This is a genomic window from Streptomyces sp. S07_1.15 (assembly GCF_020739505.1).
In the GTDB taxonomy this organism is placed as follows: Bacteria; Actinomycetota; Actinomycetes; order Streptomycetales; family Streptomycetaceae; genus Streptomyces; species Streptomyces xinghaiensis.
On the sequence record NZ_JAJBZK010000001.1, the window covers coordinates 1,654,951 to 1,711,496 of the forward strand.

General features: G+C 73.0%; 48 protein-coding genes and 1 pseudogene (1 of these 49 running past the window's edge). 15 read left to right on the forward strand and 34 right to left on the reverse strand.

Annotated features, from left to right (window positions below):
* Positions 1-337 carry the 5' portion of a sensor histidine kinase gene (locus LIX60_RS07005; protein WP_227957688.1) on the reverse strand. Its footprint begins 806 nt before the window's first position, so the window shows 337 of its 1,143 coding nt (coding positions 1-337); the start codon lies at positions 335-337; the stop codon falls past the left edge of the window.
* A 227-nt stretch (positions 338-564) separates the two neighbouring features.
* Here LIX60_RS07005 and LIX60_RS07010 point away from each other — a divergent pair, with 227 nt between their 5' ends.
* Complete coding sequence (locus tag LIX60_RS07010; RefSeq protein WP_227957689.1) at positions 565-1,023, forward strand: DUF6223 family protein; 459 nt, start codon at positions 565-567, stop codon at positions 1,021-1,023.
* Between the two features lie 64 nt (positions 1,024-1,087).
* Here LIX60_RS07010 and LIX60_RS07015 read toward each other — a convergent pair whose 3' ends face one another.
* Together LIX60_RS07015 and LIX60_RS07020 are read right to left on the reverse strand one after the other, a co-directional pair.
* Complete coding sequence (locus LIX60_RS07015) at positions 1,088-1,207, reverse strand: LuxR C-terminal-related transcriptional regulator (protein ID WP_374117819.1); 120 nt, start codon at positions 1,205-1,207, stop codon at positions 1,088-1,090.
* Positions 1,195-1,869, reverse strand: a complete 675-nt coding sequence (locus LIX60_RS07020; protein WP_227962984.1) for a hypothetical protein — start codon at positions 1,867-1,869, stop codon at positions 1,195-1,197. Before LIX60_RS07020 ends, LIX60_RS07015 begins: the two co-directional genes overlap by 13 nt.
* Positions 1,870-2,159: 290 nt before the next feature.
* Between LIX60_RS07020 and LIX60_RS07025 the strand changes: the two genes are divergently transcribed.
* Together LIX60_RS07025 and LIX60_RS07030 are read left to right on the forward strand one after the other, a co-directional pair.
* The gene (locus LIX60_RS07025) at positions 2,160-2,840 is read left to right on the forward strand and encodes a response regulator transcription factor (RefSeq protein WP_227957690.1); all 681 of its coding nucleotides are present in this window, start codon (positions 2,160-2,162) and stop codon (positions 2,838-2,840) included.
* A gap of 119 nt (positions 2,841-2,959) precedes the next feature.
* Positions 2,960-4,024, forward strand: a pseudogene (locus LIX60_RS07030) (sensor histidine kinase); the annotation flags it as partial.
* Positions 4,025-4,076: 52 nt separating this feature from the next.
* Here LIX60_RS07030 and LIX60_RS07035 read toward each other — a convergent pair.
* Positions 4,077-5,705, reverse strand: coding sequence for an aromatic amino acid ammonia-lyase (locus LIX60_RS07035; RefSeq protein ID WP_227957691.1), 1,629 nt, complete (start codon positions 5,703-5,705; stop codon positions 4,077-4,079).
* 62 nt (positions 5,706-5,767) lie between these two features.
* On the opposite strand from LIX60_RS07035, the gene LIX60_RS07040 reads away from it, so the two are divergent.
* From LIX60_RS07040 to LIX60_RS07055, 4 genes are all read left to right on the forward strand, one after another.
* A complete protein-coding gene (locus tag LIX60_RS07040) occupies positions 5,768-7,378 on the forward strand; it encodes an NAD(P)-binding domain-containing protein (protein WP_227957692.1) in 1,611 nt (536 codons plus the stop codon).
* A complete protein-coding gene (locus LIX60_RS07045; RefSeq protein WP_227957693.1) occupies positions 7,375-8,445 on the forward strand; it encodes an alpha-hydroxy acid oxidase in 1,071 nt (356 codons plus the stop codon). The genes LIX60_RS07040 and LIX60_RS07045 overlap by 4 nt, the downstream gene beginning before the upstream one ends.
* Before the next feature lie 62 nt (positions 8,446-8,507).
* Complete coding sequence (locus LIX60_RS07050) at positions 8,508-9,899, forward strand: cytochrome P450 (protein WP_227962655.1); 1,392 nt, start codon at positions 8,508-8,510, stop codon at positions 9,897-9,899.
* The gene (locus LIX60_RS07055) at positions 9,896-11,710 is read left to right on the forward strand and encodes a cation:proton antiporter (protein WP_308101109.1); all 1,815 of its coding nucleotides are present in this window, start codon (positions 9,896-9,898) and stop codon (positions 11,708-11,710) included. Before LIX60_RS07050 ends, LIX60_RS07055 begins: the two co-directional genes overlap by 4 nt.
* A 105-nt stretch (positions 11,711-11,815) precedes the next feature.
* Here the strand turns inward: LIX60_RS07055 and LIX60_RS07065 are convergent, their stop codons facing one another.
* The 8 genes from LIX60_RS07065 to LIX60_RS07100 form a co-directional block, all read right to left on the reverse strand.
* Complete coding sequence (locus tag LIX60_RS07065; protein WP_374117965.1) at positions 11,816-13,327, reverse strand: class I adenylate-forming enzyme family protein; 1,512 nt, start codon at positions 13,325-13,327, stop codon at positions 11,816-11,818.
* A 7-nt stretch (positions 13,328-13,334) separates the two neighbouring features.
* A complete protein-coding gene (locus LIX60_RS07070) occupies positions 13,335-14,888 on the reverse strand; it encodes an NAD(P)-binding domain-containing protein (RefSeq protein WP_227957695.1) in 1,554 nt (517 codons plus the stop codon).
* A gap of 81 nt (positions 14,889-14,969) precedes the next feature.
* Positions 14,970-17,033, reverse strand: coding sequence for an iron ABC transporter permease (locus LIX60_RS07075; protein WP_227957696.1), 2,064 nt, complete (start codon positions 17,031-17,033; stop codon positions 14,970-14,972).
* 3 nt (positions 17,034-17,036) lie between these two features.
* Positions 17,037-18,014 carry an iron-siderophore ABC transporter substrate-binding protein gene (locus LIX60_RS07080; RefSeq protein WP_227957697.1) on the reverse strand — a complete coding sequence of 326 codons (978 nt, stop codon included), beginning with the start codon at positions 18,012-18,014 and terminating at the stop codon, positions 17,037-17,039.
* Positions 18,011-18,871, reverse strand: a complete 861-nt coding sequence (locus tag LIX60_RS07085; RefSeq protein ID WP_227957698.1) for an ABC transporter ATP-binding protein — start codon at positions 18,869-18,871, stop codon at positions 18,011-18,013. Before LIX60_RS07085 ends, LIX60_RS07080 begins: the two co-directional genes overlap by 4 nt.
* A 111-nt stretch (positions 18,872-18,982) precedes the next feature.
* A complete protein-coding gene (locus tag LIX60_RS07090) occupies positions 18,983-20,140 on the reverse strand; it encodes an SGNH/GDSL hydrolase family protein (protein WP_227957699.1) in 1,158 nt (385 codons plus the stop codon).
* 208 nt (positions 20,141-20,348) lie between these two features.
* The gene (locus tag LIX60_RS07095; RefSeq protein ID WP_227957700.1) at positions 20,349-21,404 is read right to left on the reverse strand and encodes a hypothetical protein; all 1,056 of its coding nucleotides are present in this window, start codon (positions 21,402-21,404) and stop codon (positions 20,349-20,351) included.
* On the reverse strand, positions 21,397-22,443 hold the full coding sequence (locus LIX60_RS07100) for an LLM class flavin-dependent oxidoreductase (RefSeq protein WP_308101110.1): 1,047 nt from the start codon (positions 22,441-22,443) through the stop codon (positions 21,397-21,399). The genes LIX60_RS07095 and LIX60_RS07100 overlap by 8 nt, the downstream gene beginning before the upstream one ends.
* A 65-nt stretch (positions 22,444-22,508) precedes the next feature.
* Here LIX60_RS07100 and LIX60_RS07105 point away from each other — a divergent pair, with 65 nt between their 5' ends.
* Positions 22,509-22,781 carry a helix-turn-helix transcriptional regulator gene (locus tag LIX60_RS07105; protein ID WP_227957701.1) on the forward strand — a complete coding sequence of 91 codons (273 nt, stop codon included), beginning with the start codon at positions 22,509-22,511 and terminating at the stop codon, positions 22,779-22,781.
* Entirely contained in the window at positions 22,778-23,263 is a 486-nt protein-coding gene (locus LIX60_RS07110) for a hypothetical protein (protein WP_227957702.1), read from the forward strand. Before LIX60_RS07105 ends, LIX60_RS07110 begins: the two co-directional genes overlap by 4 nt.
* Positions 23,264-23,384: 121 nt before the next feature.
* Here LIX60_RS07110 and LIX60_RS07115 read toward each other — a convergent pair whose 3' ends face one another.
* Positions 23,385-23,564, reverse strand: a complete 180-nt coding sequence (locus LIX60_RS07115) for an LxmA leader domain family RiPP (protein WP_227957703.1) — start codon at positions 23,562-23,564, stop codon at positions 23,385-23,387.
* A 203-nt stretch (positions 23,565-23,767) separates the two neighbouring features.
* On the opposite strand from LIX60_RS07115, the gene LIX60_RS07120 reads away from it, so the two are divergent.
* Both LIX60_RS07120 and LIX60_RS07125 read left to right on the forward strand, forming a co-directional pair.
* Complete coding sequence (locus tag LIX60_RS07120; RefSeq protein ID WP_227957704.1) at positions 23,768-25,096, forward strand: pitrilysin family protein; 1,329 nt, start codon at positions 23,768-23,770, stop codon at positions 25,094-25,096.
* On the forward strand, positions 25,093-26,406 hold the full coding sequence (locus tag LIX60_RS07125) for a pitrilysin family protein (RefSeq protein WP_227957705.1): 1,314 nt from the start codon (positions 25,093-25,095) through the stop codon (positions 26,404-26,406). Before LIX60_RS07120 ends, LIX60_RS07125 begins: the two co-directional genes overlap by 4 nt.
* Before the next feature lie 281 nt (positions 26,407-26,687).
* On the opposite strand, the gene LIX60_RS07130 is transcribed toward LIX60_RS07125, so the two are convergent.
* From LIX60_RS07130 to LIX60_RS07175, 10 genes are all read right to left on the reverse strand, one after another.
* Complete coding sequence (locus tag LIX60_RS07130) at positions 26,688-27,950, reverse strand: ABC transporter permease (protein WP_227957706.1); 1,263 nt, start codon at positions 27,948-27,950, stop codon at positions 26,688-26,690.
* Positions 27,947-28,876, reverse strand: a complete 930-nt coding sequence (locus LIX60_RS07135; RefSeq protein ID WP_227957707.1) for an ABC transporter ATP-binding protein — start codon at positions 28,874-28,876, stop codon at positions 27,947-27,949. Before LIX60_RS07135 ends, LIX60_RS07130 begins: the two co-directional genes overlap by 4 nt.
* 107 nt (positions 28,877-28,983) lie before the next feature.
* Complete coding sequence (locus LIX60_RS07140) at positions 28,984-29,778, reverse strand: bifunctional 2-polyprenyl-6-hydroxyphenol methylase/3-demethylubiquinol 3-O-methyltransferase UbiG (protein WP_227957708.1); 795 nt, start codon at positions 29,776-29,778, stop codon at positions 28,984-28,986.
* Positions 29,775-30,542 (reverse strand): flavoprotein, encoded by a 768-nt coding sequence (locus LIX60_RS07145; protein WP_227957709.1) that lies wholly within the window; start codon positions 30,540-30,542, stop codon positions 29,775-29,777. Before LIX60_RS07145 ends, LIX60_RS07140 begins: the two co-directional genes overlap by 4 nt.
* Positions 30,539-32,326, reverse strand: a complete 1,788-nt coding sequence (locus tag LIX60_RS07150) for an ABC transporter ATP-binding protein (protein ID WP_227957710.1) — start codon at positions 32,324-32,326, stop codon at positions 30,539-30,541. The genes LIX60_RS07145 and LIX60_RS07150 overlap by 4 nt, the downstream gene beginning before the upstream one ends.
* Positions 32,327-32,518: 192 nt before the next feature.
* Positions 32,519-33,613, reverse strand: a complete 1,095-nt coding sequence (locus LIX60_RS07155; protein WP_227957711.1) for a T3SS effector HopA1 family protein — start codon at positions 33,611-33,613, stop codon at positions 32,519-32,521.
* Positions 33,610-35,067: a class V lanthionine synthetase subunit LxmK gene (gene lxmK, locus LIX60_RS07160; RefSeq protein WP_308101111.1), complete on the reverse strand. Its 1,458-nt coding sequence runs from the start codon at positions 35,065-35,067 to the stop codon at positions 33,610-33,612. The genes LIX60_RS07155 and lxmK overlap by 4 nt, the downstream gene beginning before the upstream one ends.
* On the reverse strand, positions 35,040-35,318 hold the full coding sequence (locus LIX60_RS07165) for a helix-turn-helix domain-containing protein (RefSeq protein WP_308102017.1): 279 nt from the start codon (positions 35,316-35,318) through the stop codon (positions 35,040-35,042). The genes lxmK and LIX60_RS07165 overlap by 28 nt, the downstream gene beginning before the upstream one ends.
* A 391-nt stretch (positions 35,319-35,709) precedes the next feature.
* The gene (locus LIX60_RS07170; protein ID WP_227957713.1) at positions 35,710-36,384 is read right to left on the reverse strand and encodes a GPP34 family phosphoprotein; all 675 of its coding nucleotides are present in this window, start codon (positions 36,382-36,384) and stop codon (positions 35,710-35,712) included.
* 180 nt (positions 36,385-36,564) lie between these two features.
* Positions 36,565-37,800 (reverse strand): CdaR family transcriptional regulator, encoded by a 1,236-nt coding sequence (locus LIX60_RS07175; RefSeq protein ID WP_227957714.1) that lies wholly within the window; start codon positions 37,798-37,800, stop codon positions 36,565-36,567.
* Between the two features lie 322 nt (positions 37,801-38,122).
* Between LIX60_RS07175 and LIX60_RS07180 the strand changes: the two genes are divergently transcribed.
* Positions 38,123-39,373: a hypothetical protein gene (locus tag LIX60_RS07180; RefSeq protein WP_227957715.1), complete on the forward strand. Its 1,251-nt coding sequence runs from the start codon at positions 38,123-38,125 to the stop codon at positions 39,371-39,373.
* Positions 39,374-39,449: 76 nt separating this feature from the next.
* Here LIX60_RS07180 and LIX60_RS07185 read toward each other — a convergent pair whose 3' ends face one another.
* Positions 39,450-40,508, reverse strand: coding sequence for a vWA domain-containing protein (locus LIX60_RS07185; protein ID WP_227957716.1), 1,059 nt, complete (start codon positions 40,506-40,508; stop codon positions 39,450-39,452).
* Between the two features lie 519 nt (positions 40,509-41,027).
* On the opposite strand from LIX60_RS07185, the gene LIX60_RS07190 reads away from it, so the two are divergent.
* Genes LIX60_RS07190 through LIX60_RS07200 form a run of 3 tightly spaced genes read left to right on the forward strand, consistent with a single transcriptional unit; the run spans position 41,028 to position 43,656 of the window.
* Positions 41,028-42,323, forward strand: a complete 1,296-nt coding sequence (locus LIX60_RS07190) for a magnesium transporter (protein WP_227957717.1) — start codon at positions 41,028-41,030, stop codon at positions 42,321-42,323.
* Positions 42,324-42,325: 2 nt separating this feature from the next.
* Positions 42,326-42,910, forward strand: a complete 585-nt coding sequence (locus LIX60_RS07195) for a hypothetical protein (RefSeq protein WP_227957718.1) — start codon at positions 42,326-42,328, stop codon at positions 42,908-42,910.
* Positions 42,907-43,656, forward strand: a complete 750-nt coding sequence (locus tag LIX60_RS07200; RefSeq protein ID WP_227957719.1) for an ATP-binding cassette domain-containing protein — start codon at positions 42,907-42,909, stop codon at positions 43,654-43,656. Before LIX60_RS07195 ends, LIX60_RS07200 begins: the two co-directional genes overlap by 4 nt.
* Before the next feature lie 335 nt (positions 43,657-43,991).
* On the opposite strand, the gene LIX60_RS07205 is transcribed toward LIX60_RS07200, so the two are convergent.
* The 10 genes from LIX60_RS07205 to LIX60_RS07255 form a co-directional block, all read right to left on the reverse strand.
* The gene (locus LIX60_RS07205) at positions 43,992-44,465 is read right to left on the reverse strand and encodes a hypothetical protein (protein WP_227957720.1); all 474 of its coding nucleotides are present in this window, start codon (positions 44,463-44,465) and stop codon (positions 43,992-43,994) included.
* 331 nt (positions 44,466-44,796) lie between these two features.
* Positions 44,797-45,288, reverse strand: coding sequence for a hypothetical protein (locus tag LIX60_RS07210; RefSeq protein WP_227957721.1), 492 nt, complete (start codon positions 45,286-45,288; stop codon positions 44,797-44,799).
* 615 nt (positions 45,289-45,903) lie between these two features.
* A complete protein-coding gene (locus LIX60_RS07215; RefSeq protein WP_227957722.1) occupies positions 45,904-46,086 on the reverse strand; it encodes a DUF397 domain-containing protein in 183 nt (60 codons plus the stop codon).
* Positions 46,083-46,940: a helix-turn-helix transcriptional regulator gene (locus LIX60_RS07220; RefSeq protein ID WP_227962659.1), complete on the reverse strand. Its 858-nt coding sequence runs from the start codon at positions 46,938-46,940 to the stop codon at positions 46,083-46,085. The genes LIX60_RS07215 and LIX60_RS07220 overlap by 4 nt, the downstream gene beginning before the upstream one ends.
* Positions 46,941-47,195: 255 nt before the next feature.
* On the reverse strand, positions 47,196-50,219 hold the full coding sequence (locus LIX60_RS07225; RefSeq protein ID WP_227957723.1) for an NACHT domain-containing NTPase: 3,024 nt from the start codon (positions 50,217-50,219) through the stop codon (positions 47,196-47,198).
* Between the two features lie 275 nt (positions 50,220-50,494).
* Positions 50,495-50,785 carry an Atu4866 domain-containing protein gene (locus LIX60_RS07230; RefSeq protein WP_227957724.1) on the reverse strand — a complete coding sequence of 97 codons (291 nt, stop codon included), beginning with the start codon at positions 50,783-50,785 and terminating at the stop codon, positions 50,495-50,497.
* Positions 50,786-50,971: 186 nt separating this feature from the next.
* On the reverse strand, positions 50,972-51,829 hold the full coding sequence (locus tag LIX60_RS07235) for a helix-turn-helix transcriptional regulator (protein WP_227957725.1): 858 nt from the start codon (positions 51,827-51,829) through the stop codon (positions 50,972-50,974).
* A 234-nt stretch (positions 51,830-52,063) separates the two neighbouring features.
* A complete protein-coding gene (locus LIX60_RS07240) occupies positions 52,064-53,491 on the reverse strand; it encodes a non-reducing end alpha-L-arabinofuranosidase family hydrolase (RefSeq protein WP_227957726.1) in 1,428 nt (475 codons plus the stop codon).
* 842 nt (positions 53,492-54,333) lie between these two features.
* Entirely contained in the window at positions 54,334-55,053 is a 720-nt protein-coding gene (locus tag LIX60_RS07250) for a glycoside hydrolase family 11 protein (protein WP_227957727.1), read from the reverse strand.
* Positions 55,054-55,361: 308 nt separating this feature from the next.
* The gene (locus LIX60_RS07255) at positions 55,362-55,967 is read right to left on the reverse strand and encodes a lytic polysaccharide monooxygenase (RefSeq protein ID WP_043460728.1); all 606 of its coding nucleotides are present in this window, start codon (positions 55,965-55,967) and stop codon (positions 55,362-55,364) included.
* Positions 55,968-56,546: the final 579 nt, after the last annotated feature.

The following is a 56,546-nucleotide window of genomic DNA, read 5'->3' on the forward strand; positions in this document are numbered from 1 at the left end:
CCAGCATGACGACGGACGCCACGATCGCGGCGGTACGGTGCCCCGCGCGTACGGCGGCGTAGACGGCGAACAGATAGGCGACGGCGGGCACGTCGAAGCCCGCCGCCTGGTAGCCCACCGCGCACAGCCCGGTGACGGCCAGGACGGGAACCGGCGCCCTGCGGCGGGCGGCCAGCGCCAGGCCGCCGGCCGCCAGCAGTCCGTAGCCGAGCGGCGTCGCGGGGCCGGTGGCGGACTGCTGCCCGGACACCCCGGTGACCAGCAGCACCGCCGCCACACCGACGGCGATCACCCCGTCCGCGGCACCGGCGGGGACCCCGAACCGCCCTGTGTTCATGCGCGCACCCTAGCCCGGGGCCGCCGACGGCGGATCCCGCTCGCGGACGACCGGCCGCCTACCGCGCCCGCGGTACGTCCGCCGCGACTGCGGCAGCCGCGGCAGCCGGCTGCGCCCCCGGCGGCAGCGCGGAGTGCGTCCGCCCGCGGGACGACCGGCGGCACCCCGGGCGGCCACGATCGGGCGGTGGGCGAAGGCCCGACCGAGACGTGAAAGAGGAGTGGGACATGAGCAGTTCGAGAACCCCGGGGCCGTTCCGGGAGAAGCCCGCGATGACCGGCGCCACCCTGCTCGGCGGGCTCGTCCTCGCCGTCCTCGTGCTCGCCGCACCGGCGGCCGCGCACACCCCGGCCCAGGAGGCCGCCGGCCCTCTGGCCTCCGGGCGGTTCGGGGGCACCGCGGCCGCCGTGGTGGGGCTGATCGGTGTGGTGGCCGGAGCGCTGGCCCTGGCCCGCCCCGGCGGTCGTCCGGGCACCGGCACCGGGCGGCGCGGAGCCCTCGTGGCCCTGGTGGCGGGGCCGGTGGCCATGGTGTTCGGCGGGCTGTTCACGGCCACCGCCGACGGCGGTCTCGGCACCGGCAACGGGCTCGGCGGGTCCGTCGTGGCCCTGCTGCTGGGGCTGACCGCCACATCCCTCGGCGCGCCGGCACTGGCCCGCTCCCGCCGCGCCGTACGGAGCGGCTGACGGGCCGAACCGGCCACGGGGTGCCCACCGTGCCCGCCGGGTCCCGCACCGGCGGGACCCGGCGTCACGACGGCATACCGCGCTCCGCGAGACCGCTCTCGTAGGCGATGATGACGAGCTGCGCGCGGTCCCGGGCGTGCAGCTTGGCCAGGAGGCTGCCGACGTGGGTCTTCACCGTCGGCATGCTGATGACGAGGCGCTCGGCGATCTCCGCGTTGGACAGCCCGTTGGCGATGAGCGGTTTCGGCCATACCTGGAACCCGTGCCCGGGGCTCGCGCCGGTAGCGCATGCCGGAGGCGCGCGCCGGAACGGACGCCGGGACGCACGCGGGGAACAAACGTCAGTAGGGCAGTGTCCCAAGGACCCGGAAACCGGCGGCATCCGACCGCCGTCCCCGCGGCCCAGGTGGCGCCGAGGACCAGCAGACCGAACAGCAGGTGCACCGCCAGGGTCCCGCCCTCGTACGCCTGCCCGCCCGTCACCGCCAGCAGGGCCGCGCCGCCCGCGCTGGCCACGCCGACGAGGACGGCCGACCGCCCGGGCCGTCTCTGCCGTGTCGTGGCGACCGGGTAGAGCGCGTACGCGGGAGCGAGGAGGACGGCCGGGCCGAGACCGGCGGCAAGAGCGGCACAGGAGGCGGCGAGCACGGCCGCGAGGACCGGCACGGGCCACAGCCGGCGGGCGGCGAGCGGCAGCGCGGCGGTGAGCGGGAGCAGCCAGGCGGTGAGCCCGCCGGGTGTGCCGCCGGTGTCCGGCCGCAGCACCGACAACTGCGGGAGCAGGGCGAACCCGAGTGCGGCCGCCGCGTCGAGGAGGATCAGGCGCCGGCGCGAGACGTCTCCCATGCGGCGAATCCAGGGGCCGGTCCGCCGGGCGTCCACCGCCGGTGCCGCGGGCCCCGACGGGACCGGATCGTCCTGCCGCCGGGGTGCGGCCGCACGGGGGCCCCGGGCACGGCCGGGAGGGGACCGCGCGTCGGCGACGTGCCGCCCGGGGCAACTGGCGGGTACCGCGCGGTGGCGCGATCCCGCCGGTCGGGCCCCGTCCGTCCGCCCCCGGTCCCGTTCCCGGGAATCTCCGTGCCGGGCCCGGTCGTTGGCGGGGCGGCGGGGAGGAGGTGAAGGGGAGTGGGACGGTGGCACAGGGACGTGCGCGGGACCCGTGGCGGCTGCTGCTGATCGAGGACGACCGGGAGCTGGTGTCCCTGCTCTCCGGGGTGCTGCGGGAGGAGGGCTACTCCGTCGATGTCGCGACCGACGGGCAGCGGGGCCTGCACCTGGGCCTGACCCGGCGGTACGACGCGCTGGTCGTCGACCGGCGGCTGCCGGCGCTGGACGGCCTCGACCTGCTGGGCAGGCTGCGGTCCCGGGCGGTCCGCGCTCCGGTGCTGCTGCTGACCGCGCTGGGGACCGTGCACGACCGGGTCGACGGACTCGACGCCGGCGCCGACGACTATCTGGTCAAGCCGTTCGAACTCGACGAACTGAGCGCCCGGTTACGGGCCCTGTGCCGCAGGGGCCGCGACGCGACCGACGTGCTCCGCATCGGCTCGGGCCGGCTGTACGTCGGCCCCCGGGAGGTCGAACTGGCCGACGGTGCGCGGATCGCCCTCGCCGCACGGGAGTTCGCCCTGCTGTGGGCGCTGGCGTCGCGCCCCAACCTCGTCCATTCCCGGTCGGAGCTGCGCCGGCTGGTGTTCCAGGAGGCGCCCGCGTCCTCCATCGTCGACACCTATGTCTACTACCTGCGGCGCAAGCTCGGCCGGCAGGTGGTGCGCACGGTCCGCGGGCTCGGCTACCGGCTGGGGTCGCTGTGAGGGCGTCGGACAAGAGCGAGTGGGCGGCGGTGCGCCGGGCACGGCTGCGGATCGCCCTCGTCACCGGGGGGATCATCACGCTCCTGGTCACGGCCATCGGCGGAATCGCCCACACGGTGATGGTGCGCGCGCAGAACGACCAGGTGTGGCGGGAGCTGCGCTACGGCGCCCAGTACGGGGACCTGTCGAGCCCACCGGTGTGCACCTGGCTCTTCGCCGCCGGGGTGGAGCCGCTGGCGAACGCCCCGGCCGGCTTCCCCCTGCGCGCCGACGTCGACCGGGTGGGCCGGACCCACCGGGCCGTGGAGCGCACCGTGGAGCGGAACCACACCGTCTATCTGGTGCGCACGGAGCGGCGGGCGGACGGCGCCGTGGTCCAGGCGGTGTTCGATCTGCGCTTCCAGCTGGCCGACCGCGCCCACCTGTGGTCCGCGCTGGGTGTCGCCGAGCTGGTGGGTCTGGTCGCCGCGGCCCTGACCGGGCTGGTCCTCGGGCGCCGGGCGGTGGCCCCGCTGGCCGAGGCGCTCACGCGGCAGCGCCGGTTCGTCACGGACGCCAGCCACGAGCTGCGCACCCCGATCACCCGGGTGTACACGAAGGCGCAGGTGCTGGCACGGCAGGCGGCCGCCGAGAACCTGCCGGCCCCGCACCGTGACGGGCTGGCCGGGCTGGTCGGCTCGGTCGGCCGCTTCGGTGAGGTGATCGACGATCTGCTGCTGTCGGCGAGCCTGGGCGCGAGTCCGGCACGGCGGTCCGAGTGCCGTCCGGTCGAACTGGCCGAACTGGCCCGGTCGGTGGCCGCCGAGGAGGCCCACCGGACGCGGGACCGCGGGCTCACCGTGGTCGTGGAGCGGCCGCCGCACCGCCTGTACGTCGACGGGGTGGAGTCCGCGCTGCGCCGCGCGGTCGGCGAACTGCTGGCCAACGCCATCGGGCACACCCCGCCGGGCGGGCGGATCGAGGTGTCCCTGGCACGGGCGGGCGGCGTGGTGGAGCTGACCGTCACGGACACCGGGGCCGGCTTCGACCCGGCCGAGGCGGAACGCCTGTTCCAGCGCTTCCACCGCGGCGGCGACGGCGGCCGGTACGGGCTGGGGCTCGCGCTGCTGAAGGAGATCGTCGCCGGCCACCACGGCACGGTCGCCGCGACCGGCCGCCCGGGGCGGGGCGCGCGGTTCACCATCCGGCTTCCCGAGTCCGGGTGTCCGCCCGCCCCGGAGGGCCGGTGGCGGCCGGTCAGGGCCGGTCGCGCGTGGCGGGCGGCGCGCTCGTGGCCGGGGAGTCGCTCGTGGCCGGGGGGCCGCTCGTGGCGAGGAGGCCGGGTGTGGCGAGGAGGTCTGCCGCGGCGCGGACGTCCGCGTCCAGCGGGCGGTCCGGGTCGACCGGGGGCACCACCTCGCTGAGGGCGTCGAGGAGTTCGGCACACCGGGGCGCGGTGGGGCGGCGGGCTCCGACGTAGACGGCCTGGCGCAGTCCGAGCGCGAGCGACCCGCACAGCAGGCCGAGCAGCTCCGCCATGTCGTGGGAGCGCAGGGCCGCCTGGGTGCCGAACGGGACGACGTCCTGGATGTGCAGGTTCGTCGGCAGGCTCTGCATGCCGGCCGGTGCCGCGGCGCGGCGGATCTCCGCGACGAACGCGGTGGTGGCCAACTGCACGCCCTGCAGGCCGTGCTGGGTGCCCGGGGTGGTGGCGAGCATCGGCGGCAGTCCTCCGTTGCGCGCCGGGTCCACCAGCAGGTCGAGCTGGCGTTCGGCGAGGTTGCCCAGCTGGGCGGTGACGGAGGCGAGCACGTCGGCGGCGAACGCGGCGGGCTGCCCGAAGAAGTTCCCGCCGTGCACCACCTTGCCCGCCGCCGCCGTGCCGCCCTCCCCCGTCGCCCCCTCTCCCGCACCGCCGGGGAAGAAGAGCGGGTTGTCGCTGACGCCGCCGAGGTCGGCGGCGACCACGCCGTCGACGTAGCGCAGCGCGTCCTCCGCCGCGCCGAGCAGCTGCGGGGCGCAGCGGATGCTGTACGGCTCCTGCAGGGGCCGGGTGCCGGAAGGCGCGGTGCCGGTGAGCGTCCGGCGCATGTGCGCGGCGACGTCGACCGCGCCGGGGTGGCCGTAGGCGCGCATCAGGTCGGCGTCGAGGAAGCCGGGGTCGCAGCCGAGCACGTCGGCCAGCAGGCAGGTGAGCGCGGTGAGGGAGCGGTGCGCGGCGCGGACGGCGTCGCGGGCGAGTGCCGTGGCCGCGGTGGTGACGGAGGTGCCGTTGACGAGCGCGAGCGCGTCGCGGCCGTCGAGGGCGAGCGGGCGCAGTCCGGCTCCGGCCAGCGCGGCGGCGGCCTCCGTCCGGTGGCCGTCCAGGTAGGCGTGTCCGCGGCCGCGCAGCGCCTGGGTGGCGTAGGCGAGGGGGATCAGGTCGCCGCTCGCCCCGACCGATCCGTAGCGGGGGACGGCCGGGCAGAACGTCGTGGCGAACATGGCGGCGAGCCGCTCGACGACCTCGACGGACACACCGGAGAAGCCCCGGGCGAGCGACGCGGTGCGCAGCAGCAGGGCGGCCCGGACGATACCGGGCGGCAGGTCCGGGCCCTGGCCCGCGCCGAGGTGCGCCAGGGTGTTGTCGCACTGGTCGGCCTCGTCGGCCCGGCCGGCGAAACCGGCGAGGGCGCCGAAGCCCGTGGTGGCGCCGTAGATCCGGCGGTCCCCGCCGCCGCTGCCGCCGCCGTTGCCGTGGCGTGCCGTGTGGAAGAAGCGGCGGCCCCGGACGACGCGTGCGCGGACCTCGTCGTCCACGGTGACGGTGAGCGGTGCCGCCGCGCGGCGCAGGGCCGCGGAGTCCGGGGGGCGGGTGAGCGGGACGGTGTCCGTGGTGGTCAGCACGGCGGAAACCTAACGGGGCAATCTCAGAGCGCTCTGAGATGCGGTGGATAGCTTCCGGGGCCATGGCGTACGACTACTTGATCATCGGAGCGGGACCCGCGGGACTGCAACTCGCCGCGCTCCTGGAGCGGGACGGTGCGGACTACGTCGTTCTGGAGCGCGGCAGCGGTCCCGGCACCTTCTTCACGCGGTTCCCCCGGCACCGTCAACTCATCTCGGTCAACAAGGTGCACACCGGATACGAGGATCCGGAGCTGCGGCTGCGGATGGACTGGAACTCCCTGCTGAGCGACGATCCGGACCTGCTGTTCACCCGCTACAGCCGGCGGTACTTCCCGCCGGCCGACGACATGGTGCGCTACCTCTCGGACTTCGCGGAACGGACCGGGGCGCGCGTCGAGTACGGCACCGAGATCGTCCGCGTCTCCCGCTCGGACGACGGGTTCACGGCGCTCGACCGCACCGGACGGACGTGGCGGGCGCGGCGCCTGGTGGCCGCCACCGGGGTGTCCCTGCCGTATCTGCCGCCGATCCCGGGCATCGAACTGGCCGAACGCTACGACACCTTCGACCCGGACCCGGAGTCCTTCACCGGGCAGCGGGTGCTCGTCATCGGCCGCGGCAACTCCGGCTTCGAGACGGCCGGCGCCCTGATGGAGACCGCGGCGGTCATCCACGTCGTCGGCCCGGGATCGCTGCGGCTGGCGTGGCAGTCGCACTACGTCGGGCATCTGCGCGCGGTGAACAACAACTTCCTGGACAGCTACCAGCTCAAGTCGCAGAACGCGGTCCTCGACGGCCGGGTGCTCGCCATCCGCCGCGACGCGGGCGGCTACCGCGTGCCGGTCGCCTTCGAGCGGGTCGACGAGGCGGTGCGGGAGATCCGGTACGACCGGGTGGTCGTCGCGACCGGCTTCCGCTTCGACGCCTCGCTCTTCGACGACGGCTGCCGGCCCGGACTGGCGGTCAACGGGCGCTTCCCGGCCGTGACGCCCGTCGGCGAGTCGGTCAATGTGCCCGGACTGTACTTCGCCGGGACGCTGATGCAGGCCCGGGAGTTCCGCAAGGCCACCACCGGTTTCATCCACGGTTTCCGCTACTCGGTCCGCGCCCTGCACCGGGTGCTGCGGCAGCGCCACCACGGGGAGCCCTGGCCGGTGACGGACCTCGGGGACACCGTGGAGCGGGCCGTGGACGCGGTCATCGCCCGCGTCAACCGGTCCTCGGCGCTGTGGCAGCAGTTCGGCGTCCTCGGCGACCTGCTGCTGACCGCCCCCGACGGGACGCTGCGCTACGCCGAGGAGGTCCCGGTCGGCCAGGTGCCGGACGCCGTCCGGGCCGGGGACTTCGGGAAGGTGACCGCCCACGCGGTGATCACCCTGGAGTACGGGGCCGACCACGACCGGGTGGACCCCTTCGACGTCCGCGCGGGCCGCACGTCCCAGCAGGACGTGCGGGGGCTCGACGGCCGCTATCTGCACCCGGTCGTCCGCTGGTACCGGGCCGGGGAGTTCACCGCCGAGCACCACCTCACGGAGAACCTGGAGAACGAGTGGGACAGCGAGGAGATCCACCGCGCCCCGCTCCGCGCGTTCCTGGCCGACCGGCTCCGCCCGGCGGCTCCCGCGGGCACGGCCGCCCCGGTGCCCCCGGCCGCCCGGGTGGCGCCGTGACGCTCCGCGAGCTGCACGACGCGGCCCGCGCGGCGCTGGACCCGGTCACCTACGACTACGTGGCGGGCGGCGCGGGCGAGGAGCGGGTCCTCGCCGCGAACGAACGGGCCTTCGACCGGTACGCGCTGCTGCCGAGGGTGCTGTGCGGCAGTGAGACGCGGGACACCTCCGTCGGTCTGCCGGGGGCCCCGGGGGCGTCGCCCGTGGTCGTCGCGCCGACCGCGTTCCACCGGCTGGCGCACCGGCACGGCGAACGCGCCACGGCCCGCGCCGCCGCGGCCGAGGGAGCCGTCCTGGTGACGGGGACGGCCGCGACCACGGCGGTCGCCGACGTCGTCGCGGCCGCCCGCGAGACGGCCGGGGACCCGGCCGTGTGGTTCCAGCTCTATCCGCACCCCCGCCGGGACGTCACCGAGGCGCTCGTCCGGCGCGCCGAGGACGCGGGGTGCGCGGCGCTGGTGCTCACCGTGGACTCGCCGGTCTTCGGCCGGCACACCAGGGACCTGCGCAACGGATTCACCGACCTGCCGCCCGGATACGCCGCGGAGAACATGCGCGGCCTGCCCGGTGCCCCGCCCGGCCGGCCCGCCGCCATCACCATGTCCCCGGCAGTCTCGTGGCGGGACGTCGACCGCACCCGGCGGATGACCGCACTTCCCGTCCTGGTCAAGGGGATTCTGCACCCGCGTGACGCGCTGCTGGCCGTCGAGCACGGCGCCGCCGGAGTGATCGTCTCCAACCACGGTGGCCGCCAGTGCGACACCGTCCCGGCGGCGGTGGACTGCCTGCCCGCGGTCGCCCGCGCGGTCGCGGGCCGGGTTCCGGTCCTGCTGGACGGCGGTGTGCGGCGGGGCGGGGACGTCGCCGTCGCGCTCGCGCTGGGCGCGTCCGCCGTGGGCGTCGGGCGCCCGGTGGTGTGGGGCCTGGCCGCCGAGGGCGAGACCGGGGTCCGGCGGGTCCTCGCGGCGCTGCGCGACGAGTACGACCACACGCTCGCCCTGTGCGGGGGGCGCCGGAACACCGATCTGACCGGGGACATGGTCGTCCGGAGGGAGGAGACGTGGTGAGCGGAACCGGGGACGGGGTGAGCGGAGCCGGGGTGAGCGGAGGCGGGGTGAGCGGAGGCGGGGTGAGCGGTGAGCCGAAGCGGGCCGCCGCGGACGGCTGGTGGCTGCCGCGCGGCGTGGTGGCGCTGCGCGTGCGCATCTTCGAGAAGGTCAACGGCGACCGGGTGGTGACCCTGCCGGGCGGCGGGTACGGGCCGGAGGTGTTCGAGCGGGTGTACGCCCACCCGGCCGCGAACGGGCGGAGCGCGGGGGCGGGCCTGTCCGACCTGTTCTGGTACTGGCTGTCCCCGGGTCCTGAGGTGCACCAGGAGCATCTGGAGGACGGCGAGCGCTACGAGGACGTGGCCGCGGCGACCCGCCGCATCCTCGCCGGGGACTCCGCCGGTCTCGCCGCGGCGGCCGGCCGCGCCGTCGCGCGGGTGCTGGACGCGCTGCCGGACACCCGGATCAGCCTCGTCCGGCTGCGGGACCTGGTGATGCCCGCGTGGGCCGCCTTCTGTTACGAACTGGTGTTCAGGGAGCCGTGCCCGCCGCACGCCCGCGAGCTGATCACCGCGCACGCGAACGACGTGGTCACCGCCCTGAAGTGCACCGGCCTGCGCCATCCGCGGCGCCGGGCCCGGCTCACCGCGTATCTGCACGACCGGCTCGCGGCCGGCGACGTACCGCACCGGCTGCCGGAGACACTGACACCCGCCGAACAGGTGCACTATCTGCAGGGGACCTTCTTCAACACCGCCGTCGTCCAGCTGTCCGAGGCGACCGCGCACGTCCTGCTCGCCCTCGCCCGCCACCACCCGGTGCAGCGGCGGCTGTCGGCGGACCCCGCGGACGAGCGGTACCTCACCCGGGTCCTCGACGAGACGATGCGGCTCTACCCGCTCTTCGGCATCGCGCACCGCATCACCACCGGCGAGATCCCCCTCGACGCGGACACCGTGCTGCCCGCCGGGTCCGTGGTGTGCTTCAGCTACCCCGGCTACCACGCCACGGGATACGACCGGCCGGAGGTGTTCGACCCGGACCGCTGGACCACCCTGTCCGCCAAGCACGCCCACCACATCCCGTTCGGGGTGGCCGCGAACCGGCCCTGCCCGGCGTGGCGGCTGTCCCCGGTGGTGTTGCGGGCCGCGGTCCGCGAGGTGCTCGGCCGGTACCGGCTCGACTCCACCGCCTCGCACACCAGATCCCTGCCGCACCGCGCCCCCTGCCTGCTGATTCCGCGCGGCCTCTCCCCGGGGCCCCGCCGTCTCGGGGCGCTGCGGACGTATCTCCGGCTGCGGGACGGGGTCGAGGACGTCACCCGGGGCGTGCGCCAACTGGTGCTCGGCACGGTCATGGTGGTGCACGCCCGCCGGCTGCGGCCGGCCGCACGCCATTTCGAGGAGCGGCCGGCCACGCGCTGCCCGGCCGCCCGCCCCGTCCCGCGCCGCCCGGAAGGGGGGAGCGGATGACGCCCGCCGAACTCGCGCCCGCCTTCTTCCTCTCCGTCGTGGTGATCCTGGCCGTCTGCCGGCTCGTGAGCCGGCTGCTGCGCCCGCTCGGGCAGCCGCCCGTCGTCGGCGAGATGCTCGCCGGGGTGGTGCTCGGCCCGTCGGTGCTCGGCGCCCTGCTCCCCGGCGTCGAGGCGGGTCTCTTCCCGGGGGACCTGCGCCCGGTCCTCTATGTGGTCGGGCAGATCGGCCTGGTCGCGTTCATGTTCCACGTCGGCTGGGACTTCCGCGTCGACCGGCTGCGCGGCGTCGCCCGGCCCGTCGGGCTGATCTCCGCGGCCGGGGTGCTGGTCCCGGTGCTGCTCGGCGCGGCCCTCGTCGTCGTGGCCGGCGAACGGAGCGGCGTCCTGGCCGAGGGCGTGCCGCTGGTGGTGTCGGCCCTGTTCACCGGCGTCGCGCTCGCCGTGACCGCGTTCCCGATGCTGGCCCGCATCATCAGTGAACGGGGCCTGACCGGCAGCCGGTTCGGGTCGATCGCCCTGGGCGCCGGTGCCGTCGACGACGCCGTGGCGTGGGTGCTCCTCGCCGCCGTGTTCAGCATCGCCGCCGGCAGCGCCGGGCTGGTGTCGCTCGCCGTCGCGGGCGCGTTCGGCCTCCTGGCGGCGATGGCGGTGTTCCTCCGCCTGCATGGCCGCACCGCGCTGCTCGCCGACCGGACGGCGCCGGAGAACCTGCTGCCGGTGCTGGTCGGCGCCCTGTTCCTGGCGGCCTGGTACACCGATGTCATCGGGCTGTACGCGGTGTTCGGGGCGTTCAGCCTCGGCGTGGTGTTCCCGCGCTCCGAGCGGCTGGACCACACGGTCGCCGCGCTCAAGCCGGTGGGCGCGGTGTTCCTGCCGCTGTTCTTCACCTACTCCGGGCTGAACACCGACTTCGCGCTGCTGGGTGACGGTTCGGTGCTGCTGTTCACCGCGGGGTGCGTGGTGGTCGCCGTCGCAGGGAAGTTCGGCGCCTGCTGGCTCGCCGCCCGGGCCGCCGGTGAGCCGAACGGGGTGGCGCTGCGGGTCGGGGCGCTGATGAACGCGCGGGGCCTGATGCAGCTGATCGCGCTCAACCTCGGTCTGGCGGCGGGGATCGTGACGCAGGCGATGTTCAGCGCCCTGGTGGTGGTCGCCATCGTCACCACCGTCATGGCGCCGCCGCTGCTGGCGTTCCTCGACCGGCGCGAACGGGCCCCGCGGGGCGCGGTACGGGATGCCGTCGGGGCTCAGGGCAGGACGCACGCCCCCTGCTCGCCCGAGGCCCTCCGGTCTCCGCCGATGCGGAGAGCGGAGGGCCCGGGCACGTCTACGCGGTGCGGGACGCCGCCTGACGCGGCGACGCGGTGGTCATGGTCAGCACCAGCCTCCGCCGAGGCGGGAGAACGCCTTCCAGGCGGCGCGGGTCTTGGATCCGGCGATGCCGTCGATGCCGCCGGTGTCGTAGCCGATGTAGGTCAGGAAGCGCTGAAGGCCGCGGATGGTGTTGGGTCCGACGACGCCGTCGACGGTGCCGGCGTTGAAGCCGCGGTTGTTGAGGAAGCGCTGCCAGGCCTTCCAGCTGTTGGTGCCGAGCTGTCCGTCAATCGCGCCGGGGCTGAATCCGGCGTCGCGGACGTAGCACTGGACGCTCCGGGCCTCGGCGCTGGAGAGGCCGAGGTTGTTGACGGCCTGGACGGTGACGGTCCGGGTGGGGACCTGCTGGGCGGGTGCGGCGGTGGCCGTGGTGGCGCCGGCGAGGGTGCCGATACCGAGGGCGGCGGCGGTGAGGGTCCCTACCAGCGCCTTCGTTAAGACGTTCGAAGCCATGTGCGTTTTCCCCCAAAATTCGACTGACTGGGACGGCAACGACACTACTGCCGACCGTTTGTGAACCAGTGATGCCGGTTGTGAGGGTTTTCATGGCCTTTGATCATCATGCCGGGAGCGGCCGGGACCGCGCGGGGACGGGTCACCGGACCGGCCCCGGAGTGCCGTGAGCCGCCGTTTGTCGGGCTTGCCCGCGGGCGTGAGCGGCACCTCGTCGATGAGCGTGAGCCGGGTCGGCGCGCACGCCCCGCCCAGTTCTCCGGCGACCAGCGCCCGCAGCTCGTCGAGATGGGGGACGGCACCGGCGGCGGGCACGACGAAGGCGTGCACGGCCTCCCCGGTGCCGGCGTCGGGGACGGCGGCGACATACGCCTCGGCCACCGCCGGATGCCCGGCGAGCAGCCGCTCCACCGGTCCGGCGTAGTGCACCTCGGCGTTCACGATGATCACATCGCGGGTCCGTCCGGTGAGCCACAGCCGGCCGGCCGCGTCGAGCCGGCCGAGGTCGCGGGTGCGCACCCAGCCACCGGCGAACACCCCTGCAGTGAGGCCGGGTTCGCGCCAGTAGCCGGTGCTCTGCGACGGGGTGCGGACGAACAGTTCGCCGTCGGTGCCGGGCGGGACCGGGCGGCCGGAGCCGTCCCGGACTTCCAGCTCGACGGGCGGCACGCCGAGCGAGCCGGGCACGTCGGACGGGGTGGCCATGGAGATCATGCCGGTCTCGGTCTGGCCGTAGCCGTGGAAGACCACCGGACCCAGCACGTCGGCGGCCTCGCGCAGGCGCCCCGGCTCCAGCGGGGAGCCGGACACCATCAGCGCGCGCAGACCGCTCAGATCGGCGGGCGAGGCGCGCTGGTCCGCCACGAGCTTCACCAGCCGGGGCACGGTGATGACGCTCGCGGTCGCCCGGTGCCGCACGATCGCGCCGGGCAGGTCCGGCGGGTCGGCGGTGACGAGGGTGCCGCCCGCCGCGAGGGCCAGCAGCCCGTACTCCATCATCACCTGGCTCGCCAGCGTCCCGAACACCAGGAACCGGTCCATGCGCCCGGCAAGTTCACGGATCGCCGGGGGCCAGGCGTCCGGCCGGAGCGCCCACGCCGCGGTCATCGCCGCGTACGTCTGCGCGCACGCCTTGGGAACGCCCGTGCTGCCGCTGGTGTGGAGGAGCCGGGCCACGTCCCCCGGCCGGCCCGCGGCCCGCGGCCTGCGGCCGTCGTCCGGCGCCGAGAGGAGTTCACCGAGCGGCAGGACGAGTCCGGGCCGCGCACCGTCCGGGCCGCCCGGGCGGTCGGTGACCGTGACGCCGGTGTCCCGCAGCAGCCGGGCCCGGCCGCGTTCGGGCAGGCCGGGCCGCACGCCGACGACGCGGGCGCCGACCGTGTGCGCGGCGGTGATCGCGGCGAACGCCTCCGGGCCGACGCCGAGCAGCATGGCGACGCCGTCGCCGGGACCGACACCGTGCCGCCGCAGGCAGCCCGCGGCGCGCCGCACCATACCGAGCAGCTCGTCCCCGGTGACCGCCCGGCCGGCGTGCTCGAACACCGGCCGCTCCCCCGCCGCGCCGAGGAGGTCCAGGACGGCGCCGGGGAACTGCTCGGCCACGTCGGACTCAGCCACGTAGGACAAGGCAGTCCTTCACGAACGCGGTGAGCGGCTGCCGGTGGACCACCGGGAGGTCCCAGTCGTTCTCCAGGTTCTCCGCCAGATGGTGGGTGCCGGCGAGGACGCCGTCGCGGTAGTGGCGGACGACGGGGTGCAGATAGGTGGAGTCCATCGCGTGGTCGGCGTCGTTCTCCGCGACGCGGGGCACGGTGGCGTCGAACGGATCGGCCTGCTCGTGGTCCGGCCCGTACTCCAGATCGACGGTGAAGCGGTGCGGCGCTCCACCGAGCAGGCCGTCGGTGACGTAGTCGAGCGGGACCTCCTCCTCGTACCGGGCCCGGTCGCCGTCCACGCTGACGACATCGCCGAGGACACCGAACTGCTGCCACAGGGCGGACGAGCGGTTGACGCGGGCGGTGATCGCGTCGGCGATCGCCTCCGGCGCCGCGGCGAGCGGCTCACCCGGCCACGGCGCGCCGTGGTACCGCGCGCCCAGGATGCGGTGCAGGGCTCGCGTCCCGTACCGGAAGCCGTGCACGAAGCCGTTGGTGGACCTCTTGAAGTCGCGCTGCTGGGTCAGGGTTCCGGCGAAGTAGAGGCCCGGCACGTTCACCGACTCGAAGGCGGAGGTCTGCTCGGGGAACCGGTCGTCGATGACGAGAGCGGGGCGGCAGTCCGCGTCGAACACCGAGGCGTCGAAACGGAAGCCGGTGCACGCGATGATCCGGTCGTAGTGCAGTTCGCGCAGCCGCTCCGCGGTCCGGGCGTAGCGGAACATCACCCGGAACCGGCCGTCGCCGGTCCGCTCGATGCTCTCCACGCTGCCGTCGAGCACCGCGTTCTGCGACTTGAGCTGGTAGCTGTCCAGGAAGTTGTTGTTCACCGCCCGCAGATGCCCGACGAAGTGGGTCTGCCAGGCCATCCGCACCGAGTGCGGCCCGGCGACGTGGATCACCGCCGCCTTCTCCATCAGGGCATCGGCCGTTTCGAAGCCGGAGTTGCCCTTGCCGATGACCAGCACCCGCCGGCCGGTGAAGGACTCCGGGTCCGGGTCGAAGGTGTCGTAGCGTTCGGCGAGCCCGATGCCGGGGATCGGCGGCTCGTTGAGGGCGGAGACGCCGGTGGCCACGACGATCCGCCGCGCCCGCCACTCCCGCCCGCCGCCGTCGAGCGCGGTGAAGCCGTCCTCCGAACGGGAGACACGGACGACCTCGGTGCCGTACTCGACGCGGACACCGGTGCGTTCCGCGAAGTCGGCCAGATAGCGCACCATGTCGTCGGCGTGCGGGAAGTAGCGCTCGCTGTAGCGCGTGAAGAGAAGCTCCGGATCGTCGCTGAGCAGCGAGTTCCAGTCCATGCGCAGCTTCAGTTCCGGGTCCGTGTACCCGGTGTGCACCTTGTTGACCGAGATGAGCCGGCGGTGCCGGGGATACCGGGCGAAGAAGGTCCCCGGCCCACTCCCCCGCTCCAGGACGACGTAGTCGCGGCCGTCGCGTTCCATGAGGGCCGCGAGCTGCAGTCCGGCCGGTCCGGCCCCGATGATCAGGAAATCTCGCACCATACGCGGGACGCTAGCGGCGGAACCTCAGAGCACTCTGAGATTCGCCGCCGGCGGGACGGCGGGACGAGGGCGGCGGCGCGGCTACCCGCGGGTGCGGACCAGCAGGTGGAGGAAGTACGGGGTACCGATCACGGCGGTCATGAGGCCGGCGCCGAGCTGGGCGGGCGCGATCACGGTGCGGCCCACCAGGTCGGCGGTGCAGACCAGGACGGCGCCCAGGAGCACCGCGACCGGTATGACCCGGGCGTGCCGCCGGCCGGCGAGGGCGCGGGCCGCGTGGGGGGCGACGAGACCGACGAAGCCGATGGTGCCCGCGGCGGCGACGGCGGTGGCGCTGAGCAGGACGCTCAGGGAGAGGAAGCCGAGGCGCCCGCGGGCGAGGCCGAGCCCGAGGAGGCGCGGGGTGTCCTCGTCGAGCGACACGAGGTCGAGTTCGGTGCGCCGCGCGGCGGCGACGGCCAGGCCCGCGGCGAGGGCGGCCGCGAGGGGGACCACGTCGGGCAGGGTCCGGCCGTAGGTGGAGCCCGAGAGCCAGGTGAGCGCCTTCGTGGCGTTGAAGGGGTCGGTCAGCACGATGAGCAGGCTGATCAGGGCGCCCGTCCCGGTGGCGACGCCGAATCCGACGAGGACCAGCCGGTTCTGGCGGAACCCGCCGCGCGCGGCGAGCCCGAAGACGACAACGGCGCTGACCGCGGCGCCCGCGAAGGCCGCTCCGGCGACGCTCCACGCCCCGGCCGCCGGCACCGTCGTCACGAGCAGCACGGCGCCCAGCGCGGCGCCGTGGGAGACGCCCAGGATGCCGGGTTCCGCGAGGGGGTTGCGGGTCACGGCCTGGACGAGGGTCCCGGACAGGGCCAGCGCGCCGCCCGCGAGGAGGGCGGCGAGGACGCGCGGCACCCGGGTGTCGAGGACGAAGCCGGTGGTCTGCCCGGCGCGGCCGAGCGCCCAGTTGGCCACGTCGCCCAGCAGCAGCTTGGCGTCTCCCAGCAGGACGGCGGCGATGACCACGCCGGCGAGCAGGGCCGCCAGGACGGCCGTGGTGGTGAGGAAGACGGCCCGGCTCCTGATGCGCACCCGGTCGGCCGCGGCGCCGGAGGTGTCCCGGAGCCGGGTGGCCATGACGATCAGGAAGACGGCGCCGAGGAGGCCGGTGACGACGCCGGTCGGCACGGCGACGGCGGTGTCGGCCGCGACGGCCGTGCGCAGCGCCACGTCCGAACCGAGCACCAGGGCGGCGCCGGTGAGGCCGGCGAGGGGAAGGGCGGCACGGGTCCGGGCGAAGGCGCGGAACCGGCGGGCGAGGGGGCGGACGAGGGCGGGCGCGCACAGGCCGACGAAGCCGATCGGTCCGGCGAGGGTGACGGCGGCCGTGGAGAGGAGCGCCGCGAGCACGACGGCGCCGACGCGGGTGGCCCGCACCGGGACGCCGAGGCCGCGGGCCGCGTCGTCGCCGAGCGCCAGGGCGTCGATCCGGTGGGCGAGAAGCAGCAGCCCGGCGAACCCGGCGGCGGCGAGGGGCACCGTCTGCAGGACGCCGTCGAAGCCGTTCTGGGCGATGCTGCCCTGGTTCCACGCGTAGAGGCCCTCCGTCTCCCGCGGGAACAGCAGGAGCAGTCCCTGGGTGACGGCGGTGAGGCCGAGGGTGAGGGCGCTGCCGGCCAGGACGAGGCGGACGGTGCCGGAGCCGAGGCCGGACAGCCCGAGCACCACGGCCGCCGCCGCGAGACCGCCGGCGAAGGCCACGCCGGAGGAGGCGAGCAGCGGGAGTGAGACGCCGGTGGCGGCGGCGAGCCCCAGGGCCAGGTAGGAGCCGGCGTTGACGGCGAGGGTGTCGGGCGAGGCGAGGACGTTGCGGCTGACCGCCTGCAGGGCGGCGCCCGCCGCCCCGAGCACGGCCCCGACGAGCAGCCCGGCGGCCGTCCTCGGCAGCCGCGAGGCGATGACGACGGACGCGTCGGCGGGGTCGGCCCGGCCGGTGAGCGCCTTCCAGACCTCGGGGGCGCCCACGGCGGCCGTGCCCTCGGTGACGTCCACCAGCGCGAGGGCGGTGACCAGCAGGAGCAGTGCGGCCGTCACCGCGGCCGCACCCGTCCGGGACGGGGCCGTCGCCGGACGGGTGGCGGGTGGTGTCGCGGTGACGGTCATGGGCTACCGCGTCAGCGCGGCGACGACGGAGTCGATGTACTGGTTCATCGACTCGGGGCCGCCGAACATCCAGATGCCGTCGGGCAGCCGGTGGACGTTGTCCTTCTTCACGAACGGCAGCGAGGTCCACACCTTGTCGTCGGCGAGGGCGCCGGCGAAGGGGTTGCTGTTCTTGTCGCCGTCGTTGCCGATGTAGGCGAAGTGCACGTCCTCGTCCAGTTCGGTGAGCCCTTCGACGTCGGTGGTGCCGAGGCCGTAGGCCTTGTCGCCCTTGACGGTCCAGGCGTTCTCGAGGCCGAGCTTCTCGTTGACCGCGCCGATGAGCGAGCCGCTGGTGAAGGGCCGGACGGAGACCTGGTTGGAGACGACGTAGCCGTCGGCGAAGGCGTACGGGGCGCCGTCGAGACCGGCGCCGGCGAGGGCCTTCCTCCCCTCGGCGAGCTTGGTGTCGAACTCCTTCTTCAGCTTCCCGGCCCGCTCGGTGGTGCCGGTGGCCTCGGCGATGAGGTCGAGGTTCTCGGTCATCTGCCCGATCGGGTCGGAGGCGTCGGCGGGACGCGCCTCCAGGACCGGGGCGATCTTGCGCAGCTGCTTCAGGGCGGCCGGCGGCAGGTCGGTGGTGGCCACGACGAGGTCGGGCTTCAGGGCGGCGATGGTGTCCATGCTGGGCTCGCCGCGGGTGCCGATGTCCTTGGGCTCGTTCTTCAGCGGGACCGCGGTGTCCCAGGTCTTGTACCCCTTGACGTCGGCGACGCCGGCGGGGTCGACGCCCAGCGATATCAGGCTCTCGACGATGTTCCACTCGGTGCCGACGACCTTCTCGGCGGGCCCGTCGAGCTCGACCTCCGTACCGGAGGCGTCGGTGAGGGTGATGCGCTCGGCGGTCTTCTCCGCCGTGCCGTCGGCGGCGGGCTCGGTCGTCCCGCAGGCGGTCAGGGTGAGGGCCGCGGCGGTGACCGCGGCGAGGAGGAGGCGTCTCATGAGGGGGCGCTGAGCCTTTCGGTTCGTGTGTGGTGCCGGCCGATGGCGCGGGTGCGCAGCCGGCCGGTGACGGGGTCGGTGTCGACGTCGATGCGGATGCCGTACGTCTCGGTGAGCCGCCGCGGCGTCAGGACGTCCTCGGGCGGGCCCTCGGCGGCGATCCGGCCCTCGTCGAGGAGGACGATCCGGTCGGCGACGGCCGCGGCCTGGTCCAGGTCGTGCAGGACCGTGCCGACGGCGATCCCGTGGTCGTCCGCCAAGTCGCGGATCAGGTCGAGGAGTTCGACCTGGTAGCGCAGGTCGAGGTAGGTCGTCGGCTCGTCGAGGAGGAGCACGCCGGTCTCCTGGGCGAGGCAGCCGGCCAGCCAGACCCGCTGGAGCTGTCCTCCGGAGAGGTGCTCGGCGCCGCGGTCGGCGAGTTCCGAGGCGCCCGTCATGGCGAGCGCGCGGTCCACCGCGGCGGGGCCGTCCGGGTCGGCCCTGCCCCAGCGGCCCCGGTACGGGTAGCGGCCGAACTCGACGACGTCGCGCACCGTCAGCCCGCTGGGCGTGGGGCGGCCCTGGGTCAGCAGGGCCACGCGGCGCGCGAACGCGCGGGAACTCAGGGCGAGGCCGTCGGTGTCCGTGTCGAGGACGAGCGTGGCGGTCCTGGGCCGCAGCAGACGCGCCAGCGTGCGCAGGAGTGTCGACTTGCCGCTTCCGTTCGGGCCCACCAGGGCGGTGACCTCACCGGGCCGCAGCGTCATCGAGGCGTTGTGCACGATGTCGGTGCCGTCGTACGCCACGGTGACCCCGGTGGCCGTCAGTTGATGACCACGGGGGCTCGGGGTCGCGGATATCTCTTCACCACCAGGCACGCAGCACAGGTTAGCCTAACCTAACAAGACGCTGAACCGGGGGGCGCCGGACACGGGGATCGCTGCGGCCGGACGCGCGCGATCGCCGAACCGGCCACCGCACCGCGCCGCTCACCAGTCCAGCGGAAGCGTGGCGAGGTACTGGCCGAGCAGGCCGGAGATGATCCGGTGGTCGCTGAGGGACGGATGCCAGTCGCAGCCGAGGCGGTCCAGGGCCGGGTCGTCGTAGTACCAGTAGCCCACCCGGCCGTCGCCCCGCGCGACGCGGTTCCGGACGACGCGCTCGGCGGTGTCGGCGAAGGCGGTGGTGCCGGACACGGAGGTGGCGCTGACGACGAGGTGGGTCCCGGCGCCGTAGCGGGCGCGCAGCTTGTCGAGGAAGCCGTGGTAGGCGCTCTCGTACGCGGCGATGAGCTCGTCCTGCGTGGCCCAGGGCTCGCCCGCGTTGAGCGGGGTCGAGAAGTCGTTGATGCCCAGGCCGATGACGACGACCTGCGGGTTCCAGGTGTCCGGCTTCTCCCACACGTCGCCCACGACGTGCAGCAACGCCCGGTCGTAGTAGGTGCGGTAGTCGGTGCCGGGCTCGCCGCCGTTGTAGTTGCGCACCATGCCCCGGCCGGAGAAGGCGTTCTGCTGGTGATCGGCGTCGAGGGCTTCGGCGGTGAGGGCGGGGAAGGCGAGGCCGGCGTTGGTGTTCCGGTCGACACCGCCGGTGGCGGAACAGTCGCGGGTGCCCGAGGTGTTGCCGTATCCGGCGGTGTAGGAGTCGCCGATGAACTCGATCTGCCGGCACCGCGCCGCGGGGGCGGGCAGCATCCGGCCTCCCCCGGCGGCGGCGAAGCCGCCGAACCGGCCCGCGGCCCAGGCGCTCTCCGTCCGCTTGACGAGCCGCACGCCGTGTTCGCCGTCCGGCAGGCCGTTGATCCACGCGGTGGTCCGGCCCGGGGTCACCAGGGTGGTGACGGTCTCTCCGTCGATCCGGACGTCGTAGTCGTTGACGGCGTCGTCGAGCACGACACCGACGCCGGTGCCGCGGAAACGGCCCTCGAAGGAGATGCCGGGCCAGCTGTACCGCACGTAGCCGTCGGCCGCCTCCTTCACCCGGCCCACCGTCCGGTACGTGGCCGGGGCGGTGGACGGCCGCGAGGCGCGGGCCGGGGACGGCGGGGACGCAGGGGAGGCCGGGGACGGAGACGTCACGGTGGTGACGGCGCCCGCGGCCGAGGCCGTGAGGAACGTCCGCCGGGAGAGGTGACGAGACCTGCGCATGTGCGGTTCCCTTCGCTGTCCTGGACGGCTCATGACCGGAGGGGGAAGCGCCCATGGGAGCGCTCCCCCCGCCCGCCACACCATCAGACGCGGCGCGGTGGGCGTCAAGACGGCGAGGGGATCTCCGGTCACGCGCCGGGCCGGGAACCGCCGGCGCCGCAACCTCGGCGAAGAGCCGGGCCGGCCGAGCCGCGGGAGACATACGCGCTCACCAGTGGAGGGCGGGCTCGCCGTGGGCGTCGAGGAACTCGGCGAGGAGGTCCGCGTAGGCGGTCAGGTCGTCGTGCCAGCCGACGTAGGCGGCGTAGTCGTGCATATGGGTGGCCAGCCGCAGGGTGGCGTGGCGGGCCGTGCCCTCGGGGGGCGCCGGGTGCGGTCCGGGGCCGAGATAGCCCTCCAGCAGGGCACGGGCCGGCTCCGTGAAGTCGCCGGGCCGGTGGCGGGCGGCGCCGCCCAGGCCGCGGGCGGCGGCGCCGCGCAGTTCGGCGAGTTCCCCGAGCAGCCAGCCCAGGTCGCCGGCCGGCTCGCCCACCGTGATCTCCTCGCCGGTGAGCAGGACGGCGCCGCCGCACCAGGGGGTCGGCACGAGCCACCCCAGGCTGGGCGCACCGTGCAGCAGGGTTCGTGAGGCCAGGGGGGCGGTGGCGTGCGACCAGTCCGCCAGCCGGGTCCACAGCCGCGGGCCGAGGCGGGCTCGGACGCCGTCCCGCAGCCGGGCGGCGTCGCCGGGGCGCGGTTCGCCGGCGGTCCACGACCGCAGCCGGTCCAGTCCCCGGTGGGGCGGGGGCGGTTCGGGCAGGGGCGGGCGCTCGCGGTGCAGGCGGCGCAGTGTCCGGCCGGCGGCGCGCAGGGCGTCGGCCACGGCATTACGCGCCGCTTCCTCACCGGACTGGAGAAGGACGGCGGCCGAGAAGGGAGCCGGCACGTCGTAGAGGACGCCGGAGGACGGGTCCGGCGGGTCCGGCGGGTCCGTGCCGTCCGGCGCGTCCGGCGCGTCCGGCGCGTCCGGTTCCGGGCGGGGCGCCGGCGGCTCGGGGCGGCCGAGGACGAGTCCCGCGCCGCCGGGGTGGTGCCCGGCGCGGTCCAGCATGGCCCGGAGGGCGGCTCCCGGGAGCGGCCCGCTCCCGGGGTGGTCGGGGCCGGGCGTGCGCAGCCAGGTGAAACGGCCGTCGTCATGGCGGCGCACGGTGATCCGCAGGTACCGGGTGCCGTACGCGCGCACGGTGACCGGAACCCGGGCCGGGCCGGCGAGCCGGTCAGCCATGGCGCCTCCGCACCGCCGCGATGATGTCCTCCGCGTCGCGGAGCGCGGCGTCCGGCCCCTCGGTGAAGAGCACGCCGGCGCAGTTGAGCACGACCTCGTCCACCCCCGCCTCCCGGTGGTCGTCCAGCCGGGCGGCGATGTGGCCGGGCGAGCCGGTGACGAAGGTGCCGCTGTCCACGAGGGCCGCGGCTCCGGCGCGCGGGTCGGCCGGGTCGGCGGGCACCCCGGCGCGGCGCAGCATGTCGGTGTAGTGGGGAGCACTGAGATGTCCGGCGGCGGCGGTGTGGGCGAGCGCGTAGGGGTCGCGGCCCGCACGCTCCACGGCGACGTGCACGACGGTGACCAGGCGCGGGCGGTGTTCGCGCTCCTTGGCGCCCTCCTGGAGGGCGGGCAGCAGGGTGCCCCCGACGTAGTCGGGCGGCGTCATCCAGGTGATGGCGGCGTCCGCCGCCGCGCCGGCGGTGCGCGCCATGTTGGGGCGCAGGACGCCGACCCCGACCTCGACGGGCGGGTGCTCCATGGGGACGAGGCGGCCGCGCAGGGCGTGGTAGTCCCCGGCGTGGTCGACGATCCGCCCGTCGAGCAGCGCCCGGACGGTGCGCAGGTAGTCCCCGGCCATGGTCAGCGGGGATCGGTAGGGGGCGCCGTTGAGGCTGCGGACGAACGAGGAGGCCCCGACGCCGTACCCGGCGACCACCGGCAGTTCCGTGGCGAGGGCCAGGGAGCGGGCCTGGAGCGCGGCCTCGTAGGGGTGACGCAGCGGCATGAGGGTGACGCTCGTGCCGACGGGAACGCGCAGTCCGGAGCCGGCCAGATAGGCGAGGGACTGATGGGTCTCCGCCTTGAGCGACTGCCCCGTCCACAGCCTGCGGGCGCCGGTGCGCCGGACGAGTTCGGCGTAGGGGCGGAGCGCGCCGGGGGTCTCGGGCATGGTCGGGACCAGCAGGCCGGGCAGCGGGGAGCGTTCGGCCGCGCCGGGGCCGGTGTCCGGTTCCCGGCCGGGCGACGGTGTGGAGCGGGCAGCGGGGCCGGAGGTCATGGTCGAAACACTCCCAGGTGTTGTCTGTGCTTGACGGGTCGTTGTGTTTACCTTACGTTTCTGTCATGAGCCCAGTGCGCCCCCGAGAGGGATCGCCCATCCACAACCAGCTCAGGGTGCTGCGCGCGGAGCGCGGGATGAGCCGGGCCGCGCTCGCCGAGGCGGTGGAGGTCCATCCGCAGACCATCGGCGCCATCGAGCGGGGGGACTACTTCCCGAGCCTCGATCTGGCCTTCCGGATCTGCGAGGTCTTCGACCTCCCCGTGGAGGCGGTGTTCAGCCGCCGCCCCTTCGCGCCGCTGTCCGCCCGGGTCTACAACAGGAAGGAACAGCCGTGAGCCAGGACCAGCCCTCCACCGGCCGCCCCGGCCGCAGCGGGAGCCCGGACGACGAACCGGCCCCCGGCGCCCCGGACCGCAGCCCGCGGCGGCTCCTGGCCGCGGCGCTCGTCGCACTGAGTGCCGTCATGGCGGTCCTCTCCCTCGTCTCCGACGGCAACGCCTTCTCCGACACCCGCTGGCTGCTCGCCTTCGTCGTCTGGCTGGGCCTGTGGGCCGTGCTGCGCTCGATGACGCGGGCCCTGGGCGAGCGCCCCGACGCGGGCCTGGACGAACGGGAGCTGGGGCTGCGCAACCGGGTCGCGTTCATCGGCTACCAGTGCGCGGTCGGGGCGGGCATGGCGGTGGTCCTGCTGATGGTGATCGCGCAGAACAGCCCGGCGGTGATCGAGCGGGTCCCCGCACTGCTGACCACCCTCATGCTCACCTCCGCGGCCGTTCCGTCGGTCCTGCTCGGCTGGTGGGACACCGACCGCGACTGACGGCGGGCGGCCTATCCTGGAGCAGGGCGGGTGCCCGCCGATTTCGGCGGCGGGCACCCGCCCCGCGGCACCTCGGGTCAGGCGCGCCGGGCGCGCTGCGGACCCGTCCCGCCCGGCGGGATCAGCAGGAGTGGTCGAAGGTGTTGTCGACCGACACCGCCGAGACCGCGGAGATCGCGGAGATGCACGCCTGCGAGGAGGTGGTCACCGTGGTGGTGGCGGCCGGGGCCTCGGCGGCCGGGGCGATCTCCTCGGCCTCCGCGTAGGCGGCGTAGCCGCTGATCAGCGACTGAGTGTCCATGAAGAACTCCTTCGTCGGATGTGACAGGTAACGGGAAATGCACGGACTCACGTTCGGCGCATGGCTCCGCCTCCGTGGCCGCCCCAGCACCATTGCCGTCCCCGGCGACGGCTGGCAACCGTCCTGACCGCAATCGGACAGTGTCCGCAATCAGCCAGGGCACGGCGTTGAACCGCCCGAAAGGGCGGGATACTCTCCCCCGGATGACACCGCACCGGATACGCCGCATCATTCTCGACAACGGCCTGCGGGTGCTCTTGGCCCCCGACGACGCGACACCGGCCGTGGGAATCGCGGTGCATTACGCCGTGGGATTCCGCACCGAACCGGCGGGCCGCAGCGGCCTCGCCCATCTGTTCGAGCATCTGGTCTTCCAGGGGGGCGGCAGCGTTCCCCCGGGCGATCACCTGCGGCTCGTCCAGGACGCCGGCGGCCGGTGCGACGCGAGCACCCGGCAGGACGTGACCGTCTACCACAGCGCCGCACCGGCCTCCGCACTCGATCTGCTGCTTTTCCTGGAGGCCGAGCGCATGCGCGCCCCGCATATCACCGAGGAGAATCTGCGGAGCCAGACGGCGGTCATCGGAGAGGAAATCGGACTCGCCCTCCGCAACCGCCCCTACGGCTGTTATCCGTGGATTCTCCCGAAGGCGCTGTTCAGCCGCTCCGAGAACACCCGGGACGGTTACGGGGAAACGGCGGACCTGGCCGCCGTGGAGTTGTCCGACTGCCGGGAATTCTTCGCCCGCTATTACGCCCCGGCCAATGCGCACCTCACCCTCGCCGGGGGTTTCGACCCCGGTGCCGCCGCCGGGCTGGTGCGGCGGCACTTCGGCCGGCTGCCCGGGCGGGAGCCGCCTCCCGCCCCGCGGCTCGCCGAACCGCCCGCACGGGAGCGGACCCGGACGCGGGTGACGGACCCGCACGCGCGGATGCCCGCCCTCGGCGCGGCCCTGCCCCTCCCGGACCCGGCGACCGGGCGCGACGCCTACCTCGCGCACCTCGCCCTGGCCTCGCTGCTGGCCCAGGGCGGCGACGCGCCCCTGCGGCGCAGGCTGCGGGGACAGGCGTCGGGGGTGACGAGCCTGTCGGTGGGCTGCGGCCTGTTCGGCGTGCCGATGGAGACGCGCGGCCCCGACCTGCTGACCGTCTTCGCGGTGCACGGCCCGCCGGCTCCCCGCACGGCGGGCGGCGGCGCGGGCGGCGGGCCCGGCGGAGCGGACGCCGTCCTCACGGCGCTGGACGAGGAGGTGGCCGAGGTGGCCGAACGGGGCCCCGAGCCGGACCGGCTCGGCCGCGTCACCGCCCGCTGGGCGGCGGCGGCCCTGCGGGAGTTGGGGGATCCGGCGGTCCGCGCCCGGTTGCTGGGCACCCGGGAGGTGCTCTTCGGCGAGGCGGAACTGACGGACGGGCTGCCGCGTCTGCTGCGGGAGCGGGCGACCCCCGAACGGGTGCGGGACGCGGCGGCGGCCCTGCGGTCGCACGGCCGTGCGGCCGTGCTCATCGATCCGGCCGCGGGAGCCGCCGCATGACGGCCGCCGTCCCCGCCCCCGACGTGGACACGGTGCTCGGCAACGGGCTGCGCGTGGTGGTCGTCCGGGCCCCCGTCGTCCCGCTGGCGGAGATCCGGCTGACGGTGCCCCACGCCCCCGCCACCGGCGGTGACGTCTCCCGCCGGCAGGTGCTCGCGGCCTGCCTGCTGCACGGCACGCCCGAGCACGACGCCGCCTCCTTCGACGCCGCACTGGCCGGCTGCGGGGCGACGCTCACCGCCACGGCCGACGCGCGGCGCCTCACCGTCACGGGCCACACCCTGGCCGACCGGCTGCCCGACGTGCTGCGGCTGCTCGCCGACGCGGTGCTGCGGCCGGAGCTGGACGACGCGCTGGTCGCGCGGCAGGCCGCGCAGACGGCCCACCGCCTGCGGCTGGCCGCGGACCAGCCCGCCGCCGTCGCGCAGGACGCCCTGCTGCGGCACCGGTACGGGGAGCGCGCCGCACTGTGGCAGCCCGCCCCGGACGGCCTCCGCGGGTGCGACGCCGCCGCGCTGCGCGCCCTGCACCGACAGCACGTCCGCGCGGGCGGGGCGTCCCTCGTCCTGGCCGGGGACGTGCGGCCGGACGAGGCGCTCCACCAGGTGACGCGCACGCTGGGCGGCTGGCGGGCGGCGGAGGGGGAGGTGCGGCGCGTACCGCCGCCGCCGTTCGGCGGAGGGCCGCTGCGGCTGGTGCGCCGGCCCGGCGCGGTGCAGAGCCTGCTGCGGCTGGCCGCTCCCGCCGTCCCGCGGACGGACCCGGCCTATCCGGCGCTGCACCTGGCCAACGTCGCCTTCGGCGGTTCGTTCTCCTCCCGCCTGGCCCGGCGCCTGCGGGAGGAGAAGGGGTACGCCTATCTCGTCGCCTCGGGCATGGAGTCGGTGCCCGGCTCCTCGGCGCTCATGGTCGAGGCGGACACCGCCACCGAGCACACCGCCGCCGCACTGGCCTGTGTGCGCGAGGAGCTGGAGCGGGTGTGCGAGCAGCCGCCGGACACGGCGGAGGTGCGGTCCGCGCAGCGGTACGCGGCCGGATCGACGGCCACCGCGATGGCCGCGCCCGCGGCGCTGGCGACCGCTCTGTCGAACCTCCTGCACGTGGGCGCCGGGGCCGACTGGCTGCACCGGTGGGAGGAGCGGCTCACGGCGGTGCGCCCGGCCGAAGTGGCCGCGGCGGCACGGCGGTTCTTCGCCCCGGAGGGATTCACGGGTGTGGTCGTGGCCGAGGGTGCGGCGGTGGACCGGATGGTGCGGGCGTCCCCCTCCCCCGGCTTCGCCGTCGTTCCGGACCCCGCCGGCGCGGTCTGACGGCGGATCGGCGCGGTCACCGGGAACGGCGGGGCGGCGGCCGCCCCGTGCGCCCGTTCCCGGTGGCCGGGCGGTGGTGCGTGCGGGTCAGCGGCGGCGGTTCGCCCTGATGCCCGCGGCGACGGCGATGAACAGGGCGAGACCGATGACGATCCACAGGACGATGTCCACGGTGTGACCTCCGGATGGAGTGGTGGGTATCAAGAGCGCGGCGGCAGGGCCGGACGACGGCCGCGGCGCCGGTGGTGACGGGGGGCGGTGGGCACCGGGTGCCCGGTGTCTCACCGCCTGCGCAGGGCCTCCTTGATGCTCAGGCGTGCTCCGTTGTGCAGCACGCTGCCGGCGTACACCCGGCCGGCCAGCCGGGTCAGCAGGACCAGGGCCGCCCCGGCGAGCAGGAGCGACAGCGCGACCTGCCAGGCGTCAGCCGTGCCCAGCACCATGCGCGCGGGCATCAGCACGGGGCTGAACGGCGGCAGCAGGGACAGCCACTCGATGACCGGGGCGTGCGGATCGTCGGTGAGCAGGACGAGGCCCAGCACGAACGGTGCGGTGATCAGCACCATCACCGGCTGGACGACGGCCTGGAGGTCCTCCTGGCGGGACACCCGCGCGGCGGCGGCCGCCAGCAGCGCGGCGAACAGGAGGAACCCGAGGACGAACCACACCCCCAGGGCGAGCAGGGTGCCGCCGACGGCGGCCGGCAGCCGGAGCAGTCCGGTCGTCTCCGCCAGCGCGGCCCCCGCACCGCCGAGCAGCAGGAACTGGGCGAGCCCGACGACGGCGACGCCGATCGTCTTGCCCGCCAGCAGCTGCCACGGCCGGATCGTGGAGAGCAGCAGCTCCACCACCCGGCTGGACTTCTCCTCCACCACGCCCTGGGCGAGCGTCAGACCGAGGAGGACGAAGAAGAAGTACAGCAGTCCGGTGGAGGCCAGCACGAGGACGAACTGCTCGGCCGCCCCGTTCCTCGCGGGTTCCAGGGCGGTGACGCGCACCTCGGGCGAGCCGACGTTCCTGGCCAGTTCCGCCGGGTCGACGCCCGCCTCGCGCAGTTCCCGGACGGTGCGCTCCCGCTCGGCGGTGGTGCGCACCGCGGTCAGCAGCTCCGGATCGGCGCCGTGTTCGACCACGAGCCCGGGGCTGCCGGGCGGGCCGGTCACGACGGCCGACAGTTCCCCGGTCCGCAGGAGCTCCTTTGCCCCGCCACGGCTGACCTCCTCGAAGCGGTACGACTCCCCCGCCTCCCGCGCTGCGGACTCCAGGGCGGGGCGCAGCGCCGCGGCCCGGTCGTCGAGCCCGACGACGGCCGGCCCGCTCTGCGCGAACAGCGGGAGGAGGGCGTAGAGGCCGAGGACGAGCAGGAGTCCGGCCGTGCCGAACACGAAGGACTTCGTCCGCGTCCGGCTGCGGATCTCCCGCCGCGCGACGAGGCCCACCGCACGGCGGGACGACAGCGGGGCCCCGGGGAAGCGGCCCCCGGCCGGCCCGTCCGCCGTGGTGTTCCCGGGGGATCGCGGGGCGCGGGACGTGGCGGGGTTCACGCGCCGCCTCCCGCGGCCGCGCCGGCCGTGCGGCGGCCGGCGGTGTCGCGGAACACCTCCGCCAGGGAGCGCCGCTCCCAGGCGAAGGAGGCGACCCGGCCGGCCGCCAGCGCGGCGCGCAGCACCCGCTGGTCGTCCCCGGGGTCGGCGAGACCGAGCCGGACGCTGCTGCCCTCCCGGCCGAGTACCCGCACCCCGGGCAGGGCGTCGGCCCACCCCTCCGGGGCGCCGCGCACATCCACCACCAGGCTGTCCCCGGCCGGACCGCCGAGCTCCCCGACGGTCCCGCAGGCGACGAGCCGGCCGTCGGCGATGATGCCGACGCGGTCGCACAACCCCTCCACCAGCGACAGCTGATGGCTGGAGAAGACCACCGGCACCCCGGCCGCCGCCGTCTGCCGGAGCACGTCGCTCATCACGTCCACCGCGACCGGGTCGAGCCCGGAGAAGGGTTCGTCCAGCACGAGCGCCACCGGGTCGTGGACGAGGGCCGCGGCGAGCTGCACGCGCTGCTGGTTCCCCAGGCTGAGGGACTGCACCTCCGCGTCGGCGTACCCGGCGACGTCCAGGCGCTCCAGCCACCCGCGGGCGGCGGCACGGGCGGCGGCCGGTGTCATGCCGTGCAGTTCACCGAAGTACCGCAGCTGTTCGGCGGCCTTCATGCGCGGGTACAGCCCCCGCTCCTCCGGCATGTACCCGATGCGGCGGCGGGTGGCGAACGAGATCGGCCGCCCCTGCCAGCACACCCGGCCGGCGTCCGGGGCGAGGACGCCCAGGATGATCCGCATGGTCGTCGTCTTGCCGGCGCCGTTGCCGCCGACGAAGCCGAAGAGCTCACCGGCCCGGACGCCGAAGGTCAGGCCGTCGACGACTCGCCGTGTGCCATAGCTCTTGCCGATCCCGTCGATCTGGAGCGCTGCGGTCATCACCTGAACCCTTCGCAATGCAGACTCAACGATACCGAGTATTGCGTTAACACAACATCCCGTCAAGCTTCCACTACGAAGCGGGGCACGGCTCCGCCGGCCGTCCCTCAGCCCCGGGCAGCGGGTGCCGCGGCGGGCTCGTCCGCGGCGGGCCCGTCCGCGGCGGCCTCCAGGGTGACGACGTGCCGGTCGGTGTGGTCGGTGACCTCGCCGCGCTCCCAGTCACTCCAGCGCCCGGTCACCCGCAGCCCGGCCAGCCGGGCCATGAGGTCGAACTCGGCGGGCCAGGCGTACCGGCTCACCTCGGGCACCTTGCGCAGCCCGCCGGGCGTGAGGATCGTGTGCACCACCAGGACGCTCTGCAGGCTGCGGTTGACCTGGACGGTGTCCACCAGCAGCGCGTCCGGGGCCAGATGGTTGAACCGCGAGGTGGGCCCGGTCAGTTGGTGGTAGACCATCGGGTCGTAGGTCTCCACGACGGCGACGCCGCCGTCGGCGAGCGAGTCGCGGACGCCGCGCAGACAGCTGATCTGCTGCTCCTGGGTCGGCAGCATGAACAGCGTGTTGAGCGCGATGAGCACGATGTCGAACCGGTCGTCCACGACGCGGTGTGTGAAGTCGCCCCGGGTACTGGTGACGGTGCCCGTCGTGTCGTTCTCGGCCAGCTTCTCCAGCATCGCCGCCGAGGCGTCCACACCGTGCACCCGGTAGCCGTGCCGGGCGAGCGGCACGGCCAGCCGGCCGGTGCCCACGCCGAGTTCGAGGAGCGTCGCGGGCGTGGGCCGCAGTCCTTCCAGGAAGGCGACCATCGTGTCGATGGCGGGCCCCGCGGCGGGGTAGAGCTGGTCGTACACGTCCGCGAGCGCGTCACCGTAGGCGCTGCTGTTGCCGTTCGTCGTCATGTGCACTCCTCCTCGGTTGCGGATGCGCGGTCCTGCCGGCCCCGTGCGGGCCGTCCGTCCGCGGCGGGCGGCCGGCGCGGTCCGTCCGCGGCGGCCCGCGGCCGCGCCGCCTCGCGGGCCGCCCGGGCCACCACCTCGGGGAAGGCGGCGGGGGCCCAGGCCTCCCGGCGGCCGCTGGTCGTACTGCGGCCCGGGTGCGGTGGCACGACCGTAACGCCGGGACGCCCGGCCAGCCGCCGCAGATGCTCGGCGTACGCCGGGCTCTCCGCGCCGCCGGGCGGCAGCGCGGGGGCGATGACCACCGGTGCGGAGGTGCACTGGAGCGCCAGCAGCACCGGGGTGTCGGCGAGCCCGAGCGCCAGCCGCGCCACGCAGTGGAACGTGGCGGGGTGGACGACGACGGCCTGCGGCCACTGGGCGAGGTCCACGTGCGGCGCGCTCTCCTGCGGCTCGTCGGGCCACCGGTCCCGCAGAACGGGCGCCCCGCCGATCGCGGTCAGCGCCTCCCGCGTGACGAAGCGCTCGGCGGAGCGGGTGAGGACGAACCGGGTGGCCAGGTGCGGGTGCGCGCCGCGCAGCCAGCCCGCCCAGAAGGGCAGGTGCGCGGCGGCGACCGAGCCGGTGCCGACGACCAGCAGCCGCGCGAGGCCGCCGGCGGCTTCCGCGTCCGGCCCGTCCTGCCCGTCTGCCGGTGCCGCCGAGGACGCCGGTGCCGCCGGAGCCGCCGGGCCGGGCGGCGCGCCCTCCGGGTGACCGGCCGTCACAGCGAGGCCCCCACGCCGGCCCGCCGCGCGGGCCCCGGGTCCCCGCCGCCGCGCAGGACCTGGCCGCGGACCAGCTCGACGTAGCGGGGGCAGCACAGCAGCAGTTCCTCGTGGGTGCCGCGGCCGACGATCCGCCCCTCGTCCACCACCACGATGAGGTCCGCGTCCTGCACGGTGGAGATGCGGTGCGCCACCGCGATGACGGCGCGCTCCCCGGCCAGGTCGCGCATCATGCGGCGAAGCCGCTCCTCGTTCTCGCTGTCGAGCTGCGACGTCGGTTCGTCGAAGAGCACGATCCGGGCGTCCCGCAGCAGTACCCGCGCCGCGGCAAGCCGCTGGCGCTGGCCGCCCGAGAGGTCCTCCGCGCGGCCCAGCTCGGTGTCGAGCCCGTCCGGCAGCAGCTCCACGGCCTCGCGCAGCCCCATGGTCTCCAGGGCCTGCCACAGTTCGGCCTCGCGGTGGCCGTCCTCCGCGCCGAGCAGCAGGTTCTCGCGCACCGTCCCCTCGATGAGGGTGAAGTTCTGGTCGACGTAGGAGATCTGACCGCGCAGCTGGTCCAGCGGCCACTCCTCCAGCGCCCGCCCGCCCACCGCGATACGGCCCGAGGTCGGCGGCAGGAAGCGCTCGATCAGGCTCAGCAGCGTCGTCTTCCCGGCCCCGGACGGCCCGACGAGCGCGGTCAGTCCCCGGGCGGGCGCGGTGAACGCCGCCTCGTGGATGATCGTGCGCCCGGCGTCGGTGTACGTCACGTCCTCGAACGTGACGGCCGGGGCGGAGGGGACGGGAGCCGCCGGCTCGGTGGCGCCCGGGTGCTCGGGGGGCAGCGTGAGCACGCTGTCGAGACGGCTCCGCGCGGCCAGGCCGGTCTGCATGCGGGCGATGCCGGAGACCAGCATCGTCAGCGGTGAGATCATCTGCAGCAGGTAGACGATGAACGCCGCGAACTCCCCGATCGTGAGCACCCCGTCGGCCAGCCGCGCCCCGCTGGTGACCATCACGGCCACGATGGCGATCTGCTGTCCGAGCTGCATCGTCGGGCCCACCATCACCTGCGAGCGCGCCACCGACACCGCCGCCCGGGCCGCGTCGTCCACGCTGCGCTCCAGAGAGGCGGCGGCCTGGCGCTCCGCCCGGAACGCCTTGACGGTCGGCAGGGAGAGCACCGCCGCCGTCATCTGCTGCGACATGGCCCCGATCGCGCCCTGCTGGCGCTCCACACCGCTGCGGATGGCCCGCACGGACAGGGTGACGCCGGCGCCCGCCAGGGTGAAGGTGCACACCACCACCAGGAGCAGGACCCAGTCGAGCAGGCCCATCGCGACCAACGTGCCGGCGGTGAGGAACAGCGAGGCCGGGATCTGGGTGACGCCCACGTCCACCACGGACCGCAACTGCGAGCTGTCGGAGCTGACCCGCGCCACGAGATTGCCCGCACCCTCCCGGCGGACGGTGCGCAGCGGCAGCCGCAGGACGTGCGCGGCGATCCGGTTGCGGGCCGAGGCGACCAGCCCCTCGCCGGCCCGGGCCAGCAGATAGGCCCCCAGGGCCGAGCAGCCGGCGGCGCCGACCGCCAGGCAGGCCATCGTCACCAGCGGGCCGGCCGGAGGCCCGTCACCGGTGAGGGCCGCCACCAGATCCCGGACCTGCAGCGGGAGCAGCAGCGTGGCGGTGGCCGCCAGCAGGCTGAGGACGACGGCACTCCCGACGGCCGCCTTCCGGCGGCGGAACAGTTCGGAGAAGACGCGCAGCTCTTCCCCCGGCGTCGCGGACGGGTCCTTCGCCATGGTGGGCTCGCTCCTCGGGCGGTCGGTGCGGTCGGGAGGGTCGGGACGGTCTGCCGGACGGGGCGGTCTGGCGGACGGGGCGGTCTGCCGGACAGGACGGTCTGCCGGACGGCGCGGGGCGCGCGGGAGCCGGGCGGCGGGGCGGGAGACGCGGACGGAAGCCGGCCGGGATGGCGGGCCGTCCGCGCGGCCTCATCCCAGGGGCGGCAGCCAGGGCCAGGGCCGCGAGGTGAGGTTCCGGGCCGGGTCCGCGGGATCGATGTTGGCCTCGGCGCAGGCGGCGGCCAGTTCGTCCTCCCCGGGCCGCTCCCGCCCGTCGAGGGCGGCCTCCACACAGCAGCGGGCCAGGACGTGGGCGCGGTGCTCGCCGAAGCTCAGCCCGGTCATGCCGGGACGGCCGTCCTCCGGTTCCCAGGCGGCGGTCACACCGGGCGCGAGGGGGTGCGCGAAGGCGGGGCGCACCGCGTCGGGCACCCCCGCGGCGACGGCCGCCTCGGCGATCCGGGGCGCCTCGCCCCAGGAGGAGGGGTCGAGGTACACCACCATCCCGTCGTTGCGGGGCAGGCTCACCGGATTGGAGATGATCTTGGCGCGGTAGACGGCGGACCGTTCCTCCAGCAGCGTCAGCACCGCGTTCCACAGCGCCGGGGCCGCCTCGGCGTCGGCGACGCGGAGGTACACCCGCAGCAGCCCGCCCGGCCCCACCCGGCCCGCACCGCTGTCCACCAGGAAGAAGCCCGGCGAGAGGGCCGGCCGGGCGGCGGGCAGCGCGATACGTACCGCGCGGCGGTCCGCCCTCCCCTCCGCGGCCGGCCCCGTGCCCCCCGGACCGGCCCCGGCGCCCTCCGGCGCGCGGGAGGAACCGCCGGCCCGCAGCCGGACGGCGTCGGGGACGGCGACCCGCAGCCCGTCGATCTCCATGAGCCGTCCGCCGCCCCGCGCCCGTTCTCCGGTGTCGGTCCCCGGCACCACCGTCTCGCGATGCGGTGTGGCGTCGGCCAGTCTCTCCTCATAGGCGGGGGCGCGCAGGCTCTTGGGCGGCGCCTCGTCCCGCAGGCCCCGGCCGGTGTGCAGGACCTCGTACAGGACGCGGGCGAGGGCGAGCCGCAGGACGGCCGCCGACTCGGCGGTCACCTCCTCCCCCTCGACGAGCGCCGATGTCGCGCCGGGTGCCGTCGTCACGGCCGCCAGCGCCCGGCGCAGCCCCGGGGACAGCCGCCCCGGGGCGCTCTTCGACGCCGCCGCTGCCGTGACCGCCGCTGCCGTCGCCGCCGTGTCCGTGCTCATGCCGCCTCCCCGAATCCGACCGTCGACACAAAACCGCCCGGGTCCAGCACCGCGGTGCGGCCGATGCCGGCCGCGGCCCGGACGATGGCCGACAGCCGGCCGTTCTCCCGCGTGGAGGCGATGAGCCGGTCGATGAGATGCCAGCCGGCGTAGGCGGTGGCCCGCTCGGCGAGCCCCGGGTCGCCGGCCACCGGTCCGCCGCCCTCCCGGTACCCCTGCCAGAAGGACGCCACGAGGGGGACAACCCGGCCCAGTTCCCGGCTGCCGCGCGCCACGACCTGCTCGTGGGTGAGGGCCCCGGCGAGCGGCTCGCCCGCGTCGCCGTCCACCGGGATGCGCAGCACGGCACGGTGCAGCCACTCCCCGGCGAAGGCGCCGATGTCCCGGGCGGGGTCGCCGAGGCGGAACTCCTCCCAGTCGCTCAGGTACAGGCGCCCGTCCGCCACCAGGAACTGATCGAGCCTCAGGTCGCCGTGCACGGGGACGTCGAAGCGGCCGTCCTCGGACGCCCGCAGCCGCTCGAGCGCGCCGAGGAGCGGACGGTCCCGCTGCAGCAGGCCCCAGGCCTGGAGGAAGGCGCCCGTGGCGCCCAGGTAGACGTGCAGCGGCAGTTCCCGGAGGTCCTCCGTCGGCGGGAAGGGGTGGGGATCGGGACGGGGCAGAGCGTCCGCCCGGTGGGGCATGCGGTGCAGGGCGGCGAGCGTGCGTCCCGCCGTGTGCGCGAGCTCGGGGCCGAAGCCGTCGTCGGCCGCGAGTTCACTGCCCGAGCGCACATCGTCCAGGAGCGCGAAGGCCAGCAGCCGGTTCTCCTCGTCGCCCCCGAGCAGCTCGGGGTGCGGGACGGCGGCCGGGGCGTCACCGGCCATCCGCTCGAACGCCATGATGCGCCGATAACGCCTCAGCGATTCTCCGGAACCGCCTCTCAGTTTCTTCACGAACACCGCGGCACCGGTATCGGTCACCCCCGACCAATTGTCGTTGCGGCCCGGATGCGAAGACAACTCCGAGCCGTCGAGTGACCCGAGGCCGAGGCGGCCGATCAGCCGCCTCACCGGTTCTTCGACCGGTAATTCGGCGGACGTCACGGACGGGCCGATTTCCGAGAGTTCTCTCCCTGAGCGTTCCACCGTCGCTTTGTATCGCGGCCCGCGGCGGGCGGGCAACGGCGGTGACCGCCATCGGCCACCGACCGCCTCCGGACCGTGCGGCGCGGCGCCGCGGCCCACGCGCCGTACCCGGGCGGAGGCCGCGGCGCCGCGGTCCCTCCTCCCGCGCTCGTGCGGCGGCAGCACGCCGCCCCGCCGGGCACGCCACCCGGCGGGGCGATCGACGGCACCGCTCCCACCGGCGGCTTCTCCCGGCCCGGGCGGGAGCCGGGAAGGCGGGAGGGCGGGAGGGCGGGAGGGCGGGAGGGGATCACGGAGCCTCAGAGAATGTGCCGGCGCACCGCCCACACCACCGCCTCCACCGGGGTGTCGACCTGGACGTGCTCGCAGATGACGCGGAGCCTGCGGCGCAGCGTGCGCTCACTCACGCCCAAGCGGCGCGCCACCTGGGCCATGGTGCAGCCCTGGGAGAGGAGTTGGAGGATATGCAGGTGTTCGGCCCCCAGTCCCGGTACCAGAGTCCTGCACTCACTTCTTCCGTGCATACGCATCAATTCCCGGATCGTCATCGGGGACGGCATACCTCGGCATCGCAGCATCAACCGGTCGCGGGGACCGGCGGAATACCCGTCTGCAACACAGGAAGACAAGCCCCCGCCCTTGTCTGCGGACGTCGTGCGTTTCAGCAACACGGGAGAAACCCTGGTGCGAAATCCCCCGTGGCGGCTCGGTCGTTGGTCTCCGCCCCCGTGCCGTCGCGGATCCGGCCCGCCCGGTCACGGAACGGCACAGGAGCACACCCCACGCGTGACCAGTCCCTCGCGCCCCAAACGGAGAGACCCCCGTCGAACGCACTTTTACACAAGCGGACTTGGCTGCTCCGAGATTGTCCGGCCCCGGGAGTGCGGAACAGGGGCGCACGGGACCGCCGCCGGACGGGGCGGACCCCGCCCGGGCCCGCCGCCGGCGTCAGCCGTCAGCCGTCAGCCGTCAGCCGTTCATGGTCGTCGTGGTCACCACGGTCGTCGTGACGATCACCGTCAGGGCGTTCTCCGCCGCCTCGATGACGCGGCGGACCGCCTCCGCCGACCACCGGCCGTGCGCGACCTCCGCCATGGCCTTCTTGACCGCGGCCCTGTCGGCGTCCGGGAAGGCCAGCCGGTGCAGTCCCGCACCGTGCAGCAGGGCCACCAGGCTCGCCGTGCGGTCGTCAGGGGATTCGTCGCCGAGGACCACCTCGTCCAGCCGCCGCCGCACCGCGGCCTCCGCCGAGCCGTCGGCCTCCGGGTAGCGGCGCACGGGGAAGAGGCCGAGCACCTTCTTCCGCTCCTCCCGGACGAGGCCCTTGTCCAGCAGGCCGCTGCGCGCTCCGGCCACCGCGTCGCCCTTGAGTCGGTTGATCCAGTCCCCGGTCCCGCCGGGCTTGTCCCGGCCGGCGATCTCGGCGAGCGCGGCATCGAGGGCGGGTTCACCGAGCGGCGTCGGATCGAGGAGGGTCACCTTGTCGCCGGTGACGTCGATCCGGCGGGCCAGCGCCAGCTCCACCAGGGCGGCCGCGGAGACGGCCAAGGCCACCTTCGCCGACTCCTTCTCCGTCCCCGACTCGTCGTCCAGCGCGAGCAGCAGAAGCTGCTCACCCAGTGTGGTCTCCCTGGGGGGCTCCATCGGACCGTCCTCTCCTTCGACTCCATACCTCCGGACGGGAAGCTGGTTCCCCTCATCTTGTCGGTCCGAACGGCACACGGTGGCCGATCCCGGCCGGACGGCCGTCCGGCCCGCCGCGGAGTCCGTCCGGCCGCGGCCGCGCCGCGCCGCCCGCGTCGCCCGCACGGGTCACTCGGCGGGTCATGCGGCGGGCCGCAGGCTCAGCGCCCGCAGGGCCAGCTGCATCTCGAACTGCGCCGCCGGGTCGTGCAGTTGCTCACCGAACACCTCGTCCAGCTGCCGCAGGCGGTAGCGCACCGTCTGCGGATGCACGCCCAGCCGCTCGGCGACCTCGCTGGCGTTGTGACCGCACTGGAGCCAGCACAGCAGTGTCTCCGCGAGGCGTTCCCGCTGGGGGGAACGCACCTGGTCGAGCGGCTGGAGCCGGCGGCGCACCATCGCGTCGACCAGTGCCTCGTCGCGGAACAGCAGCAGCGTGGCCAGGTGGTCGGTGCACCGCACCACCCCGGTGCCGGGCAGGACACCGCGCCGGGAGAGCGCCAGGGCGTCCAGGGCCCACCGCAGCGAGCGGGCCCCTTCGTCGGGCGCCACGGTCGGGCCGACGGCGGCGCGCAGTCCCTTCAGCACCGCCCCGAGGGCCCGGACTGTCCCGGGGTTCTCGGGGTCGGGCACGACCATGACGCCGGGCTGTGCGTCGAAGCACCCGAGGAACTCGGGCGGCAGGATGGGGCGGGCCGCGTCTGGTACGGGGCCGTGGTCCACGACGACGACCGCGAGTTCACGCGGGACGGTCCACCGTGCGCTGTGGGCGAGGTCGGTGATCGCTTCGACGGATGCCGGCGCCTCATCCGTCAGTAAGTCGATCAGCCGGGTGCGGCGGAGCTGGAGCTCGCCCGCCGCGTGCAGCCGCGCCTCGGTGTAGCCGACGGTCGTCGCCGCCGCCATTTCGTCGAGTTGCAGGAACAGCGCCTCGCCGAACGTGGCCAGGACGTGACGGGGCAGCACCTCGGCGTCGACCAGGGCGTTGACCCTGCGCCAGGTGATGCGTGCCCCGACGCGCAGCGCAGCCTGGAACGAGTCCAAGCTGCGGCCTTCGTCGGCCTCGCCCCTGCCGATGCGGTGGTAGGTGGCCTTGACCTCCTCCCAGTCCGTGTCGGGTTCGGCCATCCTGGCCAGGAACCCGCGGAGCGCTTGCTCCACACCCCGGTGGACGACGTGGCTGTAGGTGTCGTCGCGGGGCCGGTGGTACTCGTGGATCTCCTTGCGGATGGCCTGGACGACTTCTTCGGTGATCCCTTCGAAGAACGGCCTCAGATGCTCGTGAAGCCCGGCCGGAAGCGACCGGAAGGTCGCCGATGCCTCAAGGGCTGTCGTGTCCGTCGTCTCGCCGGCCGGTGGCTGAGAACCATTCACCATGCAGTGGTTCCTTTGCGCGTGAGGGACAAAGGCGAGGTGAAGATACCGCCACGGTGGTGTGGAGGCTCTTCATCGGACGACAGAGCAGGCGCCGCCAGTTGTCACTTCGGTGACAACACTCCGGATCCGGCCGCCTGATCCGCCCACCGCCAGTCGCGGCGACACCGGTGGTTCCACTGATGCCCGCCCCCGCGACTCCCACTTGAATGCGGCCCGGGCCGATCCCCGAACCATCTTTCGGCGATCGGTGGCAGGCACAACTCGCGCAACCGACACGATGCGTCGGCGCGGACAGCCGACGCGGGCAGAAGGGATACCAGACATGACTCGCCTCCGCGGGCGCCTGCGAGCCTTCGGCGCCGTGGCCCTCAGCATCATGACCGTGGGTGCCGCCGGCGCTCTCACGCCCCCAGCAGCCGCCGCCACCCCGGTCTACAGCGAGGACTTCTCCGACGGGCTCGGCACCTTCACCGCCTCCGGTTCCGCCCGGGCCGGCACCTACGGCGCGCGCCTGAGCGGATCGCTGTTCACCGACCCGTCCATCACGTCCGCGCCCATCGACCTGGCTGGATACAGCGGCGTGACGGTCTCCTACACCCGGTCGGCGTCCGGGCTGGACCTCGGCGAGTCCTTCACCGCGGCCTACTCGGTCGACGGCGGCTCGTTCACCGCACTGGAATCGGCGCGCACCGTCGCGGGTGCGGCGTCGTTCCGCCTCCCGGCCTCGGCCGACGGCCGCGACCTGCGGCTGCGCTTCTCCCTGGACGCCAGCAGCGCCCTGGAGACGCTGACCGTTGACGACGTGCTGGTCGAGGCCGCGGGCGGTGGGGATCCGACCGACCCGCCGCCCGGATCGCTGCCCCCGGTGGACGACGTCACGGAGCCCGGGCCGTACGCGGTGACCGTCGACAGCAGCGCCGGCCCTGGCGACGACGGGTGGCTGGTGTACCCGTCGGACGCCGGCCGGGACGGTGTGGACCACCCGATCCTCGTCTGGGGCCCGGGGGCGGGATCCGCTCCCGCCGACTACGAGGACATGCTGCGCCTCTGGTCCTCGCACGGGTTCGTCGTCTACAGCGAGGTCTCCTCCAGCAGCGGCGCCTACATGGTCGACGCCCTCGACTGGCTGGAGGAACGGAACGCCGACCCGGGCAGCCCGCTGTACCAGGACCTCGACACCTCCGAGGTGGCCTTCGGCGGCCATTCCCGCGGGTCGATCGGGACCTTCGACGTGGCCGACGAGCCGCGGCTGGAGACCACCATCCACGTGGCCGGCGGCTCCTTCGACGGCGACGGCCCGGACAACCTGCGGAAGCCGGCCCTGTACATCGGCGGTGACGAGGACTTCGCCACCGCCAACATGGAACGCGACTACACCAACACCGATGTGCCGGTGTGGTTCAACGTCCTCGACGGCACAGACCACATCTACGCCACCCGCAACGGCCGGCACATCATCACCGCCTGGCTGCGCTGGCGCCTGGCCGACGAGGAGTTCCGGCGCACGGAGGACTTCCTGAGCCCCGGCTGCACCTTCTGCGGCCTCGGCGAGGTCCGGTACAAGAACTGGTGACACCGCACCGGCCCGCCCGAGCTGCCCCGTCGCCCTGACGACGGGGCAGCTCGGGGCGACTCGGGGCAGGCGAGCCTCACAACATGATGAGCAGCCGTGTCCGCGGCTTGAGCTTCCGGTTCACCGAACGGCTCTGCACATACACCTCCAGCTTGGGGTTGTTCCCCGCCTTCACGGAGACGGTCCCCTGGATCCCCGTCCCGAACAGCAGGCTGCGTGCCGCGTCGCCCGTGTAGGCGCGATCGGTGTCCTTCTCGACCACGACGACTTCCTTGTTGGGCTGCACCAGGGCTCTGGCCCCCAACTGGTAGTAGCACGCCCCGCGTTCGTACCTCACGCCCGGATGCGAATCGACGAAGGGCCGGATCTCCATCTCCTTGTCGACCTTCAGGAGCCGGTACCGGTCGGCCGGTATCGGCTCGAGGGTCGCCCGCACCTCGTCCACCGATATGTCCTGGCCGACGGCGAACAGGTTCTTCGTGCCGCGCACGCCCTGCTCACGGCCCCGGAGGAAGCTCGTGGCGGCGGCGCGCACGGTGCCGATCGCCTCCTCGACCCCCTCGTGCGAATCCGCGTCCCAGATGGCGATGTTGCCGGCCGGGAAGCCGTAGTTCTGGGCAGTGCGCTTCGCCAGGGAGTTCGGGACGAGGATCGCGGACGTCCAGTGGCCGGGCAGCGAACCCATCTTCGCCGTGATCCTGTCGAGCCAGGGACCGAGGATGGCCATGTCGCCGTCGTGCCGCCGGTCGCCGCCGGAGGCGTTCTCCTCGCCGTCCGTCACCACGATCTGCAGGAAGCTGTGCTCGCCGTACTCCTCCCAGATGTGACCCAGGTCGTCCAGCGACTTGAGCGACGCCTCGATCAGAGCCGTGGCACCGTTGTTGACCTTGTACAGACCCCGCATGGACGGCAGATGCTTCACGTCCATGTCCCAGACCAGGTTCTCCACCCGGTGGTCGAAGGAGTACAGGCTGATCCGTGTCTCGTGACCGAGGCTGTCCGACTCGGCCTTCAGGCCCGCCACGAACTCGTCGACCACGCGGATGAGCTGACTCTGGTGCTGGTACATGGACCCCGAACAGTCCACGACCAGCGCGACGTGGTTCACCTTGTGCTGGATCTTGTTGGCGGACACGCTTCCGCTCCCCCTCCGCTGCTCCCCGAGTAGTGCTTGAACTCTATGAGCGGGCACTGACATCGACGGTGCTGCCCGGCCGCGGTGAACCGGGCCGGCGGGCCGATGATCCGGAGTTCAGGCGGAGCCCTCACGTCGACGAGGCGCACGGGCTCCGACAGCACCGCGCGGGCGCTCTCGAAGTCCGCGAGCCGGTCCGCGGCCGTGGCGAGACGGCGAGGCGTTTCCGGGAGGGCGGGCGGCGGACCGAAGCTGAAGTCCGGAAGCGCGCAGCACGCCTTGGACTGGGCAACGTGCCGTGCGGAACGGACCTGTTGCCGCAGGGCAGATCATCCGCCCCACGCCACTCAGTCGGGCTTGCCCCATGACAGCTCCTACTTCGAGATCGATAAGCTCGGTACAGGGTGCGGGCCTGCACCGGAGTAGCTGACAAAGCCAGTGTGGACACGACCAAGGCTGACTGACTGATCCTGTCGGGCCGCCGTGCGCACCGCGTGCGGCGGCCCTGTTCCGTTCTCCATGCGAGGCTTCATGCGCTTCTCCTCCGCTCTTCGCACGCATCCGGCCGTGCTCGCCTTCCCCGTGCTCGGTCTGTTCTTCGCTTACCTCTTCCTCACGAGCACCCGGAACATCGACCGGCTCATCGCCGTGCCCTGGCCCGCGCAGGCAGCCTCGTACGCCGTGCACGCCCCGGTTCCGATGGCCGCCGCGGCGGTGGCGGCCCTGGCCGCCGTGGAGGCGACCCGGCTTCGCGCCCTCGGTACCTGGGAGTTGGGTGCCGCACGCCCCACCTGGCGCATCGCGGTTCAGCCCCTTCTCATCACCGTGCTGTCGCTGTCGCTGCTGACCGCCGGGGTCACGGCGGGCGGGCTGTGGGTGGTCGGGGTCCTCCCCGATCTGTATGTGCTGCAGTTGATGGGGATGGTCGTCGTCCTGCTCACCGCGCACGCGGTCATCGGCTTCGTCATCGGGCGCCGGCTCCACGCCCTGTACTCCGCCCCGCTCGTCGCCGTGGTGGTCTTCATCGGCATCAGCTTCCCCCTGGGGGCGAACAGTTACTGGCCGCGCCACGTCTCCGGGTCCATCGCCTGGGTGGGGTTCGGTGAGACGTACTCGTCGGCCATGACGGCTGCCGCGCTGCTGCCAACGGTGTGCCTGGCCGTTGCCGGTGTCCTTGTGGCAGGACCCTCGCGGATCCGCGCCGCCTCGGTCGCCGCGGCCCTGGCGATCGCCGCCGGGGGCCTGCTGGGCGCGTACGGCATCGCCAAGGACTGGCGCGCGACGGCCCCGGCCGCCAAGGGCCTGGCCCCGGTCACCTGTGCGGGGAGCGCGCCCGAGGTCTGCCTGCCGTCGGCCGGCTCCGCCCACATCGGGGAGGTCCAGGACGGACTCGCCGCGATGACGGACCGGTTGCGCGCCCGGGGGCTCATCTCCGAGGAGCCCGACCGCGTCACCGACCGCACCGTGGCCGATGTGCGGCAGACCGACACCCGAGGGGAACACTGGACTCTCGACCTGGTGCCCGGGAGCGCGGACCAGGTCCTCCGGGAGAACATAGCCATCGCCGTCGTCGGTTTCCCCTGCGAAAAACCGGACTGGAACACCCTCCATTACCCCACCCTCTGGGCCGCCCGGACAGCCGGTGTGGAGAGCGAGTACCTCGCCTGGCTCTCCCGCGAGACCGGAGGGTTCGGCCAGGGACAGAGCAAGGGGCAACTCCTCACCGAGATGGCCCGAGTGGGCGGCCTTCCGCCGCGGGAACAGAGAACCTGGTACGCCGGACAGCTCCGGCACGCCTGCCGGGCAGGTCGGTGAGCATGAACTGGTGGCTGCGCCAGCGCGGCGCCTTCGGCCTGCTGCCCGGTGCGCTCATCGGCTTTGCCGTGGGCACCGGACTCACCCTGAACGTGATCCTCGTCTTCCCCGCGTTCGTGGGGAGCTACGCGACGACGCAGCTGAGCAACTTCGTCTGTCTCATCCCAGCCGTCGTCCTCGTCGTCTGCCTCGAGAGGCGGATGCCCTCGGTGGAACGCTCCGCCGTCCGCCGGCTCCACGCGCGGGACATCGCGCTGGTGTCCGGTTTCGCGCTGCTGGCCACGGCGGTGGCCGCGGCGATGTCACTCCTCGGGCAGGAGGCGATGTGGGCGGTGGCGCGGAACAACCTGCTCTTCTGCGGACTCGCCCTGGGCGCCTGGCCGTTGCTCGGGCACCGCGCGGCTCTGCCACCGGTCTTCTGGATGATCCAGTCCCTGTTCCTCGGGGGCCGCAGCCGCAACGACCCCTACCCCTGGGTAATCGTCGCGGAGGAACCCCGTGTCGCGCATGCCGCCGTCGGCGCCGCCCTCGTCTTCCTGACCGGGATTCTCTCCCTCATCTGCTGCACACCAAGGACCGACCGATGACTCTGCTGCTCGACCGCGTCACCTTCCGCTATCACCGCTGGATCCGCCCCGTTCTGCACCGCTTCACCTACGAAGTCCCCGGGAAGGGCCTGACGATCCTGCTCGGCCCCAACGGCGCGGGCAAGTCCACCACCCTGGCTCTGCTCGCCGGCACGGTCCGCCCGAGAGCGGGCCGGGTCCTGTTCACCGACTCGGACCTCACCTCCGCCAGCCGCGAGTACCGCCGCCACGTCGCCTGGCTCCCCCAACGGGTCCCGACCTCACGTCAGTTGACGGCCCGCGAGTACGTGGCCTACGTCGCCTGGCTGAAGGGCGAGAGCCGCTCCCGGGCCTGGGAGCGCGCCGCAGCCGCCCTCGACCGGGTCGGACTCGCCGAGCAGGCCGGGCAGAAGACGGCCAGGCTCTCCGGCGGACAGCTCCGCCGTGCCGGCATCGCCTGCGCCCTCGCCCACGACGCGCGCGTCATCCTGCTGGACGAGCCGACGGCCGGGCTCGACCCGCACCAGCGCACGGTCTTCCGCGATGTGCTGCGGGAGGTCGCGGCGGAGACCCCGGTGCTCATGTCGACCCATGACATCGCCGACCTCGCCGACGAAGCCGACACGGTCACCCTCATGGACGACGGCCGGATCCTCCACCACGGCGGGACCCGCAGCTTTCTCAACCACGCACACCCCGATGCCGTTCCGGCCCGCCGGGCCGAGTCCGCATACTCCGTCCTCATGCGGCTGGACGGCTCACGGTGACATGACAGCGTCTCGGTCCCTGCCTCCGCCCCACGCGAGCGCCGACCGGGACCGTCGCCGCACGGACCGGCACGGCCGGCCCGCCGTGCCGTTGCTGCCGCTTCCTCCGGTTCGTTGGCGTCGGCCAGTGCCAGGGCAAGCTGGGAGAGGTGCAGAGCGAGCTCTCCTGTGTGCGGGGCGTTGTAGCGTGCAAGGACTTCCCAGAGCAGGGGAACCGCACGCAGTGAGGCTTTCCCGTGCGCCCAGCAGAACAGGAGGGGACACCGTGACGCAGCGGTGTTCCTGCTGTTCTGCAGGGCGCACGGCAAAGCCTCAATGAAGGAGATACGACCCCCTCAGTGCCATTTCCCTTCACATTCGATGATCTTGCCGCTCGAGTCGGCGTGGCAGGCCCGTGCCGCAACGGAGCGGGTGGCATGGCGCGCCATCCACCTGTAGCTGTACTGGGGAAGGGATTCGAGGTATGCGCAGTCGAGGGCGCCGCCGACGGGGCGGTAGTGCCAGTGGCCTGCCCACTGCCCGGGACGCTCGGAGATCTCGTAGCGGATCTGGACAGCCGCGCAGTAGCCGTCGGTCGCCCTGTCCCACACCTTGCTTTCGATCCACACTTCGCCGTTGGCCTGCCAGTAGATGTCCGTCTCCTGCTCGACACCACCGACATAGCTCTTCGCGGTTCTGTGGGCCCATCCCGCGGGCGCGCCCTGAGTGGTCCGTACCCAGTCGTTCGTGCCATGCGCTGAGGCCGGTGTGGTGGCGATCAGCACCGTGCTGAAGGCTGCGCCAAGCAGCCCGAGTACGCGTCGCTTCACAGACTCCCCCTTAATGGTCATTGCTACGGTGACATCGGTCTTGTGAAACTCTGTCCTGCGCAGGACATCTGGGCGTCAGCCCCTGGTTTTGCCATGGGGTAAACCCTCGCGGTAGTCGCAGAACGCCGATGTCGACAAGCTTGCCGACTCCGAGGTGCACCTCCGGATGCTTCATGCAGCCGATGCTGTACATGACGGCGTTGCGAGGATGCGTTCCGCCATGTCGCGCGGCCACGATTTCTTCGACCGGAAGATCGTCCCCCGGGCCCCGTCGCGGGGGCGGTACTCCAACGAGTTGTCGCGGGTCGCGATGATCGGCCCCGCACCTTTCTCAGCGGCGACTCCCCCGGCCGACGCGCCAGATCTGCACCAAGCAGAACTGCTGACTCTCACCCAAAGCCCCCTCATGGCCGCCCGGTATATGGATATCCCCCACCCCTCTCACGGGCGAGAAGAATGGCGCATGCTCACGATTGAACACCCATGTCCACCGCATCCTGTACCGGCCAGGAGAGGGCAACACGAGTGGAATGTTCGCCAATCCTCCGTCGATGGTCTCGACCGCAAGTCCACCCGTGGGAAGTTCGACCTCCACTTCTTCCTGCCCGGACCATTCGACGGAACCATCCGGGGGCGTCGCAGACCAGCTCTCCAGCCGTAGCGCGGCGTAGAACACCTGGCTGGGTACTTGCAGGTACACCATGCCCGGCATGGACAGCAGCCACTTCGTGTCATCCGGGTCCGGGAAATCTCTGTCGACACCTGCGTCAACCACTCCGAACAACTGGTGGTCCGGAGAGACTTTCGTTTCGTACGCATCCATCAACCTGCTCAATTTGCACCTCTCTCATCGTGCAGGGGCATGAGCTGATCGTGTCGGAGGACCGCTCACTGGCGTCTTCTCAGCGAAAGATCTACGCGAAGCGGCATGAACCACTCCGGCGTGAGCAGGCCGCGCAGGCTGCACCCGCCCACAGAAAGACGTAAAGCCCCCTGGCAGGACAGGTGTCACCACAAGATCGTCCGCTGCACCAGAGGCTTCACGTCGGTCACCCCTGGGTCCACGCTCGATGTCCCACGCCACGCCGTGGATCACCTTTCGCGTCTCCTCGCCGCCCACCACCGCCGCATCGGCACTCCGCGCGGCAGTCGGGCGCTCGGTCCGTTGCGCCGGGTCGTGCCGTGCATTCCCGACCGGAGCCGGTCCGTCGCGGAGCGACCATGACGGAGCGACCGCGCGCACAAGGAACGTCCTGGTACGCCCCCTTGGAATCGATCGGTCAGGCTGCTCCGTCCAGGACTTCCCGCACTGCCGCCCGACCGGGCGCCCGCTGCCGCACTTCCCCGGACCGTGGCAGCAGGAGCCAGAGCTGTCTCGACACATCTGTGCGGCGGGACCGAGGCCGACCCCGCCGCACAGATGGTGAGTATGTGCGGATCAGTTGGCGGTGTGGCTGAGGAAGTCCGCCCAGGCGGCCGGGGACATGGACAGCGGCCGCCGCCCAACGTCCTTGGAGTCGCGGACGAGGACGGCCTCGTGGCATATGGCCACCTCAACGCAGTTGTCGCCGCTCGTACCGCTGTAGCTGCTCTTGAACCAGACCAGTTCTGTGGCGTTCATAGGGCTCCTCGCATCTGCTCAAGCAGGCTGACGGATGCATCCGGGCTGAGAGCTTGCGAGCGCATACTCCCATAGCGCTGAAGCACGGTACTGACCTGCATGGGATGGGTGAGGAGGTTGCTGCTCTGGTGTCCTTCGCAGTAGCCGACCCACTCGTTCTGAGGGGTCTCGGCCAAGTACAGGGGGCCGTCAAGTCCCGCGTGTGACGACTGCCGCCGGGGCATGATCTGCAACTGCACGTTCCGGAGCTGCGCCCGGTCCAGCAGGTGGTCGATCAGAGCGCGGGTGACATCCTCACCGCCCGTACGGCGCTCGATCACTGATTGCTCGATGATGAAGCCGAACGCGGTGTTGGCCCTCTCCGTAAGCAGGCGCTGCCGCTCCAGCCGGGCCACGACCTGATCGTCGAGCTGCTTGTCCGTCAGCGGTGGCAGACGGCTGCCGCAAACCGCCCGAATGTAGGGCTCGGGCTGCAACAGCCCCGGGACGACCCGGCACTCGTACGCGTACAGCGACAGCGCCTCCTCCTCGATACCCGCCCACTGCCGGAACCAGGACGCCAGCCCGGCCCGGCGCGTCAGGCTGCGGTGGGCCGCCGCCAGGATGCGGGAGGCGACATGGCCCAAGGGCTCCTCCGCGCGGCCGGGCAGCTCCCTCGGCGGGAACCGCTTGCCCTGCTCGATCTTGGCGATGTAGGGCACCGAGTACCGCACTCGCGGTGCGAACTCCTCCTGCGTCAGCCCTGCCTCCTCGCGCAGCACCTTCAGCACCGCGCCGAACGTCTTCAGACTGTCGGGCAGCTCAGCCGCCCCGTCGCCGCAGTTCCGGGCACCGTCACCGCTGTCCGCCGCCATGGCCACCGCCTCCCCCTCCGCACCGCCTCCTGGACTTGCCTTGCTGGCCAACGGCACAGACCCGCCCCCGTCACGCCCGCGTACCGACCCAATCCGCGCCGCCACCCACCCAGCGCGATCTGTACCGGCGACGAGGCGGTGAAGGCGGCCGACACGGTACTTCCGTGAGCGGTACCAGGGCGTACCCGCGGATGCCGTCGTCGATCAGCGGTCGAGATCACCACACCCTCAGGCCGGGCGTTCGCGTCCAACGCTCTATGTACGGAACCGCCGTAGACGACCGGTCCAGGTTCGGCCCTCCTGCCTGCCCCGCCCCTCGTGCCGTACGACGACGCGCTCGGTGGGCAGGGCCTCCAGCCCGTGGACCTTCCCGCCGTCCACGAGGGTGACGTCGATCTGTGCGCGCAGCACGTTGTGCAGCGGCGACAGGTCGACGGCCGACTGATAGCTCTGGCACGTCAAGCGCAGGGTGAGCGAGGTCAGCGAGGGAAAAGCCACCGCGAAGTCCGGTACCCGCGTTCCCGTCAGGACGCCTTCCATCTTGAGTGAGGTGACCTGGGACAGCGGCGCCGTGGGGAGCGGGAGGCCGTGTTGAGAGGACAGAGTCAGGGATCTCAGGTTCGAGGCCGACCTCAGGAAGGAAAGATCCACTTCGCCCGGCAGTCGGTGCAGGGACAGTTCCACAGCCGAGGTCTCGCCGAGCGCGGCCAGGTCCGTGATGACGTCGCAGGACTCGATCGCGAGTCGGCTCATGCCACTCAGCGGGGCCAGTGAGGGCAGTGTGATGGACACAGCGCTCGACGGCGCGATCGACAGGGAGTGAACCTTCTCCGGTGCGAGGACATCCACGAGTTCGGTGGTCAGCAGCTGCCCTCTGAGGAGGAGATGCGGAATCCGGTCCAGCGATTCCAGGCACGTGATCTGTTCGGGATCGGTCAGGTGCAGCGTGAGGTCGTCCAGCGGCAGCCCGTCGAGGATCTCCTCAGCGAAGGCTTGGGCGTCGAAGTAGGACCAGGACAGGGCGACTTCCTGGCGTACGTCGCGGTCGGCGACCCGCTTGAAGTGGGCGAGCTGGTCCAGCGCTGCTTCGCCGCCGATCCGGGCGACAGTCATCACCGTCGCCCGGGCCTGCTCCGGGGACAACCGCTCAGGGCCGGGCAGGAAGTCCAGGACGATGTCCCCGGCTGTGGCGAGTTCCTCGGCATCCGCCGTGGTGGCCGGGGGGATGAGGGCCGAGGCCCGCAGGTTCACCGCAGCGCGGACCGCCGGGTCGAGGGTGGTGGCGTGCTCCAGCGCGGCCGCGGACAGCAGGTGGTAACGCCGGCGCAGCCGCGGGTCGGTGGTCAGGTCTCCCAGCTCGATCAGTTTCCGCAGCAGATAAGCGCGTTCGCTGTCCCGGGCGTGGCCCACGGCGAGGCGGATCACGTCGTCCCACTGGTCGTCACGGCCGGACTCGGCGAGCAGATCCAGGTCCTCGGCCTCGACGGCCGCCTTGGCCCCGAGATAGTCCTGGAACGTGCGGTGGATGAAGTCCACCGTACCCGCCGACGGTTCCCGCAGGAGCCCACTGCGCAACAACAGGAAGCTGAAGACGTCCTCGGCTCGATCGGGCGGAGCCAGGTGCGGCATGGCCGGCAGCTTCTCGCGGATGATGCGGACCGCGGTGGTCTGGGCCGCCTCCGAGCGTCCGTTGCGGATCAACCAGTACGCGATCCGCTGGAGCAGTTGGACCTGGGCCTCCTCCGTTGGTGCCAGCCCCTGCGGCGCGGCGATCTCGCGCTCTTTGTCACGACGCACAAGCAGCATGGTCAGCGCGGCGGCGTACAGCTCCATGCGGCGCTCGGGCAGATGCGTGAGCCGGTCGCGGTGCAGGGCACAGACAAGCGCGCACATCAAGGGGTTGGTGGCCAGCCGGTACAGGTCGTATTTCTGCCGCAGTGTTGTGCTCAGAGCATCGCGGCAGCGTTCCACCGCCTGTCTCTCCTCGGGCTCATCGAGCGTGGTCAGGACGGCCTCGTGCCAGCGGTCGACGAAGCGGTCGACGTCATGGCGGGTCATCGGGAGAAGATTGAACTCGGCGAAGTCGAGCTCCGCGAGCCAGTGCGTATCCACGGCCGATGGGCGGGAGGTGACGAGGAAGAACGTCCTCGGATACAGGTCGACAAGATCCTGCAACCACCGCCGCACGCCCGGACGTTCGCTCTCGGAGACCTCGTCCACACCGTCGATGAGCACTATGCCCCGGCCGCTCGCGAGCACTCGGTCGGCCCAGTGCTCGGGCTGCAAGCCGTGCAGGATGCTGCCGACCGCGCCGAGGAACTGCTCGGGACGGGGCAGTCCCGGCTGCTGGACCAATGCACGCAGGGGCAGCATGAACGGCACGCGGCCCCGCAGCCCCGACAGCCCGTCGGGGAAGACTTGCTGTGCGGCGGATACAGCCATCCACTGGAGCAGGGTGGTCTTGCCCGACCCCGCCATCCCCCGCAGCATCGCCCGGGTACAGCCGGATAGGGCTTCCTCCACACGCTGACGGTTCGCTGACGGAGAGCTTCCGGCACGTTGCGAGGCCAGTTCCAGGTTCAGGTAGGCGGTGTCCAGTGGCCAGCGGGCCCGGTTGGGGTCGCTGAGGTCGAGGCCGAAGATATTGAGCTTGCCGTATTTGCGTTCGATGTGGGCGAGATAGCGGGTCTCGAACTCCTCGTCAGCGCTGCCGGGGCGGGGGATCCGGTCCACCAGCGCGTCCAGCGCCCGCAGGACCTCGTCGAGCATGCGGGTCTGTGTGACCAGCGCATTGGCGACAAAGGTCGAGCGCTGGGTGAAGAAGTGCAGGATGTGCAGACAGCTCAGATCAACGAGGCTGTCGTACAGGGTGGTGGCGTCGGCGGACAGGTCGCGGGTGGCGTCCGGACGTGCTCGCTTCAGCCGGCGTGCCAGCTCCTCCCGACCGAGCCGCACCGCCTGGACGTCGTCCATCTCCAGGTCGCCCAGCGCGCTCAACGTCGCCGCGAGAGCGTCCGCCAGGGCCTCGCGTTCGTCGGAAGCGATCGGCGACTCACGAGGGTTCACCTCCATGGCCACCTTGACCAGCTCGCGCGCGATCTTCCACATGTCGAGCTGGTTCAGGTTGCGCTTCTCGCCCCAGCTCACCAACCGCGACACACGCACCGGCTTGTCGACGAGTCCGGCTCCTGGACCCTCCTTGACGAAGAGTCTGGCAATGATGGGCCGCGCGACCGCCGAGGCGATGCGAGCGGTCGTACCGACGCTGGCCGGATCCATCGAACCTCCGCGACGCCGTGGGGACGCATCCCCACTCGTAAAGGTCCTCTGATCATAGGGAGTTCGGGCAGCCGTGAGCAGGAGAACAGGCGTGGAGGCGTCAGGACGGAGGTCGACGCGACGGCACCAATCGGGTGGCAGCGCGTTGGGTTTGCCGCTGGCGGGACGTCTCCCGGCAGTTGTACTGACGACCGCTGCGCCGCCGTCCGGAGGCGGGCACCGCGTGTTCGCGGGTCCGGTGCCGGCGGCTCAGGCCACCCGCTGCTCGGTCCCGGTCACGGCCGGGTGCCCTCCCGGGCGCGCGGGTCGTTCTCGCGGTAGAGCACGAGGTGCTCGTGGAAGAGGACGCCGTCGCGGACATCGCCGGTGGCCGTGAAGCCGGTGTCGTCGACGTAGTCGAGGTGGCTGCCGGTGACGGTGTAGCGGCCGGTGTAGGCGCTCCGGCGGTTGCCGCGGGCCTCGTCGTAACGGCCGTTCGGCAGCAGTTCCTGGCGGATGTGGCCGTCCGCGGTCACCCACATCCCGACGTACGGGTGCGGATCGCGGGGCGTGTCGTTGCTGGTCATGGGTCCACCCTCGGCCCTGCGGCGGGACGCTGCCAGGCCGCCGTCCCCCTGGGTGAGCGCTTCCCGGGTGCGGCGCACCCACCCTCCACGGGGCCGCGGTCGCCACCCCGGGCCTCCCGGAAACCTCCCGTCAGCAGGACGGCGGCGCCCGTGACGCCGGCTGTGGGCCTGTTCGGGGGCGGACCCTCAGCCGGCCCGCTTCGGCGCGTCGTCCCGGTGTACGGGGTGGCCGGTCGCCGCCAGCGAGCCGAGCAGGCGGAGTGCTTCCGCGGTCCGGGTGCCCTCCTGGGCGTGGTAGACGATCAGCTGCTGCCCCGGAGCGGAGCGCACGTCGAAGGTCTGCATCCGCAGGGTGAGTTCGCCGACCTCGGGATGCAGCAGGACCTTCGCGGCATCGCTCTTGCCCCGTGCGTCGCGCCTCCGCCAGAGGTCGGCGAACTCGCGGCTGCTCTCCGAGGCCGTCCGCAGAACCTCGTGGATCCGCGGGTCGTTCGGCCGGGCGCCCTCCAGGAAGCGGAATCCCGCGACCGCGTTGGCCGCCGCCTTCTCCCAGTGCGCGTGGAACGAGCGGACCGACGGGTCGAGGAACATCGTGAGCAGCACGTTCGCGCCGGGTGGGAGATGGGGGAAGACGGCCCGCCCCAGTGTGTTCGCGGCGAGGACGTCGTACGCGCGGCCCAGGAGCAGGGCCGGTGTGCGGTCCCACAGGTCGGCCAGCGCCAGCAGCTGGGGGTCCGCTCGCTCGACGCCGCCCTCGTGGCGCGGGAGCGGGGTCATACCCGCGATCCGGTAGAGGTGCAGCCGGCCGTCGTCGTCCAGCAGCAGCGCGTCGCCCAGGGCGTCCAGGACCTGCGGCGACGGGTGCCGTTCACGGCCCTGCTCCAGTCGCAGGTAGTAGTCGACGCTGATGCGGGCCAGCATCGCGACTTCCTCACGGCGCAGGCCGGGGACGCGCCGCCGTCCGTCCTGGGGAAGACCGACGTCGGGCGGCGTCACCCGCGCGCGCCGGCTCCGCAGGAACTCGCCCAGTTTCGAGGTGGTCATGCCGCTCAGGTTAGGCTCCGGCGCGGCCGCGAGCCTGGCCCCAGTGCCCCCAGGACGGACGCGGTCCTACGGGGCTCACGCGCCGATCGGCGGAGTGAGAGAGACCCCAGCCGCCGCACGGCTGGGGTCCCTCGAAGGCGGTGAGCGCCGGTCAGCAGGTGAACCGCGCCGTGAACGCTCGCCCACGACGCGCCTGCGGAACGCGCCACATCACGGTCACCGTGAACCGGGAGGTCAGCGCTGCAGGGTGAGGACGCCCGGCCGCCACGGCAGCCGGTTGTACTCGCCGCCCGCGTTGGGGTCCTTGCCCTGGTAGAGCAGCTGCAGGTTGCAGGCGTCGACGGTCATGGTCTGGTCCGGGTTGCTGCGGACCAGGTCACCGTGGCTGATGTCGTTGGTCCAGTTGGCACCGCTGTTGGCCCTGCCCGCGAAGGGGTTGCTCTCACTGGCGGCCTGCGGGGTCCACGAACCGTTCAGGCTGTTGGACGTGAAGGAGCGGAAGTAGCGCCCGTTCGCGCCCATCGCCTCGACGATCATGAGGTACTGGTTCTGGCCCTGGACCTTGTAGACCTGTACGCCCTCGAACAGGTTGGCCTTCGTGTCGCTCATGATCGTCGTGTACGACGAGCCGAAGTTGCCCGGGAAGTTTCCGAGCGGCATGCTCGCCCGGTAGATCTTGCCGTTGTCACCGGCGAAGAACAGGTACATGTTCTGGTCGTCGGCGATCAGCGTCTGGTCGATCGGGCCGGTGTCGGAGCCGGAGATGCTCCCGGTGAACAGCGGCTGCGGAGAGGACCAGCCGTTGGGGTTGGTGGGGTCGCTCGACGTGCGGTAGATGAAGGGCCACTGACCCCACTGGTACGCCAGCACCCAGATGTTCTTGGGCGCGAAGTAGAACAGCGTGGGAGCCACCGTGGCCTGGTTCATCCCGTTCTGGCCGGCCGATGCCATGTCCGACCAGTTGCTGAAGGGGCTGAACGCCATCGAGCCGTACGACGATCCCGAGTAGTTCGTCCCGTAGACCAGGTACTGGCCGTTGTGCTTCACGGCGGTGAAGTCCTTCAGCGAGGCCCATCCGTGCGCCGGCTGCGCCAGCGCGCCCGTCGACGCCCACCGGTACGACGACGGAAGAGCACACGCGCCGTCCGTCGGCGGCGTCCCGGCCAGGCCGGTCCACTTCTGGTTGCTGCCGCCGTCGCACGTCCCGATCTGCACCGCCGTGCCGTTGGCCGTACCGGCTCCCGCGGACTCCAGGCACAGCCCGGACTCCACGCCGACGACCGTGTCGTCGGACTTCACCTGCCACTGCTGGTTCGCACCGCCGTTACAGGTCCAGATCTGCACCCGGGTGCCGGGTGCGGTGGCGTGGCCGGGGACGTCCAGGCACTTGTTGCCGTACACGGTCAGCTCATTGCCGTCCGTCAGCGTCCACTGCTGGTTGGCCCCGTCCCAGCAGTCGTAGATCTGCAGGGACGTGCCGTCGGTCTGGCCGGCGTCCACCACATCGAGACACCGGTTCGAGCCGGCACTGCGTAAGGCGCCGCTGGTGGCCGCCTGAGCCGAGGGGGCGACGAGCAGCGCCGCCAGCGTGGCCAGGGCCGCCGCGACCGCGGCGGCGAGCGCCGCGGACGGATGCCTGCGGCTGAAACTTCCTCTGTGCATGGGGGGTTTCCCAACCTTGAGGGGGCGGTTCCGGTTGGCCTCGTCAAAGGCTGTCCGGACTGTCGGTGCACTGCACTGCCGTGCGGTGTGCGGCGGTCCGCGAGCGTCACGGTGGCCCGGCCGGGCGGGCCGGCCGATAGCGATGTCCGCGGAGTCCTGCCCGATCGCCGGGTTCGCGTATCCCCGCGTACTCCCCGGCGGTGACGCGGGCCGGCCCCCGGGCGGGAGCGGCCGCGGCACGTGAGGCTCCCGTCAGCGGGAGGACCGCGCCGGCGACGAGGCCGGAGGCGGTCCCCGGCGCGCGACGAAGGGGATGCTGATGAGGCCATGACATGCACACATGCGGCAGGTCCCTTGCGGCTCGGCGTTCGGTGGGGGGCGACCCGGAGATGCCCTGCTGTGCGATGGAGCGACTCGACATGTCCGAGATATCGAACGATGGTCGAAGTATCGAGCAACCTGAATGATAGGGAACCGTTGAACGACGTCAATACCTCTCACAGGCGTTGCTACCGACCCCGGAACACGCGGCGAGGCCTCTGCGCCAAAACGCGCACGTCACGCCACGAAAAGGCTGGGACGGTGGTGCCGGGCCGGCCGGAGCACGGACACGGGCGACGACGGTCCCCTCATGGCCGGCTTGCCGGCAGACGGGGAACCAGGCCGACAGGCGTCCGGCGATGCCCGGTACATCGATGGTGTCCTGCGCGACGTCCTCGACGAACGGGCCGGCGACGGAGGCGGATGGCGGATGGCGGAGCGGTATCACGAAGGGAGTCGGGCGACCCACCCGGGCCACCGAGTGAGCAGAGCCCCGGCGTCCGCCTTCCGCCCGCGGAAGTTCACCCGACCCAGATGTCGGCGTGCCCGCTGCTCTGGTAGCCCTCGGTCGCGACGATCATGAAGTCGGTGAAGCTGCCCAAGGTCATCCCGGCGCGTGACCAAGCGTCGAAGTGGTTGCCGGTGGTGATGGTGCCGCCGTTGCCCCGCTCCCCCTGGTTGACGCTCCAGAACTGCTGGATGATCTGGTTGCCCACGCCCTCGGACGGCAGAGGGATACGCACCGTCCGGTAGATGTCGTAGGTCTTGCCGTCGCCGGCGACGACGCCCCTGTGATCGGAGAAGTCGGGCCGGTACGAGCCATAGCCGTCCATGATGTAGTACTCGACGAGCGGGTCGGTGGTCCACCCGTAGACGGACAGGTAACCGCTGCCGGAGGGGGCGAAGTCGCCTGCCCACTTCACGGTTCTGCGCCCCCCGGTGGCCCAGCCCTTGCCCGCCACGAAGTTCCCGCAGTCGTTCCAGAGGACGGTGTAATGGCCGGCGTCGCCGAGCGTCATGGAGACCGTTCCGGCACCATCCGTCCAGAAATCGTAGTAGTAGCCGCCCTGCATGCCGTTCCGCGGTGTGGTGATGATCTCGGCGGCGTGGGCGGTGCCGGACGGCAGCAGCGAACCGGCGCCGGCGGCGAGGGTCAGACCACCCGCGCGGGTCAGGAAGTCCCTGCGGTCGAATCCGGGTGAGCGAGGTGTGTTCCGGGAGGGGGTTTCGTCCCTGGGCATGAGGTCTCCGGGAGCTGTCGAACGGCCGGGGAAGGCCGGGGCGGCGCGGGTACTCCCGGCGGCCCGCGATGCGCCAGTGGGCCGACGGAGGTCTCCCCGGCCGTTGAGTGCCGGAGTCGTACGACGAGACGGCGGGGAGCCGGCCATCGTGCGACTGCCGCGCGATCGGGTGTGTTCTCACCAGGAGCGCAGGGAGCCCCGCCGGGGCAGGGTGACCACAGGGGTCCCCCGCCCCGGCGGAGCTCGGCCGGCCGGGCGGCGGGTTACCGGCGCCCGGCAGCGGCCGGTGCCGTGTGCGGCTTTCCGGCTCAGCCGAAGTTCACGTCACTGCACCACATGTAGGCCTGGTCGAGGTGCGAGGCCTGCCAGATCACGAACACGATGTGGTGTCCGCTGTAGCCGGAGGTGTTGACGTTGAAGCTGATGTCCTGCGCCGGGGCGTAGCGGCCGGTCTGCGTGATGAAGTCGAGGTTGCCCCAGCCCAGGGTCTGGGTCTTGGGGTTGAAGCCCTGCTTGCTCACGTAGACCTTGAAGTAGTCGGCACCGTGGGACGCCTGGTCGCGCAGCTGAACCGTGAAGTTGCTGCTGACGTTGGTCGTCTTCCAGTCCCCGGGCCTGTCCAGGCTGGCGTTCCTCGAGAGGTTGTTGCTGCAGAGCGCCCCGTTGGGGGTCCGCGACTCGAACTGGCCACCGAGGCCGTCGCGGAGCGCGCTCATCCAGTTCCACATGGTGTCGGGGTTGGCCTGGAATGCCTGGTAACACATGGGGTCTTCGGCCTGCATGGCCGGGCTCGTGTGGTTGCTGCCCCACGTCTGCCAGCACTGGTACGCGCGGGAGGCGGGGTTGACGATGGTGCCGTGAGCCTGGGCGGGGGCCGACCAGGCCAGGGCGCCGACAGCCACGGCGAACAGCATGATGAGCGCCTGGAGAGGCCGGCGGAGGGCAGACCGGGTACGCCCGGTTGAGGGGCTCTGATTGCGCATGTGGGGGAACTCCTTCGAGTTGCGAAGCGCCATGGGAGCGCTCCCAAGGTACGACTTCTGAGTGAAATGTCAATGAAACAAACGCAGTTGATTACAGGGGGGGCGGCGAACAGGAAATCCGCCGAGAGCCGGGAGCCGGCACCCTTCCCGGAACCGGAAGGCGAGGGTGCGGCCCGGACCGGCGTGCAGGGCGATGCCGAGGGGCGGCATACCCAGCGGCGACGGCTCGCCTCACCACGGACACAGGGGGCCGCCCGAGCCGGCCGACGACCCCGACCCCTACCCCTACCCCGACCTCGACCCCAGAAGTTGACGCGCCATCAGAATGCGCCTCGGGCGAGCGTCAGGACTGCTGTACGCCACTCCAGGAAGACGGGGACCACCCCTCGACGTCCTCCATGCCACGGGCCGGAACCGCGGGTCAGGCGGCGTCCACCCGGCAAGCGGGGCACTCGACGTCGTGCGCCCGGGGAATCATGTGCCGCGCGACCCGCCCGAAACCCGGGTATT

Excerpts from the sequence above, each read along its gene's own strand:
- LIX60_RS07010 (WP_227957689.1), top strand. The coding sequence starts at position 565 with ATGAGCAGTTCGAGAACCCCGGGGCCGTTCCGGGAGAAGCCCGCGATG.
- LIX60_RS07015 (WP_374117819.1), bottom strand. The coding sequence starts at position 1,207 with ATGCCGACGGTGAAGACCCACGTCGGCAGCCTCCTGGCCAAGCTGCAC.
- LIX60_RS07020 (WP_227962984.1), bottom strand. The coding sequence starts at position 1,869 with ATGGGAGACGTCTCGCGCCGGCGCCTGATCCTCCTCGACGCGGCGGCC.
- LIX60_RS07040 (WP_227957692.1), top strand. The coding sequence starts at position 5,768 with ATGGCGTACGACTACTTGATCATCGGAGCGGGACCCGCGGGACTGCAA.
- LIX60_RS07055 (WP_308101109.1), top strand. The coding sequence starts at position 9,896 with ATGACGCCCGCCGAACTCGCGCCCGCCTTCTTCCTCTCCGTCGTGGTG.
- LIX60_RS07070 (WP_227957695.1), bottom strand. The coding sequence starts at position 14,888 with ATGGTGCGAGATTTCCTGATCATCGGGGCCGGACCGGCCGGACTGCAG.
- LIX60_RS07075 (WP_227957696.1), bottom strand. The coding sequence starts at position 17,033 with ATGACCGTCACCGCGACACCACCCGCCACCCGTCCGGCGACGGCCCCG.
- LIX60_RS07080 (WP_227957697.1), bottom strand. The coding sequence starts at position 18,014 with ATGAGACGCCTCCTCCTCGCCGCGGTCACCGCCGCGGCCCTCACCCTG.
- LIX60_RS07090 (WP_227957699.1), bottom strand. The coding sequence starts at position 20,140 with ATGCGCAGGTCTCGTCACCTCTCCCGGCGGACGTTCCTCACGGCCTCG.
- LIX60_RS07095 (WP_227957700.1), bottom strand. The coding sequence starts at position 21,404 with ATGGCTGACCGGCTCGCCGGCCCGGCCCGGGTTCCGGTCACCGTGCGC.
- LIX60_RS07100 (WP_308101110.1), bottom strand. The coding sequence starts at position 22,443 with ATGACCTCCGGCCCCGCTGCCCGCTCCACACCGTCGCCCGGCCGGGAA.
- LIX60_RS07105 (WP_227957701.1), top strand. The coding sequence starts at position 22,509 with ATGAGCCCAGTGCGCCCCCGAGAGGGATCGCCCATCCACAACCAGCTC.
- LIX60_RS07115 (WP_227957703.1), bottom strand. The coding sequence starts at position 23,564 with ATGGACACTCAGTCGCTGATCAGCGGCTACGCCGCCTACGCGGAGGCC.
- LIX60_RS07120 (WP_227957704.1), top strand. The coding sequence starts at position 23,768 with ATGACACCGCACCGGATACGCCGCATCATTCTCGACAACGGCCTGCGG.
- LIX60_RS07125 (WP_227957705.1), top strand. The coding sequence starts at position 25,093 with ATGACGGCCGCCGTCCCCGCCCCCGACGTGGACACGGTGCTCGGCAAC.
- LIX60_RS07135 (WP_227957707.1), bottom strand. The coding sequence starts at position 28,876 with ATGACCGCAGCGCTCCAGATCGACGGGATCGGCAAGAGCTATGGCACA.
- LIX60_RS07140 (WP_227957708.1), bottom strand. The coding sequence starts at position 29,778 with ATGACGACGAACGGCAACAGCAGCGCCTACGGTGACGCGCTCGCGGAC.
- LIX60_RS07150 (WP_227957710.1), bottom strand. The coding sequence starts at position 32,326 with ATGGCGAAGGACCCGTCCGCGACGCCGGGGGAAGAGCTGCGCGTCTTC.
- LIX60_RS07155 (WP_227957711.1), bottom strand. The coding sequence starts at position 33,613 with ATGAGCACGGACACGGCGGCGACGGCAGCGGCGGTCACGGCAGCGGCG.
- LIX60_RS07165 (WP_308102017.1), bottom strand. The coding sequence starts at position 35,318 with ATGCTGCGATGCCGAGGTATGCCGTCCCCGATGACGATCCGGGAATTG.
- LIX60_RS07170 (WP_227957713.1), bottom strand. The coding sequence starts at position 36,384 with ATGGAGCCCCCCAGGGAGACCACACTGGGTGAGCAGCTTCTGCTGCTC.
- LIX60_RS07175 (WP_227957714.1), bottom strand. The coding sequence starts at position 37,800 with ATGGTGAATGGTTCTCAGCCACCGGCCGGCGAGACGACGGACACGACA.
- LIX60_RS07180 (WP_227957715.1), top strand. The coding sequence starts at position 38,123 with ATGACTCGCCTCCGCGGGCGCCTGCGAGCCTTCGGCGCCGTGGCCCTC.
- LIX60_RS07190 (WP_227957717.1), top strand. The coding sequence starts at position 41,028 with ATGCGAGGCTTCATGCGCTTCTCCTCCGCTCTTCGCACGCATCCGGCC.
- LIX60_RS07195 (WP_227957718.1), top strand. The coding sequence starts at position 42,326 with ATGAACTGGTGGCTGCGCCAGCGCGGCGCCTTCGGCCTGCTGCCCGGT.
- LIX60_RS07200 (WP_227957719.1), top strand. The coding sequence starts at position 42,907 with ATGACTCTGCTGCTCGACCGCGTCACCTTCCGCTATCACCGCTGGATC.
- LIX60_RS07210 (WP_227957721.1), bottom strand. The coding sequence starts at position 45,288 with ATGGATGCGTACGAAACGAAAGTCTCTCCGGACCACCAGTTGTTCGGA.
- LIX60_RS07215 (WP_227957722.1), bottom strand. The coding sequence starts at position 46,086 with ATGAACGCCACAGAACTGGTCTGGTTCAAGAGCAGCTACAGCGGTACG.
- LIX60_RS07220 (WP_227962659.1), bottom strand. The coding sequence starts at position 46,940 with ATGGCGGCGGACAGCGGTGACGGTGCCCGGAACTGCGGCGACGGGGCG.
- LIX60_RS07225 (WP_227957723.1), bottom strand. The coding sequence starts at position 50,219 with ATGGATCCGGCCAGCGTCGGTACGACCGCTCGCATCGCCTCGGCGGTC.
- LIX60_RS07230 (WP_227957724.1), bottom strand. The coding sequence starts at position 50,785 with ATGACCAGCAACGACACGCCCCGCGATCCGCACCCGTACGTCGGGATG.
- LIX60_RS07235 (WP_227957725.1), bottom strand. The coding sequence starts at position 51,829 with ATGACCACCTCGAAACTGGGCGAGTTCCTGCGGAGCCGGCGCGCGCGG.
- LIX60_RS07240 (WP_227957726.1), bottom strand. The coding sequence starts at position 53,491 with ATGCACAGAGGAAGTTTCAGCCGCAGGCATCCGTCCGCGGCGCTCGCC.
- LIX60_RS07250 (WP_227957727.1), bottom strand. The coding sequence starts at position 55,053 with ATGCCCAGGGACGAAACCCCCTCCCGGAACACACCTCGCTCACCCGGA.
- LIX60_RS07255 (WP_043460728.1), bottom strand. The coding sequence starts at position 55,967 with ATGCTGTTCGCCGTGGCTGTCGGCGCCCTGGCCTGGTCGGCCCCCGCC.